The sequence below is a fragment of the Flagellimonas zhangzhouensis genome (assembly GCF_900102925.1).
Taxonomy (GTDB): domain Bacteria; phylum Bacteroidota; class Bacteroidia; order Flavobacteriales; family Flavobacteriaceae; genus Flagellimonas; species Flagellimonas zhangzhouensis.
Genome location: NZ_FNKI01000002.1, coordinates 1,094,341 through 1,152,011, shown reverse-complemented (window position 1 = coordinate 1,152,011; position 57,671 = coordinate 1,094,341). Strand labels below are relative to the sequence as shown.

At 39.6% G+C, this 57,671-nt stretch carries 56 protein-coding genes (2 of these 56 only partly in view); 40 read left to right on the top strand and 16 right to left on the bottom strand.

The annotated features are described in order from the left end of the window. Together BLQ18_RS12090 and BLQ18_RS12085 are read right to left on the bottom strand one after the other, a co-directional pair. Positions 1 to 1,171 carry the 5' portion of a PQQ-dependent sugar dehydrogenase gene (locus BLQ18_RS12090; RefSeq protein ID WP_090296337.1) on the bottom strand. The gene continues 17 nt to the left of window position 1, outside the view, so 1,171 of the gene's 1,188 nt are visible here — the first part of the coding sequence; the start codon lies at positions 1,169 to 1,171; its stop codon lies off the left edge, out of view. A gap of 92 nt (positions 1,172 to 1,263) precedes the next feature. Then, positions 1,264 to 1,821, bottom strand: coding sequence for a DUF4251 domain-containing protein (locus tag BLQ18_RS12085; protein WP_090296331.1), 558 nt, complete (start codon positions 1,819 to 1,821; stop codon positions 1,264 to 1,266). Positions 1,822 to 1,914: 93 nt separating this feature from the next. Here BLQ18_RS12085 and BLQ18_RS12080 point away from each other — a divergent pair, with 93 nt between their 5' ends. Further along, on the top strand, positions 1,915 to 4,131 hold the full coding sequence (locus tag BLQ18_RS12080; RefSeq protein WP_175443755.1) for a carbohydrate binding family 9 domain-containing protein: 2,217 nt from the start codon (positions 1,915 to 1,917) through the stop codon (positions 4,129 to 4,131). Between the two features lie 6 nt (positions 4,132 to 4,137). On the opposite strand, the gene BLQ18_RS12075 is transcribed toward BLQ18_RS12080, so the two are convergent. The 5 genes from BLQ18_RS12075 to BLQ18_RS12055 form a co-directional block, all read right to left on the bottom strand. Further along, complete coding sequence (locus BLQ18_RS12075) at positions 4,138 to 5,055, bottom strand: EamA family transporter (RefSeq protein WP_090296327.1); 918 nt, start codon at positions 5,053 to 5,055, stop codon at positions 4,138 to 4,140. An 82-nt stretch (positions 5,056 to 5,137) separates the two neighbouring features. Next, complete coding sequence (locus tag BLQ18_RS12070; protein ID WP_090296323.1) at positions 5,138 to 5,548, bottom strand: hypothetical protein; 411 nt, start codon at positions 5,546 to 5,548, stop codon at positions 5,138 to 5,140. Positions 5,549 to 5,659: 111 nt separating this feature from the next. Beyond that, complete coding sequence (locus tag BLQ18_RS12065; protein WP_090296320.1) at positions 5,660 to 6,355, bottom strand: YiaD family glycine zipper/OmpA-like lipoprotein; 696 nt, start codon at positions 6,353 to 6,355, stop codon at positions 5,660 to 5,662. A 6-nt stretch (positions 6,356 to 6,361) separates the two neighbouring features. Further along, positions 6,362 to 6,847, bottom strand: coding sequence for a lipocalin-like domain-containing protein (locus tag BLQ18_RS12060; RefSeq protein WP_090296313.1), 486 nt, complete (start codon positions 6,845 to 6,847; stop codon positions 6,362 to 6,364). An 81-nt stretch (positions 6,848 to 6,928) separates the two neighbouring features. Further along, positions 6,929 to 8,908 (bottom strand): alpha-ketoacid dehydrogenase subunit alpha/beta, encoded by a 1,980-nt coding sequence (locus BLQ18_RS12055; RefSeq protein ID WP_090296309.1) that lies wholly within the window; start codon positions 8,906 to 8,908, stop codon positions 6,929 to 6,931. A 110-nt stretch (positions 8,909 to 9,018) separates the two neighbouring features. Between BLQ18_RS12055 and BLQ18_RS12050 the strand changes: the two genes are divergently transcribed. From BLQ18_RS12050 to BLQ18_RS12030, 5 genes are all read left to right on the top strand, one after another. Next, positions 9,019 to 9,969: an isopenicillin N synthase family dioxygenase gene (locus BLQ18_RS12050; RefSeq protein ID WP_090296305.1), complete on the top strand. Its 951-nt coding sequence runs from the start codon at positions 9,019 to 9,021 to the stop codon at positions 9,967 to 9,969. A gap of 3 nt (positions 9,970 to 9,972) precedes the next feature. Beyond that, positions 9,973 to 10,302 (top strand): translation initiation factor, encoded by a 330-nt coding sequence (locus tag BLQ18_RS12045; protein ID WP_090296301.1) that lies wholly within the window; start codon positions 9,973 to 9,975, stop codon positions 10,300 to 10,302. 143 nt (positions 10,303 to 10,445) lie between these two features. Beyond that, positions 10,446 to 11,378: a DUF1835 domain-containing protein gene (locus tag BLQ18_RS12040; protein WP_090296297.1), complete on the top strand. Its 933-nt coding sequence runs from the start codon at positions 10,446 to 10,448 to the stop codon at positions 11,376 to 11,378. Between the two features lie 4 nt (positions 11,379 to 11,382). Next, the gene (locus tag BLQ18_RS12035; protein WP_090296294.1) at positions 11,383 to 12,267 is read left to right on the top strand and encodes a nucleoside phosphorylase; all 885 of its coding nucleotides are present in this window, start codon (positions 11,383 to 11,385) and stop codon (positions 12,265 to 12,267) included. Positions 12,268 to 12,337: 70 nt separating this feature from the next. Further along, positions 12,338 to 13,186, top strand: coding sequence for a substrate-binding domain-containing protein (locus tag BLQ18_RS12030; protein ID WP_090296290.1), 849 nt, complete (start codon positions 12,338 to 12,340; stop codon positions 13,184 to 13,186). Positions 13,187 to 13,495: 309 nt separating this feature from the next. Here BLQ18_RS12030 and BLQ18_RS12025 read toward each other — a convergent pair whose 3' ends face one another. Further along, positions 13,496 to 14,161 carry a uracil-DNA glycosylase gene (locus BLQ18_RS12025; protein WP_090296287.1) on the bottom strand — a complete coding sequence of 222 codons (666 nt, stop codon included), beginning with the start codon at positions 14,159 to 14,161 and terminating at the stop codon, positions 13,496 to 13,498. Positions 14,162 to 14,386: 225 nt separating this feature from the next. Here BLQ18_RS12025 and BLQ18_RS12020 point away from each other — a divergent pair, with 225 nt between their 5' ends. The 14 genes from BLQ18_RS12020 (at position 14,387) to BLQ18_RS11955 (ending at position 29,338) form a co-directional block, all read left to right on the top strand. Then, positions 14,387 to 16,558, top strand: a complete 2,172-nt coding sequence (locus BLQ18_RS12020; protein WP_090296282.1) for an endonuclease MutS2 — start codon at positions 14,387 to 14,389, stop codon at positions 16,556 to 16,558. 476 nt (positions 16,559 to 17,034) lie between these two features. Continuing rightward, positions 17,035 to 17,421 carry a hypothetical protein gene (locus tag BLQ18_RS12015; RefSeq protein WP_090296278.1) on the top strand — a complete coding sequence of 129 codons (387 nt, stop codon included), beginning with the start codon at positions 17,035 to 17,037 and terminating at the stop codon, positions 17,419 to 17,421. A gap of 73 nt (positions 17,422 to 17,494) precedes the next feature. Continuing rightward, on the top strand, positions 17,495 to 18,337 hold the full coding sequence (locus BLQ18_RS12010; RefSeq protein ID WP_090296275.1) for an HAEPLYID family protein: 843 nt from the start codon (positions 17,495 to 17,497) through the stop codon (positions 18,335 to 18,337). Between the two features lie 221 nt (positions 18,338 to 18,558). Then, entirely contained in the window at positions 18,559 to 20,016 is a 1,458-nt protein-coding gene (locus BLQ18_RS12005; RefSeq protein ID WP_090296270.1) for a Gfo/Idh/MocA family protein, read from the top strand. Between the two features lie 132 nt (positions 20,017 to 20,148). Further along, positions 20,149 to 20,901: a DUF6090 family protein gene (locus BLQ18_RS12000; protein ID WP_090296266.1), complete on the top strand. Its 753-nt coding sequence runs from the start codon at positions 20,149 to 20,151 to the stop codon at positions 20,899 to 20,901. A 24-nt stretch (positions 20,902 to 20,925) separates the two neighbouring features. Next, positions 20,926 to 21,669 (top strand): DUF6090 family protein, encoded by a 744-nt coding sequence (locus BLQ18_RS11995; protein WP_090296263.1) that lies wholly within the window; start codon positions 20,926 to 20,928, stop codon positions 21,667 to 21,669. 153 nt (positions 21,670 to 21,822) lie between these two features. Further along, positions 21,823 to 23,559, top strand: coding sequence for an amidohydrolase (locus BLQ18_RS11990; protein ID WP_090296258.1), 1,737 nt, complete (start codon positions 21,823 to 21,825; stop codon positions 23,557 to 23,559). A 24-nt stretch (positions 23,560 to 23,583) separates the two neighbouring features. Beyond that, positions 23,584 to 24,303 carry a DUF6090 family protein gene (locus BLQ18_RS11985; RefSeq protein WP_090296254.1) on the top strand — a complete coding sequence of 240 codons (720 nt, stop codon included), beginning with the start codon at positions 23,584 to 23,586 and terminating at the stop codon, positions 24,301 to 24,303. Beyond that, positions 24,300 to 25,079 (top strand): DUF6090 family protein, encoded by a 780-nt coding sequence (locus tag BLQ18_RS11980; protein WP_090296249.1) that lies wholly within the window; start codon positions 24,300 to 24,302, stop codon positions 25,077 to 25,079. Before BLQ18_RS11985 ends, BLQ18_RS11980 begins: the two co-directional genes overlap by 4 nt. A gap of 57 nt (positions 25,080 to 25,136) precedes the next feature. Further along, positions 25,137 to 26,039 carry a serine hydrolase gene (locus BLQ18_RS11975; RefSeq protein WP_090296244.1) on the top strand — a complete coding sequence of 301 codons (903 nt, stop codon included), beginning with the start codon at positions 25,137 to 25,139 and terminating at the stop codon, positions 26,037 to 26,039. 33 nt (positions 26,040 to 26,072) lie between these two features. Continuing rightward, a complete protein-coding gene (locus BLQ18_RS11970; RefSeq protein ID WP_090296240.1) occupies positions 26,073 to 26,837 on the top strand; it encodes a DUF6090 family protein in 765 nt (254 codons plus the stop codon). After that, positions 26,821 to 27,570, top strand: coding sequence for a DUF6090 family protein (locus BLQ18_RS11965; RefSeq protein ID WP_090296235.1), 750 nt, complete (start codon positions 26,821 to 26,823; stop codon positions 27,568 to 27,570). Before BLQ18_RS11970 ends, BLQ18_RS11965 begins: the two co-directional genes overlap by 17 nt. A gap of 35 nt (positions 27,571 to 27,605) precedes the next feature. Continuing rightward, positions 27,606 to 28,298, top strand: coding sequence for a DUF6090 family protein (locus BLQ18_RS11960; protein ID WP_139150391.1), 693 nt, complete (start codon positions 27,606 to 27,608; stop codon positions 28,296 to 28,298). A gap of 119 nt (positions 28,299 to 28,417) precedes the next feature. Beyond that, on the top strand, positions 28,418 to 29,338 hold the full coding sequence (locus tag BLQ18_RS11955) for a leucine-rich repeat domain-containing protein (protein WP_217630552.1): 921 nt from the start codon (positions 28,418 to 28,420) through the stop codon (positions 29,336 to 29,338). Between the two features lie 149 nt (positions 29,339 to 29,487). Here BLQ18_RS11955 and BLQ18_RS11950 read toward each other — a convergent pair whose 3' ends face one another. Further along, positions 29,488 to 29,763 (bottom strand): hypothetical protein, encoded by a 276-nt coding sequence (locus BLQ18_RS11950; RefSeq protein WP_090296220.1) that lies wholly within the window; start codon positions 29,761 to 29,763, stop codon positions 29,488 to 29,490. A 365-nt stretch (positions 29,764 to 30,128) separates the two neighbouring features. On the opposite strand from BLQ18_RS11950, the gene BLQ18_RS11945 reads away from it, so the two are divergent. The 10 genes from BLQ18_RS11945 to BLQ18_RS11900 all read left to right on the top strand — a co-directional run bounded on the left by BLQ18_RS11945 (position 30,129) and on the right by BLQ18_RS11900 (position 38,626). Further along, on the top strand, positions 30,129 to 31,016 hold the full coding sequence (locus BLQ18_RS11945; protein WP_090296216.1) for a toll/interleukin-1 receptor domain-containing protein: 888 nt from the start codon (positions 30,129 to 30,131) through the stop codon (positions 31,014 to 31,016). Between the two features lie 35 nt (positions 31,017 to 31,051). Then, complete coding sequence (locus BLQ18_RS11940) at positions 31,052 to 31,894, top strand: hypothetical protein (protein ID WP_090296211.1); 843 nt, start codon at positions 31,052 to 31,054, stop codon at positions 31,892 to 31,894. A gap of 71 nt (positions 31,895 to 31,965) precedes the next feature. Next, positions 31,966 to 32,352 (top strand): VOC family protein, encoded by a 387-nt coding sequence (locus BLQ18_RS11935; protein ID WP_090296206.1) that lies wholly within the window; start codon positions 31,966 to 31,968, stop codon positions 32,350 to 32,352. 81 nt (positions 32,353 to 32,433) lie between these two features. Beyond that, a complete protein-coding gene (locus tag BLQ18_RS11930) occupies positions 32,434 to 33,219 on the top strand; it encodes a DUF6090 family protein (RefSeq protein WP_090296203.1) in 786 nt (261 codons plus the stop codon). A 33-nt stretch (positions 33,220 to 33,252) separates the two neighbouring features. Continuing rightward, positions 33,253 to 33,900, top strand: a complete 648-nt coding sequence (locus BLQ18_RS11925; RefSeq protein WP_090296199.1) for a peptidylprolyl isomerase — start codon at positions 33,253 to 33,255, stop codon at positions 33,898 to 33,900. An 87-nt stretch (positions 33,901 to 33,987) separates the two neighbouring features. Further along, positions 33,988 to 34,731, top strand: coding sequence for a DUF6090 family protein (locus tag BLQ18_RS11920; protein WP_090296195.1), 744 nt, complete (start codon positions 33,988 to 33,990; stop codon positions 34,729 to 34,731). Positions 34,732 to 34,735: 4 nt separating this feature from the next. After that, entirely contained in the window at positions 34,736 to 35,218 is a 483-nt protein-coding gene (locus BLQ18_RS11915; protein ID WP_090296190.1) for a hypothetical protein, read from the top strand. 98 nt (positions 35,219 to 35,316) lie between these two features. Continuing rightward, on the top strand, positions 35,317 to 36,702 hold the full coding sequence (locus tag BLQ18_RS11910) for a M61 family metallopeptidase (protein ID WP_090296186.1): 1,386 nt from the start codon (positions 35,317 to 35,319) through the stop codon (positions 36,700 to 36,702). A gap of 511 nt (positions 36,703 to 37,213) precedes the next feature. Beyond that, positions 37,214 to 37,957, top strand: coding sequence for a DUF2268 domain-containing putative Zn-dependent protease (locus BLQ18_RS11905; protein ID WP_090296183.1), 744 nt, complete (start codon positions 37,214 to 37,216; stop codon positions 37,955 to 37,957). A 264-nt stretch (positions 37,958 to 38,221) separates the two neighbouring features. Next, positions 38,222 to 38,626 carry a thiol-disulfide oxidoreductase DCC family protein gene (locus BLQ18_RS11900; RefSeq protein ID WP_090296181.1) on the top strand — a complete coding sequence of 135 codons (405 nt, stop codon included), beginning with the start codon at positions 38,222 to 38,224 and terminating at the stop codon, positions 38,624 to 38,626. Positions 38,627 to 38,695: 69 nt separating this feature from the next. Here the strand turns inward: BLQ18_RS11900 and BLQ18_RS11895 are convergent, their stop codons facing one another. After that, positions 38,696 to 40,021 (bottom strand): dicarboxylate/amino acid:cation symporter, encoded by a 1,326-nt coding sequence (locus tag BLQ18_RS11895; protein ID WP_090296176.1) that lies wholly within the window; start codon positions 40,019 to 40,021, stop codon positions 38,696 to 38,698. A gap of 57 nt (positions 40,022 to 40,078) precedes the next feature. Further along, a complete protein-coding gene (gene aroC, locus BLQ18_RS11890) occupies positions 40,079 to 41,143 on the bottom strand; it encodes a chorismate synthase (RefSeq protein WP_090296172.1) in 1,065 nt (354 codons plus the stop codon). A gap of 193 nt (positions 41,144 to 41,336) precedes the next feature. On the opposite strand from aroC, the gene BLQ18_RS11885 reads away from it, so the two are divergent. Continuing rightward, positions 41,337 to 42,251, top strand: coding sequence for a UDP-2,3-diacylglucosamine diphosphatase (locus BLQ18_RS11885; protein ID WP_090296168.1), 915 nt, complete (start codon positions 41,337 to 41,339; stop codon positions 42,249 to 42,251). On the opposite strand, the gene BLQ18_RS11880 is transcribed toward BLQ18_RS11885, so the two are convergent. Continuing rightward, on the bottom strand, positions 42,222 to 45,137 hold the full coding sequence (locus BLQ18_RS11880) for an FAD-binding and (Fe-S)-binding domain-containing protein (protein ID WP_090296163.1): 2,916 nt from the start codon (positions 45,135 to 45,137) through the stop codon (positions 42,222 to 42,224). The genes BLQ18_RS11885 and BLQ18_RS11880 overlap by 30 nt on opposite strands. A gap of 87 nt (positions 45,138 to 45,224) precedes the next feature. On the opposite strand from BLQ18_RS11880, the gene BLQ18_RS11875 reads away from it, so the two are divergent. Next, a complete protein-coding gene (locus BLQ18_RS11875; RefSeq protein WP_090296158.1) occupies positions 45,225 to 45,716 on the top strand; it encodes a hypothetical protein in 492 nt (163 codons plus the stop codon). 99 nt (positions 45,717 to 45,815) lie between these two features. After that, positions 45,816 to 46,931 (top strand): TlpA disulfide reductase family protein, encoded by a 1,116-nt coding sequence (locus tag BLQ18_RS11870; RefSeq protein WP_090296154.1) that lies wholly within the window; start codon positions 45,816 to 45,818, stop codon positions 46,929 to 46,931. A 52-nt stretch (positions 46,932 to 46,983) separates the two neighbouring features. On the opposite strand, the gene BLQ18_RS11865 is transcribed toward BLQ18_RS11870, so the two are convergent. Next, positions 46,984 to 47,634 carry a rhomboid family intramembrane serine protease gene (locus BLQ18_RS11865; protein WP_090296150.1) on the bottom strand — a complete coding sequence of 217 codons (651 nt, stop codon included), beginning with the start codon at positions 47,632 to 47,634 and terminating at the stop codon, positions 46,984 to 46,986. A 53-nt stretch (positions 47,635 to 47,687) separates the two neighbouring features. On the opposite strand from BLQ18_RS11865, the gene BLQ18_RS11860 reads away from it, so the two are divergent. Beyond that, positions 47,688 to 48,602, top strand: coding sequence for a lysophospholipid acyltransferase family protein (locus BLQ18_RS11860; RefSeq protein ID WP_090296143.1), 915 nt, complete (start codon positions 47,688 to 47,690; stop codon positions 48,600 to 48,602). Here BLQ18_RS11860 and glmM read toward each other — a convergent pair. Continuing rightward, on the bottom strand, positions 48,599 to 49,987 hold the full coding sequence (glmM, locus tag BLQ18_RS11855; protein ID WP_090296138.1) for a phosphoglucosamine mutase: 1,389 nt from the start codon (positions 49,985 to 49,987) through the stop codon (positions 48,599 to 48,601). The genes BLQ18_RS11860 and glmM overlap by 4 nt on opposite strands. Before the next feature lie 91 nt (positions 49,988 to 50,078). Here glmM and BLQ18_RS11850 point away from each other — a divergent pair, with 91 nt between their 5' ends. From BLQ18_RS11850 to BLQ18_RS11835, 4 genes are read left to right on the top strand one after another with little or no spacing between them, the layout of a single operon-like run. Continuing rightward, positions 50,079 to 50,672 (top strand): acyl carrier protein phosphodiesterase, encoded by a 594-nt coding sequence (locus tag BLQ18_RS11850; RefSeq protein WP_090296133.1) that lies wholly within the window; start codon positions 50,079 to 50,081, stop codon positions 50,670 to 50,672. Beyond that, a complete protein-coding gene (ggt, locus tag BLQ18_RS11845) occupies positions 50,660 to 52,345 on the top strand; it encodes a gamma-glutamyltransferase (protein ID WP_090296129.1) in 1,686 nt (561 codons plus the stop codon). The genes BLQ18_RS11850 and ggt overlap by 13 nt, the downstream gene beginning before the upstream one ends. A gap of 10 nt (positions 52,346 to 52,355) precedes the next feature. Further along, positions 52,356 to 53,276 (top strand): ATP-grasp domain-containing protein, encoded by a 921-nt coding sequence (locus BLQ18_RS11840; RefSeq protein ID WP_090296125.1) that lies wholly within the window; start codon positions 52,356 to 52,358, stop codon positions 53,274 to 53,276. A 48-nt stretch (positions 53,277 to 53,324) separates the two neighbouring features. Next, a complete protein-coding gene (locus BLQ18_RS11835; protein WP_090296119.1) occupies positions 53,325 to 54,320 on the top strand; it encodes an SMP-30/gluconolactonase/LRE family protein in 996 nt (331 codons plus the stop codon). A gap of 9 nt (positions 54,321 to 54,329) precedes the next feature. Here the strand turns inward: BLQ18_RS11835 and BLQ18_RS11830 are convergent, their stop codons facing one another. After that, a complete protein-coding gene (locus tag BLQ18_RS11830) occupies positions 54,330 to 55,085 on the bottom strand; it encodes an XRE family transcriptional regulator (RefSeq protein ID WP_090296114.1) in 756 nt (251 codons plus the stop codon). 146 nt (positions 55,086 to 55,231) lie between these two features. Here BLQ18_RS11830 and BLQ18_RS11825 point away from each other — a divergent pair, with 146 nt between their 5' ends. Continuing rightward, complete coding sequence (locus BLQ18_RS11825) at positions 55,232 to 56,494, top strand: putative DNA modification/repair radical SAM protein (RefSeq protein ID WP_090296110.1); 1,263 nt, start codon at positions 55,232 to 55,234, stop codon at positions 56,492 to 56,494. A 33-nt stretch (positions 56,495 to 56,527) separates the two neighbouring features. Next, on the top strand, positions 56,528 to 57,304 hold the full coding sequence (locus BLQ18_RS11820) for a TIGR03915 family putative DNA repair protein (protein WP_090296107.1): 777 nt from the start codon (positions 56,528 to 56,530) through the stop codon (positions 57,302 to 57,304). A 6-nt stretch (positions 57,305 to 57,310) separates the two neighbouring features. On the opposite strand, the gene BLQ18_RS11815 is transcribed toward BLQ18_RS11820, so the two are convergent. Further along, positions 57,311 to 57,671, bottom strand: the 3' portion of a protein-coding gene (locus BLQ18_RS11815; protein ID WP_090296102.1) for a hypothetical protein. It continues 161 nt past the right edge of the window; only the last 361 of its 522 coding nucleotides appear in the window; the start codon falls outside the window, past its right edge; the stop codon is at positions 57,311 to 57,313.

Here is a 57,671-nt window from a genome sequence, read left to right as displayed (position 1 = left end):
CTCTATAAATGGCATCGCCAAAATCATCGGAAATCAATAGAGAGCCATCTTTCAAGAACAATAGATCTACAGGTCTACCAAATGCTTCTTGGGCTTCTTCATCCAACCAACCATCAATAAACGGTTCGTAGCTTACTGCCTCTCCATTTTCAAGTTTCACCATCGTAATTCTATAGCCCACTTTTTTGGAACGGTTCCAAGAACCATGCTCGGCCAAAAAGGCATGCCCTTGATAAGCTTCTGGGAACATTGGGCCTTGTCCAAATTTCACCCCTAAAGCTGCAACGTGTGCACCCAAAGGTTGTACGGGTGGCACAAAATCGGAACAAGGGTGTTGGTCACCAAATTCTGGATCTTTAATAATGCCTCCATGACAGAATGGATAACCAAAATGTTGTCCAACTTCGGTCAATTTGTTCAACTCCCCTGGTGGAATGTCGTCACCCATCATATCCCTACCATTATCGGTGAACCAAAGTTCCTTCGTATCAGGATGCCAAGTGAATCCAACCGTATTTCGAACTCCGTTGGCCACAATTTCACGATTGCTGCCATCGGGATCCATACGGGTAATGGACGCATAGCGTTTATCCACAGTAGCACTATCACAAATATTACAAGGCGCACCCACAGGCACGTATAATTTGTCATCTGGACCAAAAGCGATGTATTTCCAGCCGTGGTGGAACTCGGTCGGATAATCGTCGTAAATCAATTCTGGTTCTTGTGGATTGTCCAATTGCGCTTCAATATTGTTGTATTTGAACAAACGACTTACCGCTGCTACGTACAATGCCCCATCTTTAAATGCAACACCATTGGGTTGCTCCAAATCGGTTGCAATGGTATAGGTTTCGTCCACTTTATAATCGCCATCGGTATCTTTAACGGCATAAACCTTCCCTTCGTTACGGGTTCCTACGAAAAGGGTTCCATCTGCTCCCATGGCCATGGAACGCGCTCCATCTAAATCTTTGGCATAGACCGAAATAGAAAATCCTTCGGGAAGATTCAATCGTTTTAAAAGAATACTTAAGGAATCTGTTTCAACTTCTGTGGTCTCTTCAGCCGTTGCGTTATCGGCACTTTCCTTTTTTCCATTACAGGAAACGATAAAGGCCGAAACAGCGAGCACAAAAAGAGACCGCTTAAAAATTGGATTAATTTTCATTTTGTTAGATGAGTTGTTTTGGTTTCTGAATCTATAAAACTATAATAAATTCATGGAACCTCTGCAGGATTTTACATCTTCTTCCCCCGTATTTATTCGGGTGTATATTCGGAAAGATTGCCTTGATACCAAATATTGGTACGCTGTGAACTAGCAACCATAAGTCTTGCAGACTGATTGGGGTAAATATTCGCAACGACTTGATAGGATTCCGCTCCTTCGCTAATATTAAATTTTACGGTATAGCCACTCCCTTTTTTGGCAGGTTCAAATGTCAAGTCTGTTGGTTCGCCATCAAACTTGATGCCCACTTTGTCCGAAGAATAAGTGCCTCCCATTCGTCTTTCCCCAAAAAAGGGAAGGTCTGCTTTAACTTTTCCATCCCACATCCGAAGATAGCCGCCCGTACCAGTGATGTCAATTCGGTTGGCAGTACTTCCAGGGGGCAACAAACCTGCATTTGCAATACTGTTCAGACTTTGGGTAGCCATGGGTTGCGCCCAAGTAGCATTCATTTCAAACTGTTGGTTGTCCACCATTTTTTCAAAAGCAGCCAACTCTTCAGGGGTTGCACTGGTTTTAGTGGTAGAAGCACAAGCTGAGAAGAAAAGAAATAACCCAATCAATCCAAATTTAAAAAACGCCCTCATAGTCTCATGTTTAATCACTTACAATTTACAAAATCACATGTGTATTCCTTTGGATTATAGCTTATATTTAACACACCAACTAAACTACCCACTATGTACAAATTTCTAAGCCAATTACTGTTTGGGCTTTTACTCTGCTCCTTTTTATCTGTTCAATCTCAGCAAAAAACATCATCCATTGCCAAACCAACCTATCAAGCCACGTTACTGGAACAAGACCTTCAAGTGGATGGCGATGTCATCAATGACCCTACTTGGCAAGCAATCCCTGCCATAACCGATTTGTTGCAGATTCGACCCAATTACGGGGCTCCCGTTTCCGAAAAAACCGAGGTAAGAATTGCGTACACTGCTACGACTTTTTATGTTTCCGTGGTGTGCTATGATACCGATGCCAAAAATATTGTGGTGTCCGATTCGCGTAGGGATGCCGATTTGAACGACGAAGACAGTTTTCTTTTCATTATAGACACCTACCACGACCGTCAAAATGGGTTTTTATTTGGCACCAATGCCCAAGGCATGGAGTATGATGCACAAATTGATAACGAAGGAAAAGGAAATAACAATGCCAACCGTCAACAAGGTGGGGTGATCGGAGGAACCAATATTAATTGGGATGCCACTTGGAAAGTCAAATCGCAATTGGGAGATTATGGCTGGAGTGCCGAATTTGCCATTCCATTTAGATCATTACGTTTTGCCCCTGGAGATAATAAAACATGGGGGCTGAACTTTCAGCGAAACATCAGCAAGAATACTGAAACAGCATATTGGACCTCTCTACCTTTAGGTTTTGACATGAAACGCTTATCGCTCGCTGGAAATTTGGAAGGGCTGAACCTTAAAAACCCAGGCAACCTAAAGTTGATTCCTTATGTATTGGGGCAATATGTAAATGATAAATCGGTAGATCCCAATGAAACTGACACTCATTTTGATGCAGGGATGGATGTAAAATATAGTGTAACCCCCAGTTTAACCCTTGACCTAACTTACAATACAGATTTTGCCCAAGTTGAGGTAGATGATCAACAAGTAAACTTGGATAGGTTCAATCTATTTTTTCCTGAAAAGCGAGCCTTTTTCTTGGAAAATGCAGGTCAATTCAGTGTGGGAAGCCCTGGTGAAGTAGACTTATTTTTTAGTAGACGCATCGGTATTAGCAATGATGGTAGTTTGGTTCCAATTATTGGTGGTGCGCGATTATCGGGTAAAGTTGGCCAAACCAATGTGGGTTTTTTAAGCATGTTCACAGATGATGTAAGTGATATTGGCATTGAAAAGAACAATTTTACTGTGGCAAGGGTCAACCACAATGTTTCAGGAACCCGTTCCTCTGTTGGAGGAATCTTCATCAACCGTGCTGGATTAGGTGGTTTGGAAGATGATTACAACCGTGTTTTTGCCGTAGATGGCAAATGGGGCATCGGAAATAAAGCGGAAGTCACAGGGTTTGTGGCCAAAAGTGTTACTCCTGGCATTGAAAAAAATGACCACGCCTTTAAAATAATGGGGAATTACGATTGGAGCGGCTGGCGCATGAATCTAGGTTATACCGAAGTAGGTGAAGGTTTTAATCCAGAGGTGGGTTTCTTGCAGCGTACCGCCTTTAGAAAACCTGAAGCTTTGATATTTAAAACCCATCGATTTAAAAATGCGGGGCAATTGTTGGAGATTAGACCACACGTTTCGTATCGTGGGTATTGGAACTTTGATGATGAAGTGGTGACCAGTTTTTTGCATGTGGATAACCATTGGGTGTTCAAAAGCGGACTGGAAATTCATACGGGAATCAATTTTACCACAGAACAGGTGTTTGAAGATTTCACCATTTCCGATGTTACTGTTCCTGTGGGTTATTACAACAACGAAGAATTGCAATTGGTCATCACCACCAATCCGAACAATGCCCTTGCCTTTAATACACGAACCATTATTGGAGGTTATTTTAACGGACATCAAATTACCAACAGCGGTACTGCCAATTTTAGGGTGGGTGATAAATTCAACAGTTCGTTGACGATGAGCCATAGCGATATTCAATTGGACACTGGCGACCTAACCGCTTTGGTTGGTGGTCTTCGACTTTCTTATTCGTTTACACCACGAATTTTTGTGCAGAGTTTAATTCAACGAAACAATGTTTCGAACATCACTTCGGTAAATGCGAGGTTTGGATGGCTCCAAAATGCAAATACGGGACTGTTTGTGGTTTTTAATGTAGTAAAAGATGATGATGTTTTAGATGCATTGAACAATCAAACCTTGACTATCAAATACACGCACCGTTTTGATTTATTGCGTTAAGAGCGTTTACCTTTTAAACCTTTCAAAAATGGCCAAGGTCTTTTTGGTGTTGATAAAGTAAACCCCTGTCAACAAAATTATAGCCGCAAAAATAGATTGCATTGTGATTTGTTCATCCAGAAAATACCATCCTAAAATCAATGCTACGATTGGATTGACATAGGTTGAGGTAGCTACTTTTTCAGGCGAGACGGTTTTTAAAAGAAAGTTGAAGGAAGTAAAAGCCACTATACTTCCAAAAACCACTAGGAGCAGCATGGAAAATTGTACCTCCCCACTCCATGTAGTGGGCAAAGACCATGTTTCTCCAAAACCAAAACTCATGAATGCTAAAATAATGCCACCTGTAAACATTTGGTAGCCTGTGTTTACAAAGTAATTGGTGGGTAAATCTGCCTTAGAAACAAAAAGACTTCCGTAGGCCCAGCTGATCAAACAGAAGAAAATCATTACCATACCCAAAACGGAGCCTTCTTGTGCAATAATCTGTTTCTGGGAAACGAGAAGATAAATCCCAATGATGCCCAATGCAACACCAATGACGGACATGGGTTGAATCTTCTTCCCTTGTAAAATGCGCATCATCAATAACACAATAAGGGGTTGGGCAGATATCTCCAAAGCAGCAAAACCACTATCCACATAGCGCAAGGCCCACACCACTACCCCATTTCCAAAACTTAGAAAAAGAATTCCAGCGATGATAGTGTTCCAAAGTTGTTTTTTGGTAATAGTCAATGGAATCTTCATGATCTTGGCCAAAGCAAAAATCAAAAGTCCTGCAGTGATAAAACGAATGGAGGCCAGCATAAAGGGGTCCAATTCGGTGACCGCAATCTTGTTCATCAGATAGGTAGAACCCCATATGACGTAAATGGCAAAAAAAGCCAGAATGACCAAAGCTGAATTAGAGGATTTCGCCATTGCAAAGACTAGTTTAAAGTCCATGCAATATTACGGATGTTTGTAGGAGTACAAACCATCCAAAAGGGAACTTTTTACAACTTTATTGGTACAAATTGTTCAAGGCTTCGGTTTTGGAACGACCACACATTTCAATAATATAGGAAGTGTACTCATTTTCCAATTGCTTAAATCGCTCCAAATGTTTTTGAATTTCTTTTTCACTTAATGAAGTGATACCATGTTCGTCCTCTTCGAAAAGATGAATAATCTTTGATTGATTATTCTCAAACAGTCTGAAATTTCTTTTGAGCTCATACAACTTTTCAAAACCGAGTGGACATTTGGGTTCGTATTTGTATGATTTCAATTTCTCGAACAATCTTTCCACCAATGTATAATTGCGTTGCACCCTAACCAGCAGCTCTTGCTCTCTTGCCGTATTGTTGGGAATAGCGTTGCTCATGGTGATTTTTATGGGTTTTAATACATTGAACTTCTTAAAGTTAACCATAAATATGAGATTATTCAACCGTTTAACATGATTTAATATTCTGTTTATCAAAATTTAAGACATAAAAAAAGCCCGATCTAATCGGGCTTGATTTAAAACTGTATATGTTTTTTAGTTTTTAGTCTCTTCGTAGGCTTCTTGTTTCAATTCCTCACTGGCAATAATGGCCAACTCCACTCTACGGTTTTGGGATTTTCCTTCGGCAGTTTCATTACTAGCTTTAGGTTGTTCCTCTCCATACCACTTGGTGGTAAATCTTCCGCTGGAAATACCTTTACCAACCAAATAACTGGTTACGGATTGGGCACGACGTTGGGATAGACCCATATTGTATTCGGCAGCACCATCACTATCGGTGTGTCCTTCCACTAAAATATTACTCTTTGGGTATTCTTTAAAGATACCAGCCAATTTATCCAATGTGGTAGCAGAAGTTCCTTTGATATCGGATTTGTTGGTATCGAAATAAACACCGTTTTCTCCGCTAAAGGTAACATTGATCCCTTCTCCTACACGTTGAACCTCGGCTCCTGGGATTTCTTGTTCGATTTGCTCAGCTTGACGGTCCATTCTACTACCAATATAACCACCAGCAGCACCACCAACAACAGCTCCGATAATAGCACCAAGGGCGGTATTGTTTCCATCACCTACATTATTACCAATGATGCCACCAATAACAGCACCACTACCTGCTCCGATAGCACCACCTTTTTGGGCGTTGTTTGCATTTTTTACAGCGTCACAACTCAATATTAAACTTATGGCCATTAGTGAGGCCATGCTTTTAACTATTAGATTTTTCATGAAATTTTATTTTTTTGAGAATTTGTAAACGATGGTTACGGGTTGACCATCGGCAGTTACGTTGGATTTTAGGGTCATGTTTTGTTCGGTAAGGTTCACAATATTCAATCGGTAACCGTACCCTCCAGAAATGTCTTTTCGATTTTCATCGATAAACTTAAACTGAAGTTGGCTTTGGTAGTTTTCGGAAGGTTCTACAACCGACCATCTGAAAAAACGGTCACCACCTTGGCAAAGTGAACTTTGACCTATGGTATAACGACCTGTACTGTTGTTGTCACGAAAGAACCACTCGCTGTCTTCAAAACAAATGTCTTCTGCATCGTTAAAGATGACAGATTTGAAGTTGCCAGATGCATTTTCGTAATATACGTCGTCTAAATTCCAAGTTCCGCTAAATAGGTTTTGCTGCGTGCGCGCAGACTTTGATACCGTGCACGATGAGATTAAAATACCCATCAATGCCAATAAAAATAATGGTTTCTTGATCATAAGAATTAAGTTAATGTTCAATAAAATATACGATTTGGGTCGCTTTTTTAGTTGTTAAAGGTATGTGAAAGTGTTAAAAAATTAATATTCATACAGTTCCACAAGTGCCATTTCAAATCTTTTTTGAGGTAAATATTCGTTTTCCAATGATTTAGCAAATGGAACAGGAGTTTCCAAGCTACCTACCCGTTTTACGGGAGCATCCAAATACTGGAAACATTCTTCCATAACCATTGCCGAAATATCACTGGCTATGCCACCAAACAGGGTGTCTTCTTGTAAAATAATGAGTTTCCCTGTCTTTTTTACGGATGCAAAAATTGCATCGGAGTCCAGAGGTTGAAGTGAACGTAAATCTAATACATCTGGCTGAATTTCTGGATGTTTTTCTAAAATTTCCAAGGCCCAATGCACTCCTGCCCCATAAGAGACCACTGTTAAGTCTTCGCCTTCCTTGAGTAAACTGGCTTTTCCTAAGGGCAGGGTATAATAATCTGCGGGTACTTCACCCCTTACACTACGATACAAGCCTTTATGTTCAAAAAATAAAACGGGATTTGGGTCATTGATAGCAGTATTCAACAATCCTTTGGCATCATACGGAAATGCAGGATACACCACTTTAAGTCCTGGCGTTTTGGTAAACCAGGCCTCGTTGGTCTGGGAATGGAAGGGTCCAGCACCAACTCCCCCACCACAGGGCATTCGAATCACCACATCGGCTTTTTCATTCCAACGGTAATGTACTTTGGCCAAATAGTTCACAATTGGATTGAATCCAGAGCTGACAAAATCCGCAAACTGCATCTCTACAACAGCCTTCATCCCATTTATGCTCAACCCCATGGCCGTGGACACAATTCCAGATTCACAAATGGGTGTATTTCGCACCCGACTCTTGCCGAATTTAGGCACAAAACCTTCCGTGATTTTGAACACGCCACCATATTCTGCTACGTCTTGCCCCATTATTATGAGCTCGTTATGCTTGAACATGGATTGCTCCAATCCCTGCGAAATGGCATCAATGAATCGAAGTTCTTCTTTAGAATCTGATTTGGGTTCTATTTGTTGATATTGTGAATCTTGATATACCTCACTTAATTCTTTACTTTCATTAAAATGAACCGTATCTTCATCAAATGCCAGTTGTAAGTTATCGTTGATTTCCTGGGAAATATCTGTTTTGAACTTTTCAATACTTTCTTCCGTCAACACACCCTCTTTGAACAAGAAAGCTTCGTAATTGGAAATAGGGTCTTTTTCAGCCCATGTTTTCATCAGCTTTTCAGGAACGTATTTAGTGCCGCTTGCCTCTTCATGACCTCGCATGCGGAAAGTCTTAAACTCCAACAGTACAGGTCTTGGCCTTTTTCGAATCGCTTTGCAGAGTTCATCTACTTTGGAATAGACTTCCAGAATGTTGTTGCCGTCAATAATTCGAGATTCGATGCCATATCCTTTTGCGCGATCGGCCAAATGTTCACAATTATATTGTTCATTGGTTGGGGTAGAAAGTCCATACCCATTGTTTTCAATACAAAAAAGGACTGGCAAATTCCAAACCGATGCAATGTTCAAAGCCTCATGAAAGTCTCCCTCACTAGTTGCCCCCTCTCCTGTAAAAACTGCAGTTATTTTTCTTTTTCTTCGGAGCATATCGGCCAAAGCAATACCATCTGCCACACCCAATTGCGGGCCCAAATGGGAAATCATACCGATGATTTTATATTCCTGGGTCCCAAAATGAAAACTACGGTCCCTTCCTTGCGTAAATCCACTTAGTTTTCCTTGCCATTGCGCAAAAAGGCGATTCAAAGGAATTTTTCTGGAAGTAAAGACTCCCAAGTTTCGGTGCATGGGCAATACATATTCGGTTTCCTTCAAAGCCATGGTCACACCTACGGAAATTGCCTCTTGGCCTATGCCACTAAACCACTTCGAAATCTTGCCTTGACGAAGCAAAATCAACATCTTCTCCTCTATCATTCTGGGTTTGAGCATTCCCAAATAAAGATCTATTAAATTTTGATTGTCCAGGTCACCTGTATGATACCGCATTCCATAAAATTATGTCAGCTAAAAGTAGTAAAAAGCCCATCAAAAAGACCAAAATATAATTCAGGTTGCCCATTATTCCGTATTTTTGATTTTATTCCAAAAACGATGATATGAGTGCTATACCTAGTGTAAACCTTGAGGATTTTGTTTCAGGCGATGCCGCTAGAAAAGAAAAATTTGTCAAAGAAATTGGTGCTGCTTTCGAAGATATCGGCTTTGTCGCCTTAAGCGGACATTTTTTATCCGATGAATTGGTGGACAACCTCTATGCAGAAATCAAAAAGTTTTTTGAATTGCCCCAAGATGTTAAGGATAGCTATGAAATTGAAGGGATTGGAGGACAACGAGGTTATACTTCTTTTGGAAAAGAGCATGCGAAAGGTAAAAAGGAAGGTGACCTGAAGGAATTTTGGCATTTTGGCCAATACGTTGAAGACAATCCGAAACTTGAAGCCGAATATCCTGATAATGTTGAAGTAAAAGAATTATCTGGATTCAACAACACAGGTAAAGAAACCTATAAAATGCTCGAAAAGACAGCTAAATATGTGTTGCGCGCCTTGGCTTTGCACTTAGGACTTGAAGAAACCTATTTTGACGATTATATTAAAAATGGAAATTCCATTTTAAGACCCATACACTACCCTCCCATTACTGAAGAACCTAAAAATGCAGTGCGTGCTGCGGCTCATGGAGACATCAACTTAATTACTTTGTTGATGGGCGCCCATGGAAAAGGCCTTCAAGTTAAAGATCATGAAGGCAATTGGGTGGACGCCATTGCAAAACCCGACCAATTGATGATCAATGTTGGGGATATGCTCTCACGACTTTCCAACAATAAATTGAAATCGACCATCCACCAAGTAGTGAACCCACCAAGGGAACTTTGGGGCACTTCACGATATTCCATTCCATTTTTCATGCACCCTGTGAGCGATATGCCATTGAATTGTTTGGAAAATTGTATCGACCAAGAGCATCCGAAGGAATTTGAAGACATTACAGCAGGCGAATATTTGCATGAACGCCTGATAGAATTAGGTCTGGTAAAAAAGTAATTGATGGATTTATCAGATCAACTTAAAAACCTGTTTCCCGACCATGTCCCAGAAGACACTGGAGAGGAAAATAATACCGAACCAAAATATTGGCTGCAAGACGACCCTATAATTTGCAAATACGAAAAACGCAAGGGCAAGCCAGTTACCATCTTAGAAGGGTACAATGGAGCCGATAGTGATTTTAAGATACTCGCCAAGGATATAAAAACCCTTTTGGGTGTTGGTGGGAGCTTTAAAAAGGAGACCATCGTAATCCAAGGGGATTACCGTGACAAGATCATGAATTTTTTAAAAGAAAACGGTTTTAAAGTAAAACGCGTAGGAGGATAATTTGGGGAATTCTTAAAAATTGAACAGGCATTTTTTCACATGTTAAAAAATTGCACTTCACCCCAATGTTTTGTGAAAATATTTTTGTGTTCCTGCTATAAATCTTACTTTTAATTTCCTAACCAACGAAAACCCAACTGAAAATGAACTCACTGTTGCACATTACCAACGGAGACAATTTCACATCTAAACTTCAGGCATTGGACCTAAAAGGAGATGTGATCACGTGGAGAGAAATGCTCTGCGAAGGAAAGACTCTGTGCAATGTTGGAAGCGAATCCTTCTGGAAAACCAGGTTCGAATTCCTTAACAAAAACTACAAAGTTTCCAAATCTTGGTTTGTAGAAAAAACACTAAAAGAATACCGCTCACTTTGTAACCACAAACAAGAAGACCAGATTGTTCTTTGGTTTGAGTATGACCTTTTCTGCCAAATAAACATGTTGGCTGTAATAAGTTGGTTGAAAACTCACCGTAGACATGCCGAAATATCATTGGTTTGCAGCGGCAAAGAGGATGAGTCCGATAAAATGTACGGTCTTAACGAATTGAGCGATGAAAAACTTCTTGAGCTTTACAAAAATAAAACAGTACTATCTCAAGATGATATTGAATATGCCGATTATATTTGGCAACTGTATTGTAGCGATAACCCTATTCGTTTGGAAAATCAGATAGCGAACAACGATTTTCAGTTTGAATATTTGTCTGACGCCCTAAAAACCCATCTAAAACGCTTCCCAACCATTAAAAATGGTTTGAATGAACTGGAAAACCACGTTTTGGAAATGGCCTTGGAGAAAAAACCAAAATCCAAAAAGGAATTAATGGGAGAATTGATCACCAATCAAGGTTTCTATGGTTTCGGGGATTCACAATACGAACGCATAATCTCATCCATTAGACCTTTATTCAAGTCCTTCAACCCTGTTAAATTGACCAAACAAGGGATGGAAGTGTTACAGCAAGAAGCAAATTACTATTCTCAAATACGTGATAATCAAGCATATTTAGGGGGTTCTTTAAAGTATAACTTCCTATACAACACAGACACGAATAAAATCCTTAAACTATAATGGAATGTCCTCATTAGGTGACTCAGAGCTAATTCTGAACCCTGATGGTAGTGTTTACCACCTCCATTTACTTCCAGAAGACATTGCGCCAATCATTATTACGGTTGGTGACCCTAAACGCGTACATGAAGTATCCAAATACTTCGACACTATCGAAGTTGAGAAAAGCAAGCGTGAATTTGTTACCCACACAGGTTTTTATTCTGGAAAACGAATAACGGTTATCTCCACGGGCATTGGAACCGACAATATCGACATCGTTTTTAATGAATTGGACGCCTTGGCTAACATTGATTTTAAAACCAGAAAGGTCAAGTCCAATAAAACACAATTAAATTTTATACGGGTCGGTACATCTGGCGCCATTCAACCTGATATTCCTGTGGACTCTTTTTTACTTGGGTCCTCTGGAATTGGACTTGATAATTTAATGCACTTTTACAACTATGGACAAGTTAAGAGTCAGGAGTTAGAGCAAGCGTTACGCAAACACCTGCAATGGGAAACTCATAATCTTTACCCCTATGTGATAGATTGTGATACCGAATTGAAAACAATTTTCACTAATAATCGTATACGATTTGGTATAACCGCCACAAATACTGGTTTTTATGGACCACAAGGTAGAAGTTTGCGGTTAATTCCAAAAGTAGATGACTTCCACGATAAATTGGCCAGCTTTCAACACAAAAATGAACGAGTTACCAACCTTGAAATGGAAACAGCTGCCATGTACGGCTTAGCCAAACTCCTTGGTCATCGAGCAATTTCCCTCAATGCTATCTTGGCCAACCGAGCTACTGGAGAGTTTTCCAAGGAAGGCGACAAGACCATTGATGCACTCATACAATTTACCCTGGAAAGCATAGCCAACAGTTCACTGGTATAATTTTAATAGGCCAAGTTTTTGAAAAATACCGAATGGAATCCGAAATTTGACTCACAATAAATGCCTAAATATGAAAACGGTAAAAATCATTGGAGTTCCTGAACATTTTAATCTTCCTTGGCATTTGGCCATGGAAGACAATGCCTTTGAGGACAGGGGAATAAATTTGGAATGGACCGATGTCCCAGAAGGAACAGGTAAAATGACTCAAATGCTCAAAGATGGTGAAGCGGACATGGGCATTATTCTTACCGAGGGAATCATCAAAAGTATTTCGCAGGGCAATCCAAGTAAAATTGTTCAAACTTATGTTTCGTCCCCCTTGCTTTGGGGTATTCACGTAGATGCACACAGCGATAGAGATTCCATTGCCGATTTAAAAGAAGATAAAGTTGCCATTAGCCGCTTTGGAAGTGGAAGCCATTTAATGGCTTACATCAATGCACAAAATCAAGGTTGGAATACAGAAAGTCTTGAATTCGAAATCATCAACAACTTGGATGGTGCCGTAGAAAATCTAAACAGTGGCTCCAATGCGTATTTCATGTGGGAACACTTTACTACCAAACCTTTGGTGGACAATGGAACCTTTAAACGTGTTGGGGACTGCCCTACTCCATGGCCTTGTTTTGTGATTGCAGTTTCCGATGCTTTTCTAAAAGAGAACTCAGGTGTGGTTCGTCATATTTTGGAAGTCATCAATACCTACACGGCGGAATTCAAACAAATACCAAGTATCGACAGAACCTTATCCAATCGTTACGAGCAAAAACTGAAAGATGTAAAAGCTTGGTTGTCTAAAACCACTTGGGGGCAAGAACAATTATCTGATAAAACTGTAAATGAGGTGCAGGCTAGATTACACGACCTCAATCTAGTGAATGACATAAAGCCTGTTGAAACTTTTCTTTGGAGGTGATTGTTTGATTCTTGGAAAGTTGGATTTTTTGAGGGTTAAAGCAAAATGGTTAACGGTAAAAGGTGTCAGGTCGAGCGCAGTTGAGACCTTGTACTTGAACTTTCTTTCTTCGATAAATTAAGGGGATTCGTGTCAAACAAACGATTTCTGGATAATTAGATTCTTGGATTGTTCGATGTTATTGAGCTTGACACTTGTATTTGATACTTAAACTTTAATTGTCAAGTCGAGCGCAGTCGAGACTTAATTGCACCTCTATTCTACATCATCTCTCGACTGCGCTCGAGATGACACGCATTTCAAATTAGATTACCAATCAATAGGTTCTTTTCCCATTTGAGCCAGCAACGCATTCGTCTTACTAAAATGTTGATTCCCGAACCACAATCCACGATTAGCACTTAAAGGTGATGGGTGTCCAGAAGTTAAAATATGATGCTTGGATTTATCAATCAAACTTGATTTTTTCTTCGCAAATCCACCCCAAAGCAAAAACACAACACCCTCCAATTCACTGGAAACTGTTTTAATCACCCCATCGGTAAATTGTTCCCACCCCTTTTTCTGGTGACTTCCAGCCTCATGAGCCCGCACAGTAAGGGTTGCATTCAATAACAACACCCCTTGGTCAGCCCATCGTTCCAAGTTACCGCTCTCAGGATACGGTTTTTGCATATCCACTTTAATTTCTTTAAAAATATTGACCAAGGATGGTGGATGTGGGATCCCATCTTTCACCGAAAAGCAAAGTCCATTCGCTTGATTTGGACCATGATAAGGGTCCTGCCCAATGATTACCACTTTGGTTTCATAAAACGGGCAGTGGTCAAAAGCAGAAAAGATATCTTTACCCTTTGGGTAACAAGTGTTTTGGGTGTATTCCTGTTTTACAAAAGACGTAAGCGCGTTAAAATACGGTTGTTTAAATTCATCATCCAACTGTGTTTTCCAACTCGGCTCAATACTAACTTCCATATGCTGCTTTACTTCTTTTTGGTCAATTTATAGATCAAGTAGCCAATACCTGCAACAAAATGCAGTATAATAACAGCTGCAATAATATAGGTTACGGTATTGTCGCTTCTCATACGCTTTAATTTATTCAATAGTCTCAAAAGTACACATTGCAATGCTTTTTGCTGAAATGGCTACCATCAAAAATGCATCAAAATCCTATATTTGCGCTGCTAGCAGAAAAAGATGCAGAACATTCACCCCAAAACACTTCAAGATCTCGAATTTCCAACGGTACTTACCCAAATTGCTGCACGTTGCAATACCGAATTGGGTAAAGAGGATGCCTTGACCCTAAAACCGTTCAAGCAAAAAGAAGAGCTGATGCATGCTTTGGGCCAAACCTCCGAGTATCTGGCCTCTTTTTCGAACGACAACCGCATTCCCAATCATGGTTTTGACCAAATCAACAGTGAGCTGGGTCTTTTAAAGATTGACAACAGCACATTGGAGATTGCTGGGTTCCGAAAAATTGGAAGCATCTGCAAAACCGTGGCGATACACCAGAAATTCTTAAAGAAATTCAAGGAATACTATCCCCTGCTTTTTGAAAAAGTTGATGCACTGGAACTGCACCCCGAAATTCCACAAGCCATTGACGGCGTTATAGATAAGTTCGGCGAAATTATGGATTCCGCTTCCGATGAATTACGTTACATTCGAAGTCAAATCAATGAGGTACGCAGTAAAATCAACCAAAGTTTTAATGCTGCTCTGGGCAGATACCAATCTCAAGACTTACTGGATGAAATTCGTGAGTCCGTAGTGGAAAACCGTCGCGTATTGGCCGTAAAGGCCATGTACCGCAAAAAAGTAAAGGGAACGGTGATGGGCACTTCCAAAACGGGAAGCATAGTGTACATTGTTCCTGAAGCCACACTTAAATATACCCGAGAGCTGGGCAATCTGGAGTTTGAGGAAAAAGAAGAAATCCAACGTATTCTGAACACACTCACCGACGAGATTCGACCCTACTTGGAATTGCTTCGGGAATACCAGAACTACCTGTCCGATATCGATATTACGGCTGCAAAAGCTAGGTACGCCAGCGATATGGATGCGATTCTACCAGAAATTAATGAGGAAAGGGAGTTGTACCTCAGGGATGCGTTTCACCCACTACTCTATTTATCCAATAAGAGAAAGAACGAAAAGACCTGGCCACAGACTATAAAACTGCACCATGAAAACCGAATCATCGTGATTTCAGGGCCAAATGCAGGTGGAAAAAGTATCACCCTAAAGACCATCGGACTGCTTCAGGTGATGTTGCAAAGTGGTATGTTGATTCCAGTTCATGAACGTAGTTCCGTATGTTTTTTTGATAAGATTTTGACAGATATTGGAGATAATCAATCTATTGAAAATCATCTAAGTACATACAGTTATCGACTTAAAAACATGAACTCTTTCTTAAAGAAGTGCAATGATAAAACTTTGTTCTTGATCGATGAGTTTGGTACGGGTAGTGACCCCGAATTGGGAGGTGCTTTGGCGGAAGCTTTTTTAGAAGTCTTCTATGAAAGGAAAGCTTATGGCGTTATCACCACCCACTATGCCAATTTAAAAGCTCTGGCCAACGAATTGCCCCATGCTACCAATGCAAATATGTTGTTCAACTCCAAAACCTTGGAACCCACATTTCAATTGGTGTTGGGTGAAGCAGGAAGCTCCTTTACGTTTGAAGTAGCCCAAAAGAACGGCATTCCCTATTCGTTGATCAATAAGGCCAAAAAGAAAATTGAGCGCGGAAAGGTTCGTTTTGATGCCACTATTGCCAAGCTTCAAAAAGAACGCAGCAAAATGGTGGAGACTGGCTCCAAACTCAAGGAAGAGGAAACAAAAGCCCGCGAAGAATCCGAAAGACTGGAGATGCTCAATACCAAAATCAAATCTAAGTTGGAGAGCTATCAAGAGTTGTACGATCATAACCAACGGATGATTCAATTGGGTGATAAAGTGAACACGGCTGCCGAAAAATACTTCATCAATAATAAAAAACGTCCGTTGATTTCGGAATTGCTACGTATTGTGGAAACCGAAAACAGCAAGCGTAAAAAAACCACCGCCAAAAAAGCCAAAGCCCAACAGGAGGAAAAGAAACAGGTAGCCCAAGAACTCGAACAAAAAATCAAAAAGGTTCGGGTGGAGAAGAAAATCCAGAAGAAAAAGGAGATTCAGGCCGAAAAGAACAAACCACGCCCCAACTTTAAAATCGGAGACCGTGTTCGTATGATGGACGGCAAGGCTGTTGGCACCATTGACACCTTGGAAAAGGGCAAAGCAGTGGTAAACTACGGTATTTTCACCACCAATGTGAGTGTGGATCAATTGGATTTGGTGGAGGCCAAGAAATAGCCAATGTCATCGTGATGGATGCTGAGCGTAGTCGAAGCACCCGTTACAACTTCAATTTCCCTTGTCATTCCTGCGAAAGCAGGAATCCACTACTGATTCCTTATTTGGATTCCGCGTCAAGTGCGGAATGACAATACACCTTTTTCAAGTAGTTTTTTGTCTTTTTATTTTTGGCTGTTGAGCGCCCGACAAGTTCTGCATGCTGAGCGTAGTCGAAGCACCGTAAACATCCTATTTTGTCTTTTCGAACCAAGCTTTGCGAGCGTGAGAAAACTAACCCAAAAGAGATATCTCAATCGGCACTTTGTGCCTCGTTTCGAAATGACTAATGTCATTCCTACGCCCCGTACTTCAACGTGATAAAAAAGCAGGAATCCACTACTGATTCCTTATTTAGATTCCGCATCAAAAGTTAATTCTTGGTTAAGATGTCTGTTTTTGTGCGCAAGAATAAAAACGAGGCATATTTTTGAATTGTGTTCGAAGCCATTAGAAACCATACCCTAACCAAATTCTTTTGGGCCTTGCTGGGACTATATTTCCTAAACTCCAGTGTGGACACTCCTGATGCATATCCTGATTACATCCCTGAAGACCTAAGCTATAACGACCAAGAAAGTATTTTGGAGTTTGTTGTGGAAAAAATGTTGGGTTATGAAGAGGCTTTTGAAGAACACGATGAACCTGACTCCGAAGAGCACAATAAAAAGAATAACGGCAAAATCAACTTTTTTGTTGATGCACATAATGAGTCAAATTCTCAAAATTTCAATTTGGTTTCCAAAAGGAACAACTTCGATTACGCGTCTGCTTTTTTAGCCAATGGCTTCCTAAACATAGATACACCCCCACCGAAAGTTTGATTTGTTTTTAACCTCCAATCTCTTGTATTGACCAAGTACAGGGCTACTTTATTATAATTTAAAACAAATCAAAATGAATATCATTAAACCAATGATGTCAATCTTTATATTGACATTCACTTTATATACCCGTGCTCAAACAGATTCTAACTCCTTAATTGATCACAAAGAAGAAAATGAATTACCCCCAAAGGTTTTACACGCTGAACCCCTATATATTGACCTTATTCGAGATTTAGGCGCTAGAAAAGGTGAAAAGGAATGGAACCTTGGATTGGGTTTAACCGACAACCTGAATTTTGACAGTTATGAAGCCTTAATCGAATACGAATGGGCGCCAGCCGATAGATTGGGACTTGAAGTGGAGCTCCCTTTCACTTTTTATACTCCTGTGGGTGATGCACCAAGGGAAGCTGTTCCCTCCAACAGATTAAATAGTATTAAAATTGCTGGGCAATGGTCCTTTTTAGTCAACGAACCCATGGGAATGTCCATGGCCATTGGCTACATCAACGAGTTTGAATTATCTACTTTCAGGGAGTTTGCACAGCCTTTTATCACGGGAAATGTGTACAACCCCTTTTTGGTGGTTGCCAAAAGATGGGGAAGCAACTTTCATTCTTTGGTGTACACGGGTCCCATGATTGCACAAGAGTTCAGCACCAACGAATTCCATACCACTTATGACATCAATACCAGTATCCATTATATGATTTCAGGTACACGAAATTTTATTGGTGTGGAGTTTAATAAAACTCTGGCTTCACATGATTTTGATATGACCATTCGACCTCAAATGCGGGTGGGAATTGTAGACAACCTCATGATTGGAATTATTGCAGGAATTCCCGTAAGTCGCGAAAATGAACGTTTCAGTTCTTTTCTAAGGTTGATTTGGGAACCCAAACATAAATAGAGTTATTTTTTCAAGTTTAAAATTGTAGCGCGGAGCGGAAAAATAGACTTTCTCGCTCTGCGCTATTTTCAACTAGTAAACTTTATCATTAATCATAGCAATAACACGAATTAACACTCAAATTCCAGAATCTTATACCCACTCTTGAAAAACCAAACGTTTTCAATGGCATTTTTTCTATCTTGTTGTGCAAATAAAAATTACCAACCTGTAACAACAACATGAAAAAAACAAACTCCTCAAAAAGTAGAAGAAATTTCATCAAAAATACCGCACTGGCCTCCAGTGTTTTTATCGTGCCACGCCACGTTTTGGGTGGACCTGGTTTTATAGCCCCTAGTGACCGTTTGCACATTGCAGCCATTGGAGCTGGTGGTAAAGGTGCCAGTGATATTGCAAATGCATCCGTAGACGGACGTGAACGCATCGTTGCGCTTTGTGATGTGGATTTTTCAGGGTCCGCTAAGCGTTCTGTGGAGCGTTTTCCAAAGGCAAAGCTATTTAGCGATTATCGCGAAATGTTGGATAAGATGAAAGGTATTGATGCAGTGACCATCAGTACTCCAGACCATGTACACGGCCCAGCGGCATCCTATGCTATGGAACGAGGCAAACACGTTTACGTTCAAAAACCGATTACCCACAACATTCGTGAAGCTAGAATGCTCACTGAAATGGCCCGCGAAAAACAAGTGGTGACCCAAATGGGGAACCAAGGAGGTTCCAATCCACTTTTGGGTATGGTACAAGAATGGGTTGACTCAGGTAAATTGGGAAAGATTTCAAAAATTGAGGTTTGGACCAACCGCCCAGTTTGGCCACAAGGCTATGCCTTTCCATCACCAGACCCTGAAAGCAAACCTGCCGATTTCAACTGGGATTTATGGTTGGGGCCAGCTCCGATGAGGCCCTACACCCCTAACCTGCATCCATTTAATTGGAGAGGTTGGTGGGATTATGGTACAGGTGCTTTGGGAGATGTAGGTTGTCACTTATTGGATATTCCATACCGAACTTTGGGTCTTAAATATCCTACTTCTGCAGAATGTAGTGTGGGCACCGTATTTTCTCAAATGTGGACACCAGATTACAACCCTGAAGGTTGTCCAGCGTCTTCCTTTATTACTTTGACATATGAAGAAACTGAAAAAACAGGTTCACCAGTGACTATGACGTGGAGCGATGGCGGTATCCGTCCGTCCCACCCTCCCATTATCCCTGCCGATGATGATATTGGAGGTCCAGGAAGTTACAACGGCGTATTGATCCATGGTGAAAACGGGGTGATTTCCACCAACATTAACGATAGTTCTCCTTTGACTCCAAAATTATACTTGAACGATGGCACCCGAATCTTCGGCCCTGAAGTGGAAGAAATGGAAGAGCCAGAATATGGCCACCAACGCAAATGGGTGGATGCCTGTAAAGCTGGATTTGGAAGCGAGGAACACCTTGGGTTGACCTCATCCTTTGATTATGCTGGACCAATGACCGAAACCGTACTTATGGGTAATTTGGCCATTAGAAGTTACATGTTGCGCAGGGAAAATGCCGAGGGCAATATGGAATTCTACGGTCGTAAGAAACTGCTTTGGGATGGCGAGAACATGAAAGTCACCAATTTTGATGATGCCAACCAGTTTGTGACCCGTACCTACCGTGAGGGTTGGGAAATGTAATCCATCAAACCTTATAAATTACAAAGGGCCGCTCAATGCGGCTTTTTTGGTAGATAACCAAATGTTTGTCAACCACTTATTGGATTGTTTTGTAAATTAATCCAAAATAGCCAACACTATCCAACCTCAACCATGCTGAAATTCTTTAGAAAAATCAGGCAGGATTTACTTTCTGAGGGTAAAACCAAAAAATACCTTCAATATGCCATCGGCGAAATTATTTTGGTTGTCATCGGCATCCTGATTGCGCTACAAATCAACAATTGGAACGAAAACCGCAAAGATGACCAAATGGAGATTGAGGTACTTCGAGAGATAGCTGAAAACCTCGAAGAGGATATTCTTTCATTGGAAAATGATGTGTACTTGAATCAAGGGGCCATTAAAAATATCCATATCCTTGAGAATGCACTAGAAAACGTCGAAACAGTCCCAGATAGTTTAAAACGTAGGTTTGGCTTGGTTACATTTAGTGCCACTTACACCTTAAAATGGAGCGGTTACAAAAACCTTTCCAATATTGGGTTTCATATTCTTGCCAATGACTCCATTAGAGAATCCATCACCAACCTTTACGAAACCTATTATTCCTTTATCAAGGAACGGGAGACTTCCGCCAAAAAAACCACCTACGAATACGTAATACCCAGATACCTTGAATATTTTGAAGACCTAAAAACAGAGAGAAATACTTCAGGCTCCATTCCCTCGAAACTCTATTCCCCAAAAGACTTTATTGCCCTGAAAAATGACCCTGAATTTTTAAGGCTGCTTCATTACAGCGAGCAAATTAAAGAGGACAATCTTTATGATCTAGGACTGACTCTAGATCAGATAAAAAATACAAAGACCCTAATAGACACCTACCTAGAACGTATCGATTAACATTTTAAGCAAAGCCAATATTCAATGCCTAAATTCTTTAGAAAAAACCGACAGAAAACAATTCTAGAAAATATAATCACCAAATACATTTTATATGCCATTGGGGAAATAATACTTGTGGTAATTGGTATTTTAATTGCCGTAAACATTAACAATTGGAACAACAAACAAGAGGACCGACAAACCGAAATAACGCTTCTTAAGGAAATTAAAAACTCATTACTATCCAATTATAAAGCTTTAGATTTCGCTATTGAGTTGGAAACTGAACAACTGGAGCATGGGAAATTTCTATTGAACCATTTAAAAAATAAGCGTCCTTTTAATGATACCATAGTATCCTATTTATCCATTCCTCTGATCAGTTATCAAAACTCCTATAACAATGCTGCTTTTGAAAATTTAAAATCTGAAGGTCTGCCTTATATTTCCAATGATTCCTTAAAGCTCGATATCTCCTTTATTTATGAAACTAGATTAAAATCAATTTTTACTGATTTCCCTGCAGAAATGGAAAACATTATTTCTAATACGTTCACCCCATTTTATATAAAAAACTTTGTGTTTGAGTCCCTAGAAGATGATGCATTATTGACTATTCCAAATAATTATGACGAATTGATTAAAAACCAGGAAATGTCCAATATTGTTTCTGTAGCGATAAGTATGAAGACATTCGCCATTGCTCGGTATAGAAATACCCAGAAATATGTAAAAAGATTACATGACAAGATACATGCTGAGATAAAAAAGCTTGAATCTCTTTAAGTCATAAAAAATGTACCGATTTAGAAAAAACGTTTTTTACATTCTCCCCATGCAACCTTAATGAACTGAAATTCAATAATAAAAGCTTGTATTCAAAACTTATTTCATCGAACTTAGTAGGGTTAGCTATAAAACCTTTAAACACTAAACACTATGAAAAAAGTATGTGCCGTAATATGGGTGCTATGCCTTTTAGCTACCTCTTGCAAAAACAGCTCTAAAGAATCATCAGAGCCAACCGTTGAGTTCTCCACAAACCTTTACTTCAATGGGGATATTTTAACCATGGAAGGTGATACACCAACCTATGCGGAAGCATTGGTCGAAAAAGATGGTAAGATTGCATTTGTAGGCACCAAAGCAGACGCCTTGACCCAATTTACCGATGGAATAAACCAAATTGATTTAAGCGGCAACACCCTAGTTCCTGCGTTTTTGGATGGACATGGGCACTTCTTTAGCGTTGGTTTCACTGCACTTTGTGCAAATGTTTTACCTCCACCTGATGGACCTGGTGCGGATTATTCGTCAATTGTAAAGACTTTAGTTGAATATAAAGATTCAGAAGCGGGCAAATATCTTATCAATAAAGTGGGCTGGATTGTTGGCAATGGTTACGATGATTCCCAATTAGCTGAAAAAGACCATCCCAAAGCCACTGATTTGGATAAAGTAAGCACGGAATTGCCCGTACTTATATTGCATCAATCTGGACATTTGGGCTCCATCAACACCAAGGCCATGGAGATTTTGGGGTACAACAAGGACACCCCTGACCCTGAAGGTGGTGTTTTGAGACGTGATGCCGAAGGAAATCCGAACGGCGTTTTGGAAGAAGCCGGATTATTTAATGTTTTATTCCCGCTATTAGGCAAAATGGATACGGAACTGGCCATGCAGTGCATACAAAAAGGACAGGAAGAATACGCAAAAAAAGGATATCTCACTGCCCAGGACGGCAGAACCACAACGGATCAGGTTGCATCGTTGATCGCAGCAGCAGAAAACAATGCCTATTTTATTGATGTGGTCGCCTATCCCGACATTACCCTTGGAACAGATTACTTGGAAGAAGGTGATTATGTCCCCACACATGCGTACAAGAACAAATTTAAAATTGGTGGCGTAAAACTCACCCTCGACGGGTCGCCCCAAGGAAAAACCGCATGGCTTACTGATTGTTACTTTAAAAATCCTGAAGGCAGAACAGGCTGCTACAAAGGCTATCCCGTGATGACCGACGAAGCAGCCATTGGGCACGTAAAAACCGCCTTTAAAAACAAATGGCAAATACTTTGTCACAGTAATGGAGATGCCGCCATTGATCAATATTTAATGGCAGTGAAAGCTGCAGAGGATGAATTTGGCTATCCCGACCACAGAACCGTGCTGATTCACGGTCAAACATTAAGAAAAGACCAAATTCCTGATTTGGTTGAACTTGATATTTATCCCTCCCTCTTCCCCATGCATACCTTTTATTGGGGCGATTGGCACAAAGAGTCCGTTTTGGGCAAGCCACGGGCCGATTATATTTCTCCATGTAGGGATGTACTAGATGCGGGTTTAAATTTGACTTCCCACCACGATGCACCAGTAACATTCCCTAATTCTATTCGGGTTTTAGATGCTACGGTAAACCGAGTGACTCGAAGCGGTCAAATTTTGGGCCCTGACCAACGGATTTCAGCTTATGAAGGATTAAAAACACTGACCATATGGGCAGCCAACCAATATTTTGAGGAAGACACCAAAGGTACATTGACCGAGGGTAAACTGGCAGATTTGGTGATCTTGGACAAAAACCCATTAAAAATAGACCCCTTGGATATTCATACCATCGAGGTGTTGGAATCCATAAAAGAAGGCCAAACTGTTTTTAAAAAATAGTCAGCCCCCAACCAAAACCAATACATGAAATTATTTCGAAAAACCAGAAAAAAATTAGTGGATACCCATCGAGTTAAAAAATACCTCTTATATGCCATAGGTGAGATCATACTAGTGGTCATTGGAATTCTTCTAGCACTGCAAATCAATAATTGGAATGAAAACAACAAACAACAAAGGGAAGTGGAAAATGCCTTGGTTGAAATTAAAAATGATCTCCTATTAGACCAAAAGGTTTTACACGATGCCCTGAACCGTAAGAATGAAGAATATCACAAACAACAAACGGTGATTGACATTTTGGACCATAAAAAGGCAATGGTCGAAGATTTTGATAAGCTCTTGGGGTACTTAATGCTTAAACACAATGTTGAATTCACCAAAAACGGCTTTGATTTACTCAAGGATATGGGCATCGGCAAAATTAAGGATGATGGGTTCCGCAGTAAACTAACCTCCTATTACGATCTTTCATTACCCAGAATTCAGGCCGAAATAGATGATGACACGAATGAGTTTCAATCCATTTGGCTGCCCTACGTGCGTGAGCATTTTTCAGATTGGCTATTTGAAGCATATGGAACCCCAAAAGACATGGATTCTTTTTTAAATGATGAATTTATCCTGATCAGCTTAAAAGTGAACCTTGGAAATGCGGATGGCACCATAGAGGCTATGGAAAAAGCCTTGCTCGAATCCCAGGAACTCGTGGCTATAATTGATGAAAAACTACCCAACCAATGATTAAATTCTTTAGAAAAATTAGGCAACGTATGTTGACAGAAAATCAATTTACCAAATACTTGTTATATGCTTTGGGGGAAATCATTTTGGTGGTCATTGGAATTCTGCTTGCTCTTCAAATCAATAATTGGAACGAACACCGAAAGGAAGAAACCAGTAAGAAAAAATTGATGCTCAACATCAGAGCAGAACTGATGGAAAATAAATTGAGAATGGAACACCATATCCTCGGTTTGCACACTAGCAATGCAATTCTGAATAAGGTGCTCCAATTCTCCACGGGATCTTTACATATTCCCATGGATAGCCTAAAACTGTATTTAAATGACATGCAGCACAATGGCGAATTGGCCATTCTAACTTCTGTTCAGGAAGAAGCCATCTCATCAGGGAAATTTGTTATGTTGAGTGACACGGTCAAACAAAACCTCTCCATACTAAAGGATTATATGGAATCGAGAAATGCTATCCAAGATCGAGGGAGTCTATTGTACACCAATGACATTGATAATAAATTCGACAAGCTTTGGGCGAAATTAGGTTTGGTATTTGAACTTCCTGAGCAGTTAAAGACTCTTCCGTCAATTCCCATACACCCAGATTTTAAGTTATCCGATGATGAAATTGCAGCTTTGGTTAAAGACAGTGAAACCTACATGGATCTATATAGGGTTTATCAAAACCAGCACAGCGATGAGATTTGGGTAAAGTTTGGTCTTGAAACGATCACAAACAGAACCATTGATTTGATAAATAAGGAATTAAAAGAAAATTAATCCTTTGAAAAACTTGACTCGCTGACTAGAACTTTCTAAAAACAAAACCAACCCAATATGATCAACCAAACCAAATTAATACTAACTGTCATTTTTTGCTACTGCATAACAGCCTGTCAACCAAAACCAACCCCAAAAGAAGCGTTGGAAACCAAAATCCGTACACAAATCGATTCTATTGAAGGAGATGTGGCTGTGGCATTATTGAATCTAGCAGAACCATCGGATACCCTATTCATAAATGAAAGTGAAGAATTTCATGCCGCAAGCACCATGAAAGTGCCCGTAATGATCGAGCTTTTCAAACAACAGGCTTCAGGAAAAATCAATTTGAACGATTCCATTTTATTGATCAATGAATTTAAAAGTATTGTGGACAGCAGTCCGTACAGCATGGATATTGGAGACGACAGTAATGATGTAATTTATAGCAAGATCAACACTAACGTAGCACTCAAAGATTTAATGTACAGCATGATTACCGTGAGTAGTAACTTGGCCACCAATGTGTTGATCGAACTGGTGGATGCCAAAAAAGTTACCGCCACCATGCGGGATCTGGGTGCCGATAAAATAGAAGTGCTACGAGGCGTCGAGGACCAAAAGGCCTATGATCTGGGGTTGAGCAATTCCACCACCGCCAAAGATTTATTGATCATCATGCAGGCTATTGCCACCAATAAAGCAGGAACCGAAACCGACTGCGAGGCCATGATCAATATTTTAAAAGACCAACAATTCAATGAAATTATTCCGCATGAATTACCTGATAATGTTGAAGTGGCCCACAAAACGGGTTCTATAACAGGCGTTCACCACGATGCTGGGATTGTGTATTTGCCAGATGGGCGAAGCTATGTGCTGGTCCTGCTCTCCAAAAACCTAAAGGATTTTGACAAGGGAACCGAACAACTTGCAGGCATTTCAAAAACCATTTATGATTATTTGATGGAACAATAATCTTAATTTTTTCAACCTAACCACTAACCAAACATGATTAAATTCTTCAGAACCATTCGGCAAGATCTTCTCAACGAAGGGAAGACACGAAAATACCTCAAATATGCACTTGGCGAGATCATGTTGGTGGTGATCGGGATTTTAATCGCTTTGGGCATCAACAACTGGAACCAAAACAGGAACAACACAGCCTCTGCGAATCTGCATTTAAAAACCATAGCCCAAAACATCAAGGAAGATCTAGTGCAACTCAATTACATGTACCAGTTTACCGATACCACGTTGATCTATGCCGAAAAGCTGACCAGACAATTCCAGACGTTGGACCCTATTGACGACAATACCACCATGTATATGTTTTATCTGTTGCTGGAGAAGTCCACATCGCCCAATAAAAGTGGTTTGGAAACCATCAATAATTCAGGCGAACTATCCTATGTTGATCAAGATGTTCAGGATATGATCTTAAATTATTACACAACTCTAGATCATATTTTAGCTCGGGAAGACATTTCCAATACGTTCATCAAAATACGATACGAACCGTATTTTTTTGACCATTATAGCTTCACGGTAAATTCAAAGACCAATTGGAAACCCATTCGCGATTATTATAAGGATGACCCAAGAACCCCTCAAGAAATTGACCCAACCAGTTTTATAAACGACAATCCGTTTGAGACCATGGTATTTGGGCGGTATTTTCAGATACAGCAACAACACGGGCTGTATAAAAATGCCATAGATCTCGCCAACCAGCTTTTACTTAAAATAAACTCAAATGATCAAGTTCTTTAGAAAAATCAGACAACGATTATTAATGGAAAACAGATTTACCAAATACCTACTTTACGCTTTAGGAGAAATTGTTTTGGTGGTCATTGGAATTCTTCTTGCTCTTCAAATCAATAACTGGAATGAATACAGAAAAGGTTTAAATAAAAGAAGTGCATACACCAAGTCCCTTTTAAAAGATCTGAAACAAGACACCACAGATTTTAGAAAGAACACAAAATTTCTCAAGCAAGAACTTGAAGTCTTAAGCGGTTTTCGAGAAAGATTAAAATCAGAAAGTGCAACCATAGACACCATGAAGCAGATTGCACGATATGAATTTAATGTGGTTATAGACAACAAGAAAAACTACAACGACAAGACACTTAAATCTTTACAAACTTCTGGTGAAATACAATTATACCCTAAACAAGTACAAGAATTAATGCTTGAACTTACGGCGATACAGGAGGAAAACAACGATCTTATAGAACTGTACCTAGCGGACTATTTACCCACAACACAATCGCTAAATTATTTGGCCACAAGACCTGAAAAGTATAATTTTTTTGGAATCCATGACAAATTCAAATCTAAAACTTGGGATGCTTTGGATGAAGTTGAATTCATCACGATTTTTGACAATTTGCTAAATTCCAAGTTAGACTTTACTTACACTAGAAACATGATTTATGAAGAAGTTTCCAAAAAAACGGAAGAACTCATTAGTGCGCTTCAAACTTTAGAAGAAAAATGATAAAATTCTTTCGAAAAATCAGACAACGATTGTTAATGGAAAATAGATTTACCAAATACCTGTTGTACGCTTTGGGCGAAATCATTTTGGTGGTTATAGGTATTTTGATCGCCCTACAGATCAACAATGCCAACGAGCGCAGTAAATCCAACGAAATGGTGGAGCTGTACAAAAAGAACATTGTTGCAGAACTTCAAGCAGACCTTGAGGAAATAAATAGGTTGGATAGCATCATTAAAGTGCGAAAAAAATCAATTCAGGATTATATTGATTATTACGAGCAGGATAATTTGGACATTGAAGTGTTGAATCAAAAAATAGACAGTGCCCAATTATCCCTTAGCGATTTCAACACCAAAACCTATACGGTGCAGGATCTGTTCACTACGGGAAATTTAAAGTTGTTTTCCCCTACTTTAAAAAATGCCATTTTGGAATATAAAAACAAACAAGACCAAAGAATACAGACACAATTAAAAATCAACGATTTCCAAATCACCAAGTTCAATGAGTTGGAAAAACATATTGATGCGCTGTACACAAACGGTTTTTCGACCAAAGAACATGCGGAGGTTAAAGGCTGGGCGAACAACCTTGATTCACCACAGTTTCGTATGCAAAACAATTACGTAGCTGGTTTCTATGAATATTACAATTTTCAATTGGCTTCCCTTGAAAAGGCTAAGGAAAACACAACACAACTACTGGAACTATTGCAAACGGATTAGTGTTCCCATGCTAGGTTGAATCCCTTGATCATGTTGCAAAATTGATGTCCCGAACTTACATAATGTAACAATTTTGATGATTCCGAGTCATATATGCTCATCATCAAAAAACAATCAGAATGTTCATTTCCAAAATGGCAAACACCTGCTTTGCCCTAATTTCTATTTTCTCCCTCTTAATTATAGGTTCGTGTTCCGACGATAATGCCAATGACAACTTGCCAAGCAGCCAATACCTTTTGATCCCTGACAGCCATTTTGAGCAAATATTGATTGATCAAGGCATAGACACCGATGGCACCGTTAATGGGCAAATGCTACGGGAAGATGCCGAACAAGTTCAGCGATTGGATTTGAACCTAAACAGCCACTTTGGCGAAATCGAAGACCTTACAGGCATCGAGGGGTTTGTGAACATCACCTATTTATCGGCAGTAGGACAAAACCTTGTGGACATCGATGTAAGTTCCAATACAAAATTGGACACTTTGTATCTTCAGAACAATTATCTCACCACCCTCGACCTGAGTAAAAATACCGATCTGATCTTGGTGCATGCGTTGGTAAACGAATTGACCGAGATTGTTGGACTGGAGCAGGCAACACAATTAAAGGAGTTGAACCTATCCTATAACTACTTTGAGGATTTTAGCCTTACCAATACATCCATGGAACATTTGCTGATGAGCGACAACCTTTTAACGGCTTTTGATGCCTCTGGAGCGCCCAATCTTAAAAGTATGTTGTTGACAACCAATCAATTGAACTCGGTGGACTTAAGCTCCAATCCCCTTTTGGAAACCTTGGTGATCTCCAACAATACGCTGCAAAACATCAATCTGGAAAACAGTCCAAGCCTGATGTATTTTTATGCCTCTTCCAACGCATTGACCCGTTTGGATGTGAGCCAGAACACAGCAATCATTGACCTACGTGTGGATAGAAACCCAGATTTAAGCTGTATTAAAATACAGGGCGGACAGCAAATACCAACAGTATCCTTATCCGAATACCAAGCATTGAACGAAGATTGCCAATAAGCATTCGGATAGTACAACTACCACCATTTACCATTTACCATTCACCTTTCACCCTTAACCCAACAACCATTAACCCTTCTCCCTTCACCCTTCACCCTTCACCCTTCACCCAACAACCCTTAACCCTTAACCATTAACCCTTTCCACTTTTAACTTTCAATGATCCGTTCAATACACTCCCACAGTCCTTTTATGCTGAAGAGCGCATCTTTTTCCGCCTCATCCAAAGGTTCGGAGGAATGGTACACCGCAATATTGTGCAGCAGTTTTAGGGATTTTACCAGATCGGGACCATCCAAGGCATCGGCGTAGTCCAACAATTGGATTTGCGCTGGGGTAAGCATTTGGGAAATTTTGGGAGCGCTTTGCGCATTCGCGTTGCCGCAATTAGGGCAACTTTTTTCTTGACCTTGTGTGTTTCGCATAACAAGAGTGGTTAAAAATTAAAATGAGGATAGGTCACCGCGAAACACACCAAAGCTACGCCCTGATTGGTCTTCGGGACTTGCACCCGTTTGCCTACCCTGTATCTACTATTTAAGACATGTTGAGGTTGGGGGCAATAGAATAAAAGATGTGTTTCGCACTCCAAATATACATTTTCTCCTGAAACGGAAAAATGGGGCTGGTTGATAACTTTTTCACAACTCGATAAATTAACTTATTGATTTTGAGGGAAAATTCGGTGATATTAGTATCAGATGATTTTAAATATCGCTATAACTCCTATTTTGGGGTAGTTAGATGTGTTTTATGCTTATATAAATAAGTTAGCTGTAATTTGAATCGAATGACTAAACTTTATTCATATTTTAAAAATGATTTTAAATACATAACTCTTGACAGAAAGTTAACGTTCGGAATAAAACACGATAATGAAACGGATGAAATAATCGAAATTGAAGAAAAAGTACTAATAGAACATAATAGTTCAGCTCGTTTCTTTACATTTTATATTCCTGCCTCGAATTTAGCAGCGCTATTTTGCAGAGAAATTTTAATGAAGTTTAAAGACCATATTGATTTTGCTAACGGAGTAGAAATGATTGGAGGATTTGCCAACGATTTAAATTTTGGTAAACATACTTCTGTTTATTCTAATCGAATTTACTTCTACACTGAAAATCCCATAGGAGCAGCTGATTTACAAGTATTAGCTAAAATTGCAGAAGAGAATAATTTATTCTTTACAATAAGGAGTAGAGATTACGTAAAAAAGAAAATGGAAATCGATAAACCTTTAGCATTTATTTCTCATGATAGCAGAGATAAAGAATTAATTGCAAAACCTCTCGCGAATGGATTGAGCTCTAGACTATGTTCAGTTTGGTATGATGAATATTCGCTAAATATTGGAGATAGTTTAAGAGAATCAATAGAAAAAGGAATTAAAGAAGTAAAAAAGTGTGTAATCTTAATTACAAAGAATTTTTTGAACAATCCAGGTTGGGGAAAAAAAGAGTTTAATTCAATCTTTACACGCGAGATGATTTTTAATGAGCGTGTTGTTTTACCAATTTGGTTTGGAGTAACAACAGAAGAGGTTTACGAATATTCACCATCATTGGCGGACACTGTTGCTTTAATTTGGCCAAATAAAGAAGATTTATCAGAAGAAGAATATAAAAAAAGTGTGGAACTAATAATTAGTAAGGTTCATACTGCTATTAATAAATAAAAAATTACAGCTAACAATGGCTATAATACTAAATAATGAAAAAGACCTGTTTCATAATAATGCCAATAAGTGATAATGCGAATTATCCAAAAGGGCATTTTAAAAGAGTTTATGAACATATAATAAAGCCAGCTTGTGTACTAGCAGAATTTGACCCAATTAGAGCAGATGATGTTTTGAATACTAATCACATAGCACTTGACATTTTAAAGAAAATCATCGATTCAGATATGGCCATTTGTGATTTGAGCAGTCAAAATCCCAATGTACTCTATGAATTAGGAATTAGACAAGCATTTAACAAACCAGTAGCACTAATTAAAGATACTAAAACAAGTCGCGTTTTCGACATTCAAGGGTTTAGGGATTTAGAATACGATGAAAATTTGAGAATCGATAACGTTCAGGAAATTGTCGAAAATCTATCTGAAATAATAAAAATCACTTATTCTGAAAGAGAACATCAGGTTAATTCCTTGGTAAAATTATTAGGTATAAATCCCGCTGAATTATCAGACTCTACTAATATTTCCGTAGAAACAGAACTTATCCTAAACCAATTGAGTTTAATTGACAGACGATTGAATTTAATTGAAAATTCAGGAAAACATCAGCCAAAATATTATTTACAAGAACCAATAAAGGAAGAACCATTATTTGATGAGATGGACTTCAGCGATGAAAAGTTCACTCCTTCTGAATTGGCAAATTTAAAAAAAGGTGATAAAGTAGCACACATAAAGTTTGGAATCGGGACTGTTCTTAAAATTGAAGGGGATTCCAAAAATTTAAAGGATATTAAAGGAGAGTTTAATTTTGAGAGGGGTGGAAAAAAGAGATTGTTATTAAGATTTGCAAATCTTTACAAAGTACTATAGCTAACACTAGCTATAATTCATTGTTCCCTCCTCCCCTAAACCAAATTCCCTACTTTTAAAAAAGCTGTGTAATGAAGCTAGAGCATATCGCCATTTGGACATCCGATCTAGAAAAAATGAGAGCTTTTTATCTGCATTTTTTCGATTTGGAATCCAACGAAAAATATTACAATCCAAAGAAAAAATTCAGTTCCTATTTCCTCTCCTTTAAAAAAGGAGCACGCATCGAATTAATGCACAGGCCTGATATTTCAGAATTTATTAAAAATAGGGATACCCAACTTGGCCTTGCCCATTTTGCCATATCCGTGGGTTCAAAGCAAAAGGTAGATGCCCTTACCGAAACCATCCGCAAAAACGGATTCACCGTAATCGGAGAACCCAGAACCACTGGCGATGGGTATTACGAAAGTGTTATTGCCGACCCAGAAGGCAATTGGATCGAGATAACGGAATAAAGCAGCACACTAAAATCCCTTAATTTATTCTTCCTGAATCCAATCCATTAAAAATCATATCTTTAGAGAAACCAACCTCTAATGATCAAGTTCTTCCGTAGCATCCGTCAGCGATTGCTTTCCGAAAATAAGTTCAGCAAGTACCTACTTTATGCCATTGGCGAAATTGTTCTGGTGGTGATCGGTATTTTGATTGCACTTCAGATCAACAATTGGAACGAATCAAAAAAGAACTCCAAAAAGGAATTTTATCTGTTGCAACAATTGCACAAAGAATTTAAAAAGGATAGTAGTCGAATATCCACACAAGCTTCGTTGACCAATTTAAAAATGCAAGATGGAAAGATGGTAAAATCCTTTTTGGAAGGAAAGACCAATTTGGGAGCAGATTCCTTGGTCAGCTTTTTGTTTTATAATAGTAAAGCACTGTTGTTCCAAAGCCACACGCCTACGTATGATGAAATTATTTCATCTGGTAATTTGAACCTGATTACGAATGAAGATTTAAAAGCAAAAATCTCTAGCTATAAAAGTGATCTTAGTTTGATAAATTCATTTTTATTCATGGAAGCCCATGAACATAAAGAGCGATACAATCTCCATTTATATAAATACTTCGATTCGGAGATCATGACATATTTGTGGAAAAACAATGGTAGAAAAGATAGAATTATTTCGAACGAGGCCATTAAGGATTTTAAAACAGATATCAATGGCTATAAAAATGATTCAAAATCAATATACCATGTCAGCACCTTGATTGGTGTAGATGCAGAACTAAACTTTCAATACACCCAAAGAATAAATATTAGGATCTACGAAATTTTAGATGAATTGAAAAAAGAGTTAGAAAAACCTGAACTATAATGAAACCACAACTAACCAAATAATAAATTACAGATGAAAAAAATAAAATACAGGTACCTATTCCTTGGGGTAGTATTAGTGACAATTCTTTCATGCAAATCCAACTTTAAATTAAAGTGGACGAATGAAAAAGCACCAGAATATTTCACTGCGAAATTTGAAACCACCAAAGGTGATTTTGTAATCGAATCAAGAAGGGAATGGTCACCAGCTGCTGTTGATAGGCTCTATCAATTAATAGAACACGGATTTTATACAGACATAGCCATCTTTAGGGTACTCCCCAATTTTGTTGCCCAATTTGGAATCCACAATGATAGTACCATTTCATCATCCTGGAATAGGGTTAAAATAAAAGATGAGCCAGTACTAAAACCCAACACACAAGGTTCGGTAAGTTTTGCCCGTGGAGGACCAGAATCCAGGAAAACACAATTGTTTATTAACCTAAAGGACAATTCCCCTCGTTTAGATACTATTTCATTTATGGATGTAACGGGGTTTCCTGTAGTAGCCCAAGTCATTTCAGGTTTTGATGTAGCGGAATCATTCTATGATGGCTACGAAGCGGAATTGGATGATAAGCAGGATAAAATTTTTGCACAAGGCAATACCTATTTGAAGAAAAATTACCCCAAATTGGATTACATACACAAAGCATATATTACAAAAGAGGAATAAAACGGGAAAGCTTATAATAAATCGTAGTGTGTAAACACGTTCAATTCCAATATTTTAAAATCATATCTTTAGAGAAACCAACCTCCAATGATCAAGTTCTTCCGCAGCATCCGTCAGCGATTGCTTTCCGAAAATAAGTTCAGCAAGTACCTACTTTATGCCGTTGGCGAAATTGTTTTGGTAGTTATAGGGATTTTAATTGCACTTCAGATCAACAATAAGAATCAGGAAAGAATCAATAGAGCTTATGAACTAACCATGCTGAGGGAAGTTAAAGAAGCCCTGGATAAAGACATCTACAACTTGGAGGGCGGAATTAAAAATCTTGAAGAATTAAAACAAAGCGTTATTGTGTTGACAACTGTTCGAAATGGATCAACTTACCCTCAGGATTCATTGGCCTACCATTTTAATAATGTAAGACAAGGAGGTATTGCGGTTGCAATCAATTATAGTCCGTATGAGTCCATCAAGTCTACAGGATTGGATAAAATTTCAAATCCCGAACTTAGAAACAGCATTACAAATTTATACGAGGTAAAATTAAAAGCAGTTGAGTTTTGGGTCAATGAATTTATAAGAAGACAACTGTATAAAAAAAATGATTTGGTCGCTGCCATATTTGAGAAAAAAATTATCCCCGATACAACCGATGGTATAAAAGTGGAATATATCATAAATCATGAGTTGATTCATACCAAAGATCAATTCGATGACTTTCTAATTGTTTCAGGTAGTTATATACCCATTGCCGTTGAAAATATTAGTTACGCAATAAAAGAAATGAAATCCCAGGCAAAAGAAATAACATCAGAACTGGAAAAAAACTAAGGATATGTTAGAAACACTGGAAGCATATGCATTGATCGCAGAAATTATATCAGCGGTTGCCATCATAATATCTTTAATATTTGTTGGTGTTCAGATCAGAGAAAATACAAAGGCAACGCAAGCATCTACTTTTCATGAGATTGCAGCTTTGGACATCAACATACTGCTCAATTTTAGCAGTTCTCCAGAATTGGCAAGATTGATCACAATGTTTAGAGATGATCCCGACTCATTGAGCGAAGAAGAACAAATTCATGGGTTTTATTTGTTCGGCGCAGAAGTTCGACACGTTGAAAATTTGTTTTTGCAAAATGAGAACAAGATGTTGAGTGCAAAAAATTGGAGATCCAGAAAATCACTGGTAGATGGCATAGTGCTCTCCGCAGGATTTGGCGCATTGTTAAAACATCCGTTCAGTAAGTTTTTTGATGGTTCATTTATTGAGTACGGTAGAACCCAAAGAAAAAAAGCTGGGATAGAAGAATAATGAAATCACTACAATGGCAATTACCCACCCCTAAACCAAATTGGAACTTTTAAGAAAACAACTGCCTATAGCCGAGGCAGTTACAAAACATCATCAACATGGGAAGAATTATAGTTCTATTTTCATTTTTCATCGCTATCACGAGTCTAAATGCACAGCAAAAGATCACATATTTGCTCAACAAGCAAGCAGATTTAGATAAAGTAACTGTTCAAATCACATTTGATGCGCTACCGGCCAGTGATGCCAATTTAGTGATTCCAAGAAGTGCACCGGGAACCTATAGTCTTACCAACTACATGGCCTTTATTGATGATGTTGTGGGTTATACCGCTACAGGTAAACAGTTACCCGGTATGATCGGGGATGGCAGCTTTTTTATGTTTGGAGACGATAATGACCTTCTAAATAAAGTAAGTTATACGGTCGACATACAAAAAATGGAAAATGAATTACTCGATGCCGCCATGAGTTCCAAAGCCAGACAAGACTATCTGGGACTGTTTGGGTATTCCGTATTTGGTTTTATCGAAGGAATGGAAACAGAGGCCATAAATTTAACTATCAATACCGACCCCTCTTGGCCTATTTTCAGCACCTTAAGACCCGATACCGATCGAAAATATGGAACGGATAGTTATGAGGTCGAAAATTATGCCGTACTGGTGGATGCCCAGTATCTCTTGGGCACCGGCGTTCAGGTAATTAAAGTTGAAAACGCACAAGTTCCCTTATTCGTAGCGACCTATGCTGAGACCACCGTTGCTTTGGAAGGTATTGGGGATACAGGCTTATCAGCGTTACAGAAACTTGCCGATTATTTTGGATACGTTCCCATGCCACATTATACCCTAGTTTATGAGTTTCTAAAACCAATTTCGGAAAGACATGACTATGGTTTTAATATGGAACACCTCAATAGCATGACGGCGCACAGGGATATTACCCGGGAATACAATCCCAAAAGCGATTTAGGAACCATTCTGCATCACATGGGGCATTCCTGGCTTCCGTTAAGATCCTGGGGGGAAGGATACCGTCCATTTGCTTGGCAAGTGGCACCTCTTTTGGAGACCATCTGGTTAAATGAGGGGTTTATATGGTATGTTTCATACGCTAATATCCTTAATAATGAGCGAATAGTAAACTGGTGGAAGTCCAACATGGACACTGCTCCTGAATTTATCAAAACCAAAACCTTAAAGGAATTATCGCTTTTGGGTTCAACCCAATATGCCTCTGATTTTAGAATAGGGAAAAATCTTTTTTCAAGAGGCGCTTTAATGGCTTTTGATTTAGATGCTCATATTCAAAAACAAACCAACGGGGTGAAGTCCTTTAAGGATGCTATGCTTGGACTGCTACATTGGTCCAATGAAAATCAAAGAGCTTTCAAATACAATGAGATTGAGCCAATAATGTCCAAGGCTACTGGTGTTGATTTAAGTGGGATATGGAAGGCATGGCAAAAGGCCCCACAATAAATTAAAAGTAATCTCACTGTTCAAACCGCCCTCTGACTAGTTCAACATAACACTTCCAATCTACATCAACAAGCTAGGCTTTGATATCACGCTATCGTATCTTTGTAAAAAATAATTGGATTCCTGCCTACGCAGGAATGACAGCAAAGCACCACAGTCATTTAGATATGAGAAGCGTAGCGACGATTGAGAAATCCAGATTTCTCACACTCGCACAGCTCGGTTCAAAATGACATTCTCCTTTATTCGTGTTTATTCGTATAATTTGCGTCAGCCCATTAGCCTTTGATTATAAAGCTTTGTGTCTTTTTAAAAATGTAAATGGATCCCTGCGTGCGCAGGGATGACAGCACCGCACCACGGTCATTTCGAAATGAGGAACAAAGTTCCGATTGAGAATTCCTGATTTCTTACACCCGCACAGCTCGGGTCTACCTAAAGTTGATATGCTCCTATTTTTTTGATGTAACATTTTTGCTTTTACCAAGTCTACAAGTAAAAACGAACATCAATGAAGTCAATCAAAATTCTAGTGCTTTTTTTGGCACTCAACCTAATCAGTAATTGCAAAAAATCGCTAAACAATTCAGAACCCACAAGTTCCATCATCACCTTTACCGAAGAAGACGGAAAATTTACCCCAGATCAAAAAGAGCTCATTACTCAACTGGTTCTGGAATCCGAACAAGAAATCAGAACCCTTATCCCCACCCTACCAGATAGCATAAAAGTATCCTTGGAAATTGTGGATTGGGACCTTGACGTAGTCGGGGGCGTTACTGGGCGCACAGAAACCAATTCGCCACCAGTGGTTTTCATTCAAATCTCAGAGAATTTTCCTGGTGGAGTGACCATGGCGACCAAAACGGCACTCAAGCATACTATTTATCATGAATTCCACCATTTATCCCGTGGTTGGGCCATTCAAGACAATAAATTCGGCCCAGGAATCTCCATTGCGGCCATTAATGAAGGTCTTGCGGTTGTTTTCTCCGAAGAATATACTGGAGAATCTATGGAAGCCGATACACCACCAGAGGCAACCATCGCGGAGGAATGGGTAAAGGAGATTCGAGCTTTGCCCATAAATGCCAACTACCAGGATTGGATGTTTCAGCACCCCGATGGCAGGTTGGCGGTCGGATATCGTACTGGAAATTATATCATTCGAAAAGCAATGGCCAAATCTGGTAAAGACGTTCTGGAACTCAGCAAACTTAATCCTGATGAAATTTATCAATTGGCTGGATATTAATTAATGTCTCAACAAGAAAGTATGGCATTGTAGAACCACAGTCATTTCGATATGAGAAGCGTAGCGACGATTGAGCAATCCAAAAAAGAGATTTCTTACACTCGCAGAGCTCGGTTCGAAATGACATTCTCCTTCGTTCGTGTTTATTTGCGCCATTCCCATCTACGGCAGGCAGGCTTTTCAGCCCATTAGCCTTTGATTATAAAGCTACGTATCTTTGTGGTAAAGAAATTTGGATTCCTGTCTTGGCAGGAATAATAGACTATGGAAAATAAAAAGATAATCTTGTTCGATGGGGTGTGCAATCTTTGCAACAGCTCGGTACAATTTGTGATCAAACGCGATTCCAAAGATGTTTTCCGTTATGCGGCCTTACAAAGCGAAGTTGGACAAGAATTGGTCAGCCAGCGCCATATTGACACCTCAAAAGTGGATTCCATCATCCTTATCGAGCCTGGGGTTGCCTATTACACCAAATCGGATGCGGCATTGGAAATCGCAAAAGAACTCGGTGGCTTCTGGAAATTGACCACTATTTTCACTTGGATCCCCACCTCTATCCGAAACGCCATTTATGATTTCGTGGCCAAAAACCGTTACAAATGGTTTGGCAAGGAAGAATCCTGCATGATCCCTACCCCTGAATTAAAAGCTAAGTTTTTGGGTTAATTATAAACTCTAAATCAAAAAGAAAAGGCCTCCAAATTGGAGGCCTTTTTATATTTCTAAACGTTAAATCTATTTTACTTCGTCATAATGGTCGTCCCAATTTTCAACATGGGGTTCACCCAATTTGTCAACTGACTTGGCAACCAACATGGATACTGTTGCATCACCAGTTACGTTCACAACGGTACGGCACATATCCAAAGGTCTATCCACAGCAAAAATCAATGCGAGACCAATGGCCAATTTATCAGCAGGGAACCCTATGGATTCCAAAACAATCACCAACATTACCATCCCTGCACCAGGAACCGCAGCAGAACCGATAGAGGCTAAAAGAGCGGTTAAAACAATGGTCAATTGGTTTCCAAAAGTAAGGTCGAATCCTAATGCCTGTGCAATAAAAACAGCAGCAACACCTTGATACAAACTGGTTCCATCCATATTAATGGTAGCTCCAACAGGTAGTACAAAACTGGATACTTCCTTATCCACACCAATATGCTCCTCTACCCTTTCCATAGTAACTGGTAAAGTTGCTGCACTGGAACTTGTTGAAAAAGCCAACAATTGGGCAGGGCTAATTTGCGTTAAAAACCAAAGTGGATTCTTTTTGGTAACAACTGCCACTATTATGCAATAGAAAACAATCATTAGCGCCAATCCCAACACCACAACTCCAGCATATTTCAACAAGGCCAATAATAAATCTGGATCACTAGAAGAAACCACTACTCCTGCCAACAGGGCAAAAACGGCATAAGGAGCTGACAACATGATCAGGTCAACCATTTTTAGAACCACATCATTCAAGGCATCAAAGAAATCTTTGAGGGGTTTTGCTTTTTCCTCACCTATCAACAACATGGAAATCCCCAAGAAAACGGTGAAGAAAATTACTTGAAGCATCAATCCGTTATCGGTCATGGCGGCCATGGCGTTATCAGGTACCATATCGACCAAGAACTGCAAAGGACCACTATCTTTTTGGCGGGTCGCTTCTTCAATTTTGGAAGTTACCCCAGAATCCCCAGCGTAAGTTTCGGTAAGTTTAGCTACCGTATCCTCAGAAATTCCGTTGCCAGGTTGCATTACGTTGACCAATACCAAACCAATGGTAATGGCAACAACAGTAGTAACAATATAAGTGGCAATGGTTCTAACCCCAATGTTTCGGAATTTAGAAATGTCTTTTAGGTCTGAGATACCTTTTACCAAAGACGCCACAATCAAAGGAATGGCAATAAGTTTAAGAAGTTTTACAAAGATGGTTCCTAAAGGTTGAATCCAATCCGATACAAATTCTCCACCCCAAGATATCTGGGTCATGCCAAATCCGAAAAGAATACCCAACAGCATTCCAATCAGAATTTGCCAGTGCAATTCCAATTTTTTCATAAAATAAATTTAAGCTGGTAAGATACTTTATAGAAAGGAAATGACCTAGCCGAAAGCCTAGATTTTATTGGTGCGAGCCAAAAGGGCATAATCGGCCAACACCAATGCTGCCATAGCCTCAACGATGGGCACCGCTCTTGGAACCACACAGGGATCGTGCCTACCCTTACCTTGTGTGGAGACTTTTTCACCCTCCTTATTTATGGTGTCATATGCTTGAAGCACAGTGGCTACGGGTTTAAAAGCAACATTAAAATAAATATCCATTCCGTTGCTGATTCCGCCTTGAATTCCACCACTTCTGTTTGTCTTTGTGGTACCATCCGTGTTGTAGGCATCGTTATGCTCGCTCCCTTTCATGGCCACTCCATCAAAACCACTTCCGTACTCAAACCCTTTTACGGCGTTGATAGACAACATGGCTTCCCCCAAACGGGCATGTAGTTTATCAAAAACAGGTTCTCCAAGACCGATAGGTACATTTTGGATAACACAAGTGATTACGCCACCAATGGTATCGCCCTCTTTTTTAATGGCTTTAATATACTCCTCCATTTTTTGCGCCATTTCGGTATCTGGACAACGAACGGGATTGGATTCAATATTGGCAAAATCCAATTTTTGGTAGGGCGTCTCCATTTTAAGTTCACCTACTTGGGAAACAAAGGCATTGATTTTTATCTCGCTCAAAAATTGTTTGGCAATAGCTCCTGCCACTACTCTGCTAGCTGTTTCACGGGCAGAGCTTCTTCCCCCTCCACGATAATCACGAAAACCGTATTTCTGATCATACACATAATCGGCATGCGACGGACGGTACGAATCTTTGATATGGGAATAGTCGTGTGATTTTTGATTGGTGTTGTGTATGGCAAAACCGATTGGTGTTCCCGTGGTCTTTCCCTCAAATACGCCTGAGTAGATTTCTACCGTATCTGGTTCTTTTCGTTGGGTAACTATCGCCGATTGCCCAGGTTTTCTTCGGTCCAGTTCATTTTGAATCATTTCTTCATCCAAAGGTATGCCTGCAGGACAACCGTCAATCACGCCACCAAGGGCTCTTCCGTGCGATTCACCAAAGGTGGTGAGCCTAAAAAGTTGTCCAAAAGAATTTCCAGCCATTCGGTATAAAAATTGGTTTCCGCCAAAGGTAGAAGTTATAATTCTAATTCTAAAACCCTGCCACCACTTAATACTATTGTAACATATTGACGCTCACGGTGATGATTTTTTAACAATTATGTCATGAATTAATGATTTGAATTTGATTTTCAGTTTATTCCTACCGTTTTATTTTGCACTAAACCCTATTAGATTGAAAAAAAGGAAAATAGAACTGGCCGTGATCTCCGATGTTCACCTCGGAACCTACGGATGTCACGCCGACGAATTAATAGCTTACCTCAATAGCATACAGCCTAAAAAATTGATTCTCAACGGAGATATTATTGATATCTGGCAATTCAGTAAAAGGTACTTTCCTGCATCCCACCTTAAGGTGCTCAAGAAAATTATTGGCATGGCCTCCAAAGGCGTAGAAGTTTACTATATCACTGGAAATCATGACGAAATGCTCCGTAAGTTCAGTAATACTTCAATGGGTAATTTTAAGATTATGGACAAATTGGTCCTAAATCTTGATGGTAAAAAGGCGTGGATTTTTCATGGTGATGTATTTGATGTTTCCATCCAAAATGCGAAATGGCTGGCCAAATTGGGTGGTTATGGTTATGACTTGCTAATTTTCATCAATAGTATCATCAACTGGTGTTTGGTGAAGATGGGACGCGAAAAATATTCCTTGTCCAAACGCATTAAAAACAGCGTAAAAAGTGCGGTTAAGTATATCAACAATTTTGAAAAGACGGCTGCCGAACTTGCCATTCAAAATGAATACGATTATGTAATCTGCGGACACATCCATCAACCCAAAAAAGAAATCTACGAAAACAAAAATGGGAGTACCACCTACTTAAATTCAGGGGATTGGGTAGAAAACCTGACCGCTTTGGAATATTCCTTTAAGCGTTGGAAAATCTACCACTACAACCATGATAGACTTACTCCATTTTTTGTGGATGAGGATTTAAAGGAAATGGACATGAACGACCTGATTGCTTCCATTACCGACAAAGAAGTGCACATGGAAGACATCAGTTATGATTCTTTAGAAAGCACCGAAGAGGAAATTGATCAAGATTTAGATGACCAAGGCCTGTCTCAAAATTGAAACAGGGTGCTGGGCCTCCCTTTTCGTCCCATCTTTAATTTGATGCCTACAACTGGTTCCATTAGCCGCTATTAAAGTGTCCTCTGGACTTTTTTCTACCGCAGGAAACAATTTTAGCCCACCGACTTTCATACTGGTTTCGTAGTGTTCTTTTTCATATCCAAACGAACCCGCCATACCACAACAACCTGACGCAATAATGGTGACTTTGTAGTTTTTGGGCAAATTCAACACATCAAAGGTTACTTTTTGGTTGCTCAATGCTTTTTGATGACAATGGTTATGGATTTTTACCGTGCGTTCCTCCTCCGTGAATTTATCTGCGGTAATATGTCCCTCGGCTATCTGTGCGGCCAAAAACTCTTCCAATAAGAAAGATTGGGTTGCCAGTTTTTCCAATTGGGGTTTATCATCATGCAGTCTCTGGTATTCATCCCTAAACGATAAAATAGCTGATGGTTCCAAACCAACAATCGGAACTTTTTCATCCAAATAGGGTTTAAGGCTTTCCATATTTTCGGCAACAAGCTTTTTGGCTTGCTTTAAAAATCCTTTGGATAAATAGGTTCGCCCGCTTTCTGCATAAAACAATTCCACTTCATACCCCAATTTGCAAAGCAATTCGATGGCATCTTTCCCTACTTCAATATCCAAATACCGTACAAACTCATCAATATAAAGCACCACCCTTGGTTTTGAAATATCGGTGTGCTTTACCTTGTTTTCTTCCAGATGGGCATCAAAATTAAATTTGTACACTTTCGGCAAACTACGCTCTGGAGCAACTCCTGAAGCTTTCTTTAAAAGTCCGCCCAATACACCTGAATCATAAACAGCATTGGTCAATCCAGACATTTTACTGCCCAAAGCATTCAATTGTGTATTGTGAGCAAAAAGTTTACTACGCAGACTATATCCGTTGGCTTCCTGATAATTGTATAAAAATTCAGCCTTCAAGGTAGATACATCCACATTACTTGGGCACTCACTTGCACAGGCTTTACAACTCAAACATAAATCAAAAGCCGATTTCAATTCTTCATGGTCAAAACGATTGGTTTTTTCTGAATTGGTCAAAAATTCACGCAATGCATTGGCCCTACCCCTTGTAGTGTCCTTTTCGTCTTTGGTGGCTTGATAGCTGGGGCACATGCCCCCTTTCATTTCGTGGCTTTTTCTACAATCGCCACTTCCATTACATTTTTCAGCCGCTTTTAAGATACCCTCACTGTCCGTAAAGTCCATAAAAGTTTTCACCTCGGGCTCTTCTCGGTCAATTTCATAACGAAGCGATTCATCCATGGGGTACGCATCCACAATTTTCCCTGGATTAAAAATGCCATTCGGGTCGAAAAGGGTTTTAACGCGTTTCAACAATTCGTAATTGGCTTTCCCGATCATCAAAGGGATAAATTCGGCTCGCACAATGCCATCACCGTGCTCTCCACTAAAACTTCCATGGTATTTCTTGGTCAACTTCGCCACATCAGTGGTTATGGAGCGGAACAGCACCACATCCTCTGATTTTTTTAAGTTAAGGATGGGACGCAAATGTAGTTCTCCAGCCCCAGCATGTGCATAATACACTGCATCTTGGTTATAGCTCTCCATAATTTTGGAAAACTCCATGATAAAGTCTTTCAAGTCTTCCAAAGCCACGGCAGTATCCTCAATACAGGCAACCGCTTTGCGGTCCCCAACCATATTTCCAAGCAATCCTAATCCCGCTTTGCGTAGCTCAATAGCTTTATTGATGTCATCCCCATACAATATAGGATTGGCATAGCTCAAGCCTGATTTTTCAATGGTTTTTAAAAGTGAAGTCAATTGTTTCTCCAAATCTTCCTCAGAATCTGCTTTCAACTCCAACATTAAAATCCCAGCGGGATCACCTTCTACAAAAAAGCGATTAGCCAATTGGGCACGGTTGTTTTTGGTACAATCCAAAATTACTTTGTCCATCATTTCACACAAATGCAAGCTATGTTGCATTACGGGAGCGACATCGCTCAAGCAATCTTCTAAAGTTTTATAATGTGTGGCCACCATGGCAGCATAGCTTGGTGGCAAATCATCCAATTGCAAAGTTATTTCTGTTGTAAAAGCCAAAGTTCCCTCACTACCTGACAATAATTTGCAAAGATTGAAATCCTCGGTATCCTCACTAAACACATTGTTTTTCAACAATTCGTCAACCGCGTAGCCCGTATTTCTTCTATGGATGCTCGGTTTTGGAAATTCGGAATGTATTTGATTTTGGGTATCTGGATTGGAAAGCTCTTCATAGAGTTTGCTATAAATTTTGGCTTTTAAAGACTCACCCTTTTTCTTTTCCTGAAATTCCTTTTTGGAAATTTCTGAAAACTGGGCGTCACTCCCATCAGATAAAATACATTGCATCGCAACTACCTTATCACGAGTTACCCCATATTGAATGGAGGTTGTACCTGAAGAGTTGTTTCCCACCATTCCGCCGATCATACAACGGTTGGCTGTGGAGGTATTTGGACCAAAAAACAAACCAAAGGGTTTTAAAAACTGGTTGAGCTCATCACGAACCACTCCAGGTTGTACTGTGACTTGCTTTTTATCCTTATCGAGTCCAATAATCTGGGTAAAATATCTACTTACATCCACCACAATACCATCTCCAACACACTGTCCCGCCAAAGAGGTTCCAGCAGTTCTTGGAATCAGGCCAACTTTGTTCGAATTGGCAAACCCAATCAGGGTTTTCAAATCTTGATTATCTTTGGGATATGCCACAGCCACAGGCAGTTTGCGATAAACGGAAGCATCAGTGGCATAAATGGCCTTGGTCAAATTATCGAACAATAATTCCCCCTGCAGTTGTTCGTCTAATTGTTTTAACAAATTTTTGTCCAAGTTGGTATAATTTTTAACTGTAAAGTGAGTTTAACAAGCAATAAGCTAACAAAGCTATTTCAAATTTTTAACTTAAAAGAGAACCTCATGAAGATTACCACATTATTATCTTTATTTTTTTTGTTTGCAACAGCTAGTCTTAGCGCGCAAAGTATTTCCGAACACGCTTTAGGACTTCGTTTGGGTGACAGTGACGGTTTTGGAGCCGAAATATCATATCAAAATGCCCTAGGGGACAATAACAGATTAGAATTTGACCTTGGTTGGAGAGACAACCGTAATTTTGATGCCTTTAAACTGGCGGGGCTTTACCAATGGGCATTTCCCTTGGATGGCAATTTTAACTGGTACGTTGGTGCTGGTGGTGGATTGGGAAGCGTTGATTTCGAAGACCCTATTTTAGATGACGATGAAGGTCTATTTATATTCGGAGCTGGTGATATCGGTATTGAATATAATTTTGATATTCCTTTGCTCCTTTCATTGGATTTTAGACCTGAAATTGGCCTAGCGGGCTATAGCGGCTTTGGAGATGATTTTGATTTCGATATCGCACTAGGTATTAGATACCAATTCTAATACCGTTTCTAAAGAAAAAGTTAACCCCTGGCTTATAAAGAGTCAGGGGTTTTTTTATGCCATGTGGATTGAATACCTTAGCAGCTTAAATGTTTTAAAATGAAAAAACTATATACGATAGCCGCCAGTATTCTTTTTCTAGCTTCATGTAATTCGGATCCTAAAGGGTTTACTGTTAGTGGTTCTATATCTGGAGAACCTGAAAATGGCACTACCCTATTTTTAAAAACAACTGATTCTTTGAATCAGCTTATTGATATTGATACCGCCACTGTTCAAAATGGACTTTTCACTTTTAGTGGCAACCAGGTTGAACCAAAAATGCACTACATCTTTATTGATAAAGCGCAAGGGAATGTTCCTGTGATTGTAGAGAATGGAGAAATCGAAGTTTCTTTTCAAAAGGACAGTATCGGTTATGCTAAACTAAAGGGAACTGAGCAGAATGAAATGTTCATGGATTTCTTAGAGGAGTCCAGAACCATGAACGAAATGGTTAGAAATATACAAAACGATATGCGCATGGCCGCACAACAAAGGGATACAGCCCAAGTGACGGCTTTGCGTGAAGAATTTATCGATCTACAAGAAAGTGCCAAGAGCTTCAATCTGGATTACGCCAAAGAACACCCCAATGCTCTAATTTCAGTTTTGATTGTAGGCAACTTTTTGGAGACCAAAAGTCTTCCAGCAGAGGAAATTCAAGCGTTATTCGATAGTCTGACACCTGAAATGAAGGCTACCGAAATGGGCGTTAAGATAAGGGAAGCTTTGGAAGCATTAAAATCAACCGAAATTGGTGCCGTAGCGCCAAATTTTTCAGCCCCAACCCCATCGGGTGATGTATTGGCACTAAATGATGTGACGAGCAACTCCAAACTAACATTGGTGGATTTTTGGGCCGCATGGTGCAAGCCCTGCCGTATGGAAAACCCCAACATAGTTTCCGTTTACAATAAATACAAAGACAAAGGATTTAATGTACTTGGTGTTTCATTGGATACCCAAGCTGAAGCTTGGCAAAGAGCCATTGATTCTGATGGTTTGGCATGGAACCACATTTCCAACTTGCAACGTTTTCAAGACCCGATTGCAAGAATGTACCATATCAATGCTATTCCTGCTGCATTTTTAATAGATCAGAATGGCGTAATTGTCGCCAGGGATTTAAGAGGGCCTGCTTTGGAACAAAAAGTCGCTGAAGTTCTAAATTAGATTAGAATTGAATAAAATATTTAGGGCTCGGTTAATCCGAGCCTTTTTTATTTTAGAGTTTTCCCATTTTTTCCAATGCAAAAAGTATGATAATGGGAATGGCCAACAATATCACAATCAAAGTATCGGTAACAAAAAGCTCAGGTTTAAAAAGTAAAGTGGTCAAATATCCACCTACTGCTCCACCAAAGTGGGCGGTATGACCAATGTTACCCGCTCGACTTTTCATCCCATAAATGGAATACAACAAATAAGCAATCCCCAAAACATAAGCTGGCAAAGGAATTGGAATAAACATGATTCCCAATTGCATATCTGGATTAAGCAGGATAGCGGCATATAAAACCCCCATAACAGCACCACTGGCTCCTACTGCACTGTAAAAGGGCTCATTTTTATGAAAGAAAAGTGCCAAAAGACTTCCCCCCAACAAACTCACAAAATATATAATCAGGAATTTCACGGATCCGAACCATCCAATTACCACTGGGGCAAAAAAGTACAGGGTGAACATGTTCAAGAACAAATGGGAAAAATCCACATGTAAAAATCCCGAGGTGGCCATTCTATCCTTTTGGCCTGCCTGAATTCCCCCTATACTGAACTTATATCTATCAAAAAAAGTGGTGTTGTTAAATCCACGTAGGGAAACCAAAACATTTGCGGCCATGATCACAATGGTGGCGATGTGTAAATTGAGCATTCGTTTTCAGATTTGGCTTCAAATATAGCTATATTTGCCCACAAGAATTGTCTATGCAGCTGGTAGTTTATATCCTTGTTTATCCTTTGCTCTGGTTGATTTCCAGACTTCCTTTTAAAGTCATTTATTTCATTTCCGATGGTGTTTATGCATTGTTGTATTACGTAATTGGTTATCGTAAAAAAGTGGTCCGCAACAACTTGGCACTGGTTTTTCCTGAAAAATCAAAAGAGGAACGACTTGCCATTGAAAAGAAATTCTACAAACACATGTGCGATATGTTCTTGGAAATGATCAAGACCATGGGCATTAGTAAAAATGAGATCCAGAAGCGTTTTACCGTTACCAATATTGAGGTGCTTCATGATTTGGAAGCTAAAGGCATCAATACCATGCTTATGCTTCCCCATTATGCCAGTTGGGAATGGGTACTTTCTTTAAACTTGCAGATCAAATCCAAGGGTTACGGAATTTATCAAAAAATACAGAACAAGTATTTTGATAAGATGATTCGCGACATCCGTAGTAAGTTTAACACCCAATTGATTTCCACCAAGGAATCCCGAAAAATCCTTAAAGCTGCAAACGAAAGTAAAGAATTATCCATGGTAGGCATTATCAGTGATCAATCCCCCATGGTTAGTCGAGCCAAATATTGGACAGAATTTATGGGCATTACCGTTCCTGCCCACGTAGGTGGTGAAGAAATCTGCAAACACAACAACTTTGTGCCTGTATATCTTAAAGTTGAAAAATTAAAGCGTGGTTATTACCAAGGTACTTTTAAGGTGCTTTTTGATGACCCAACGATTGTTCCCGATTACAAAATCACCGATGCTTTTTTAAAGGAAACCGAAAAATCAATTCTTGAAGCTCCAGAATATTACTTTTGGACCCACAAACGATGGAAACACAAGGACAAAGTCCCCAAAAAGTTTCAAAAAGAACTTAAAGCCGTAAAGTCTTAAATTCCTGCGACTTCCTTTATTTCATTAATGATTCGGTCAGCTAAACTATCGGCTTCTTCTTGGGATTTAGCTTCGGTATAAATTCGAATAATGGGTTCTGTATTCGATTTTCTTAGGTGCACCCAATTCTCTGAAAAGTCAATCTTTACTCCATCAATGGTTGAAACCTCTTCATCTTTATATTTGTCGTGCATGGCAACCAAAAGGGCATCTACATCCAAATCGGGAGTTAGTTCGATTTTCTTTTTGCTCATAAAGTAGCTTGGATAACTGGCACGCAACTCAGCAACAGTTCCACCACGCTCTGCCATCAGCATCAAGAACAAAGCCGTTCCCACCAAGGCATCTCTACCATAATGGCTTTCTGGATAAATGATTCCGCCATTACCCTCGCCACCAATAATAGCATTGTTGACTTTCATTTTGGTCACCACATTTACTTCACCTACGGCTGCTGCTTCGTAGGTACCTCCATGCTTTTCAGTCACATCGCGCAAAGCCCTTGAAGAGGATAGATTGGAAACCGTGTTTCCTTTGGTTTTGCCCAACACATAATCGGCACAGGCCACCAAAGTATATTCTTCCCCGAACATTTGACCATTATTACTAATAAATGCCAAACGATCCACATCTGGGTCAACAACAATTCCAAAATCAGCTTGTTCCTCTACTACTTTCGCACAGATATCCCCCAAATGTTCCTTTAAAGGTTCTGGATTGTGTGGAAAATGACCTGTTGGGTTACAATAGAGTTTCACAACTTCAACACCCAATTCTTCCAATAACTTCGGAATGGCTATACCTCCTGTGGAATTTACCCCATCAACAACGACTTTAAAACCTGCCTTTTTAATGGTATCGGCATCCACCAATGGCAATTCCAATACTTCATCAATATGAATATCGATATAAGCATCATTTTTAATGATCTCGCCCAAATCATCCACCTCTGCAAATTCAAAATCTTCTTTTTCGGCCAACGCTAAGATCTTGGCACCTTGTTCCGCGTCCAAAAACTCTCCTTTTTCATTCAACAATTTAAGGGCGTTCCATTGCTTTGGATTATGACTCGCAGTAAGAATAATTCCACCGTCAGCTTTTTCCAAAGGCACTGCAATTTCAACCGTAGGGGTTGTGGACAATCCCAAATCAATCACATCAATGCCCAATCCCACCAAGGTAGAAACCACCAAATTCTGGATCATTTCACCAGACAAGCGGGCATCGCGTCCAATTACAACCCTCAATTTTTCTTTTTGGGAATAGTCTTTTAGCCAAGTTCCGTAAGCTGCTGCAAATTTAACCGCATCTAAGGGGGTCAAATTATCATTGGTCTTCCCTCCTATGGTGCCACGTATTCCCGAAATTGATTTGATCAGTGTCATAATTGTTGAAAAAGTTTTTGCAAATATAAACGGGTGTACTCGATTCCATGTTTTGAATTTGTAAATTTCGACAGAAAAGGAATTTGCCCCGATGAACTTCTTAGCACACATCTATCTTTCTTTTGATGATAAAGAAATTACTTTGGGAAATTTCTTTGCAGACCACATCCGTGGGAACAAGTACAAACACTTACCAGAAAGAATTCAAAAAGGCATTTTGTTGCATCGCGAAATCGACACTTTTACGGATTCCCATCCAACCGTTAGACAAAGTAGTCGTCGTCTTCATAAAAACTACAGTCATTACAGCCGCGTGATCGTGGATATTTATTATGATCATTTTCTGGCCAAAAACTGGAATGATTATAGCGAAACACCTCTAGAAGAATATGTCGAGGATTTTTATGATTTGTTGGAGGACAATTACGACATCCTCCCCATGGCCACCAAACGGATGATGCCCTATATGATGGCAGACAATTGGTTGCTCAATTATGCCAATTTAGCGGGAATTGACCGCGTACTCAACGGAATGAACAGAAGAACCAAAAATAAATCCAGAATGAACTTTGCCATTTTGGACCTTGAAGAACACTATACAGATTTTGAAAATGAATTCACTTCATTTTTTCAAGAATTAATTACCTTTTCCAACCAAAAATTCATTTCCCTATGCGAAGACTAATATTGCTTCTGCCCCTTATCTTATTATTTGTCAATTGTAAACAAAAACCAGCAGAACCTACAGGACTGGTTGCCGAAAAAGCCATGGTGGTTTCTGCTCGTCAAGAAGCGTCACAATTGGCTGTTGAAATCATGAAAAAAGGAGGAAATGCCTTTGATGCCATGGTGGCCACAGAATTGACTTTGGTAGTTGCATACCCCTTTGCAGGAAGTGTTGGAGGTGGCGGATTTATGGTCTACCGAAAAAACAATGGCGAAGTAGGTGGAATCGATTATCGTGAAAAAGCACCTCTTGCCGCCCATAAAGACATGTATTTGGATTCTATAGGTAACGTAATCCCTGGTTTGAGTACTTCGGGAGGTACTGCCGTGGGGGTTCCTGGAACCGTTGCAGGAGTATTGGAAGTTCACAAAAAATTCGGAAAACTTCCTTTAAAAGATATCATTGAGCCTATTATTGCTCTTGCCAACAAAGGTGTTGTGGTAACTGAAAAGCAAGCGGGACGTTTGGAAAGAACAAGAGAGCGTTTTATTGAGGCCAATGGCGACAGTACCAAGTTCGCTACTCCTTTCAAAGCTGGCGACACCATTAAATATCCCAATTATGCCAATACGCTTCAAAAAATAATGGAAGAAGGCAGAGATGGTTTCTATAAAGGCGAAGTAGCCCAAAAATTAGCAGCTTTTGTGCAAGAAAAAGGTGGTTTGATCACTGAAGAAGACTTGGAAAAATACGAAGCCGTTTGGAGAGACCCTATTGTTTTCAATTATAAGGATATCAAAGTAATTTCCATGAGTCCGCCAAGTAGCGGCGGGGTTACCATCAACCAGATATTTAAAATGATGGAGCCTTATGATGTTTCCAAATTCGGGCACAACTCTTCTAAAACAATTCAATTGTTTACCGAAGCATCTCGAAGAGCTTATGCGGATAGAAACTTCTTTTTGGGTGACCCTGATTTCGTGGACATTCCTTATGATATACTTTTGAGTGATGATTACATTCAGGACAGAATGGCTAATTTCTCATTTGACAAGGCCACTTTATCCTCAGAAGTAAGCCATGGCGAGGTTGAAATTATTGAAAGTGACCAAACTACCCACTTTTCAATTGTGGACAGTGAGGGTAATGCCGTTTCTGTTACCTCTACACTTAATGGCGGATATGGTTCCAAACTATTTTGCGAGGAATTGGGTATCTTTTTAAACAACGAAATGGACGATTTCAGCTCCAAACCTGGCGTTCCCAATATGTTTGGTCTCATTGGTGCCGAAGCCAACAGCATAGAACCAGAAAAGCGTATGTTGAGTAGTATGACGCCAACTATCGTGGAAAAAGATGGTGAGCTTTATATGGTGGTTGGAACTCCTGGAGGTTCAACGATTATCACTGCGGTGGCTCAAACCATTTTAAATGTGTACGAGTTCAACTTGAGCATGCAAGAAGCGGTAAATTCGCCCAGATTTCACCATCAATGGTTACCCGACATGGTGGTATTTGAACCAGATGGCTTTTCAGAAGAATTGAAGGAGGCTCTAAAGTCTAAAGGATACATCATTAACGAAGAGCGCACACCAATTATCGGAAAAGTGGATGCCATTCGCGTATTGCCAAATGGCAAGCTTGAAGGTGGAGCCGACAAACGTGGGGACGATACAGCCGTTGGGTTTTAATTAATAGCAAATGAAATTTGATGTTGTAGTTTTGACGGACCACCGCTACGTGGCCCCTAAAAAAAATACACCCTACATTCAAAATGTGCTCCAAGAAGACCAATTGGTTTTGGATGCCTTGAAAAATAAAGGGTTGAATGTGATTCGCAAATCTTGGGACGACCCTAATTTTGATTGGTCCTCCACCAAATATGCCTTGTTTCGAACCACTTGGGACTATTTTGACCGTTTTAAAGAATTCTCCGAATGGTTGGAAAAAGCATCCAAACAAACCCAATTCATCAATTCCAAGGAGCTTATTCATTGGAATATTGACAAGCATTATTTGCAAGACCTATCTTATGCGAGAGTAACCATTCCCAAGACGGTTTTCATAGAGAAAGGTTCTGAAATAAGCCTAGCAGAGGCCATTGAAAATGCAAAATCGAGACATAGATTCACAACTGATATCTATATTCTAAAACCCTGTGTTTCTGGGGCGGCTCGACACACCTACAAAATCAAAAGCGATGAAATTTCTAAGCATGAAGTCATTTTTCAAGCTTTAGTGAAAGAAGAAGCAATGATGCTGCAGGAATTTCAGTACCATATAGTTTCGGAGGGGGAAATCTCTATGATGGTTTTCAACGGCGAGTTTACTCATGCAGTTCTCAAAATAGCCAAAAAGGGTGATTTTAGGGTTCAGGATGATTTTGGTGGAACTGTTCACAATTACACCCCAGATGAAACACAGATTGCATTTGCGCAAAAGGTAGTTCACGCTGCGCCAGAATTGCCCATTTATGCCAGAGTAGATATTTTCAAGGATAATGATGGGAATTGGGCTTTGGCCGAATTGGAAATTTTTGAACCCGAACTTTGGTTTCGCTTAAATCTAAAAGCTGCAGACACCTTAGCAAAAGGCATCATAAAAACTTGCGATTTCAACTAATCACAGTTTGGTTGATGGATATTTTTATATTTATATAAATATTTCAAAATGAAAAACTTAATCCTTCTCCTATTCAGTATTGCCTTAAGTGGTTTTGGCCAACAAAAAACCACAGGAAATCTTGTGGCCCTGGACAATGCTTTTTATGATTATATTGCTAAGGATGCCAAAATCGAGGTGCTTGCTGATGGATTTATTTGGTCGGAAGGTCCTGTTTGGGTTAAAGAGGGTAACTTTCTTTTATTTTCTGACGCACCACAGAACACCATTTTTAAATGGAAAGATGGTGAGGGAATTTCTGCTTTTTTAAAACCATCGGGCTACACAGGCATTCTACCTTACAGTAATGAACCTGGCAGCAATGGGTTGATCATCAACAACAATGGTGAATTGGTGGCCTGCGAACATGGAGACCGAAGAATCTCACGCATGCCATTGAACCAAGGTGGGAAAGTAACCGTAGCGGATACTTGGAACGGCAAACGGTTCAATAGTCCAAACGATATTGTGGAAGTCTCAAATGGCACTTATTATTTTACAGACCCTCCATATGGTTTGCCTAAACAACAAGATGATACCTCTAGGGAAATAGAAGAGTTCGGTGTTTTTAAAATTGACCCAAATGGAGATGTTTCGATGGTAGTAAGCAATTTAACCAGACCCAATGGTGTAGCATTATCTCCAAATGAGAAAATACTTTACGTTAACCAATCCGATTCCAATGCTCCTTATATAATGGCGTATAACATTCAAAATGATGGTAAATTGGATTCGGGACGCATCTTTTTTGATGCTACTGAATTACAAAATGCAGGACTCATCGGTTCTTTGGATGGGATTAAAGTTGCCAAGGATGGAACTATTTTCTCAACAGGTCCCAGTGGTGTTTTGGTTCTTACTCCAAATGGAAAGTTGTTGGGACGAATAGAAACTGGGCAACGCACTGCTAATTGTACTTGGGGCGACGATGGCTCTGTCCTTTATATGACGGCACACAATTACCTAATGCGTATTCAAACCAAAACAAAGGGTGTTCGTTTCTAGAATTCGAAACTAACTTCCAGCAATTTGCTTTTTCAACTCATCCATGGATTGTTGTAATTGCTTAAGCAATCCCGTTTCGGTAGTGGCATCCACATTAAACGTCAATTTACTGCTCACCTCCCAAATTTCCTGAATTTGAAATGGTTTGATTTCATAAGGTGGATAGGTTTCATTTAATGATACGAGAGTGATATTGTTGGAATTCGGTTTCCGCTCAATTTTCTTCACCATAACAGAATCTTGCAGCACCACCACATACATCTTATTGGCACTAACATGATCAATGTGCTCAATGGCACGGGCCAACACCCAATCATTGGGCCTTAAATTCGGCAACATACTGTCCCCCTCAACCTGAAAACCGCGATAGGTCGCATTTCGGAATTCTGGAATGGGCATATCAAAAGCAGGTAACTGTTGGTACCAGCTTGTATCTGCAATATTCTGCGGATAACCCGCAGCGGCTTTTGCATTCACCATCACCATATTATCATTATCAGAATTATCAACCGTAACCACCTTTGGGATCACACTGGTTTTGGAGGTATCCAAATGTTTTTGATCACTTTCTCCGAACAACCACAGCGGATTAATTTTGAATTGCTTCAACAATTCAGCCACTACTTTTCCAGAAAGCTTGGTTCTCCCCCGCTCTATATCGGCTGTGGTGTTTTTAACCCCCAACAAATTGGCGAAATCGGTTTGTGTATAACCAAGTTCCCTACGGAGGTCAGTAAATCTTTTTAAGGTTATTTCATTTTCCATCTTCATGTTGCTAATGTCAAATCGAACGTATCAAGCTGACAATCCAATCTCAAATATAGGTGTTTTGGATTATTTCCAAAAATAATTATGGATTATTTCCATTTATTGGATTATTTCCATATTTTTGATTGGAATATTTCCAACTTATGAACTTCGATAGGATACGCGAAAAATTGAATATATTGGCTGATGCTGCAAAATATGATGTCTCCTGCGCCAGCAGCGGAAGTAACCGAACCAACAAGGACAAAGGTCTAGGTAATGCTTCTAAAATGGGAATTTGCCATACCTACACAGCAGATGGCAGATGTGTTTCCTTATTGAAAATTCTGTTGACCAATCACTGTATTTTTGATTGTGCCTATTGTGTTACCCGAAAAAGCAATGATGTTCAAAGAGCTGCTTTTAAGGTACAGGAAGTGGTTGACCTTACCATAAATTTTTACCGTAGAAATTATATTGAAGGACTGTTTTTAAGCTCTGGTATTTTTAAAAGTCCAGACCACACCATGGAACGTTTGGTAGCCGTTGCCAAAAAACTACGTGAAGAAGAAAATTTCAATGGATATATTCATTTAAAATCCATTCCAGGCGCAAGTGATGAATTGATGTATGAAGCTGGGTTGTATGCCGACCGACTTTCCGTAAATATTGAGGTGCCCACTATTTCAGGGTTAAAATTATTGGCTCCAGAGAAAAAGCACGAAGACTTCACCAAACCTATGGAAAAGGTCAAGAATGAAATTGTTCGTTACAATTCAGAACGAAAAATCATTCGAAGCACACCAAAATATGCCCCTGCAGGACAGAGCACACAAATGATTGTGGGAGCATCTGGCGAATCAGATAAAGACATCATGTACTCCGCGACTTATTATTACAAGACCTACAACATGAAACGGGTATATTATTCTGGTTATGTTCCCGTAACTCATGATTCACGCTTGCCTGCAATTGGTTCACAAGTACCTATGCTGCGTGAAAATAGATTGTATCAGACGGATTGGCTGTTGCGCTTCTATGGATTCTCGATTGGAGAAATCTTGAACAACCAACATCCTAACTTGGATATGGAAGTTGACCCAAAGCTCTCTTGGGCATTGCGTAACCTGCATTATTTTCCTGTGGATGTAAATTCGGCGGACAAAAACCTATTGGCTCGCATACCAGGTATTGGAATGCGATCGGTGGATAAAATTATTAAGGCAAGAAAATTTAGAAAACTGAACTGGGACCATCTTAAAAAGATTGGAGTGGCCCTCAACCGTGCACAATATTTTATGGTGTGCGACTCCCGTTTGTGGGAACGTCGTGATTTGGATGCGGATAAGATTAAAGGAATGATTCTTCAAAATTCTTCTGGCAAATTTCGGAATCAGTACATTACACAATTGTCGTTGTTCAATTAACAATGTGCAAATAACAACAAAAACGTAAGCACTATGAATGTTTCAACAACTTTAGTTTATGACGGTAGTTTTAACGGATTTTTGACCGCCGTCTTCGTCGCCTTTGATGAAAAAATCAATGTGGCCGACATTCAGAAAAACAACCAATCCCAAAATGGATTGTTTTCTGAATCTGAAACGATTTTCACAAATATAGAAAAGGCCAAAAGGGTTTGGAACGGTATCCGTAACAAAAGTCATAATGCCATTTCCAATGTCTACTTTGCTTTTTTGAGTGAAACCGAAAGTGTGGAAATGATGCTTTATACCTACATTCAAAAATTGATGCGCACCAAAAGTGGCAAGTATTTGGACTATTCTGATGCAACAGTACTTCACATTGCGCAATTGGCCAGAAAAGTGGGACGAGAAAAACATCGAATGGAAGCTTTTGTTCGGTTTCAGTTGACCAAGGATAATATCTATTTCGCCAATATTGAGCCCGATTTTGATGTGTTGCCTTTGATCTCCAAGCATTTTCGTGACCGCTATGCAGACCAAAAATGGTTGATTTATGATGTTAAGCGCAATTATGGGATTTATTACGATTTAGATCATGTAGAAATGGTATCACTAAACCTAAAAGACATTCACCACAATAAAACGGTAAAAAGTAATGCCTTTGCTCCCGAAGAATACGAATATCAAGCTTTATGGAACGATTACTTTAAAAGCACCAATATTGCATCACGAATCAACCCAAAATTGCATACGCAACATGTACCTAAACGCTATTGGAAGTATTTGAGCGAGAAGAAAGAGGCGGTTTAATTATCCTTAACTTTTCTCCCCAACAAAATGATCACTTTTAGTCTTGAACAGCACATTGAAACTGGTCAAGCTGCCATAAATACGAGTTATGTATTGTTGTAGATCCACCTTTTCTTGGTCGTCCAAGTTTTTGCTGCTATTTATCTTTTGTTCCATCACACGGATACGGTCGCGCACCATCACAATTTTATGAAAGAAAGTATCTATGGGCATTTCTTTACTTGCTGTAGCGTCACCTGGTTCCAAAACCAATTTGCCGCCCCTCCATTTATCAGCAATGGCTACTTTTTCATGTGAATCGCTCCACTTTTCCAATATTTTCACCAAAGAACGTTCTACATCAAAAAAACTAACACTATCCACTTCG

Excerpts from the sequence above, each read along its gene's own strand:
- BLQ18_RS12010 (WP_090296275.1), top strand. The coding sequence starts at position 17,495 with ATGAATATCATTAAACCAATGATGTCAATCTTTATATTGACATTCACT.
- BLQ18_RS11830 (WP_090296114.1), bottom strand. The coding sequence starts at position 55,085 with ATGGAAAATGAAATAACCTTAAAAAGATTTACTGACCTCCGTAGGGAA.
- BLQ18_RS12030 (WP_090296290.1), top strand. The coding sequence starts at position 12,338 with ATGAAAACGGTAAAAATCATTGGAGTTCCTGAACATTTTAATCTTCCT.
- BLQ18_RS11940 (WP_090296211.1), top strand. The coding sequence starts at position 31,052 with ATGAAAAAGACCTGTTTCATAATAATGCCAATAAGTGATAATGCGAAT.
- BLQ18_RS11950 (WP_090296220.1), bottom strand. The coding sequence starts at position 29,763 with ATGCGAAACACACAAGGTCAAGAAAAAAGTTGCCCTAATTGCGGCAAC.
- BLQ18_RS12035 (WP_090296294.1), top strand. The coding sequence starts at position 11,383 with ATGTCCTCATTAGGTGACTCAGAGCTAATTCTGAACCCTGATGGTAGT.
- BLQ18_RS12065 (WP_090296320.1), bottom strand. The coding sequence starts at position 6,355 with ATGAAAAATCTAATAGTTAAAAGCATGGCCTCACTAATGGCCATAAGT.
- BLQ18_RS11820 (WP_090296107.1), top strand. The coding sequence starts at position 56,528 with ATGAATGTTTCAACAACTTTAGTTTATGACGGTAGTTTTAACGGATTT.
- BLQ18_RS11870 (WP_090296154.1), top strand. The coding sequence starts at position 45,816 with ATGAAAAAACTATATACGATAGCCGCCAGTATTCTTTTTCTAGCTTCA.
- aroC (WP_090296172.1), bottom strand. The coding sequence starts at position 41,143 with ATGGCTGGAAATTCTTTTGGACAACTTTTTAGGCTCACCACCTTTGGT.
- BLQ18_RS11895 (WP_090296176.1), bottom strand. The coding sequence starts at position 40,021 with ATGAAAAAATTGGAATTGCACTGGCAAATTCTGATTGGAATGCTGTTG.
- BLQ18_RS12045 (WP_090296301.1), top strand. The coding sequence starts at position 9,973 with ATGGATTTATCAGATCAACTTAAAAACCTGTTTCCCGACCATGTCCCA.
- BLQ18_RS12020 (WP_090296282.1), top strand. The coding sequence starts at position 14,387 with ATGCAGAACATTCACCCCAAAACACTTCAAGATCTCGAATTTCCAACG.
- BLQ18_RS12060 (WP_090296313.1), bottom strand. The coding sequence starts at position 6,847 with ATGATCAAGAAACCATTATTTTTATTGGCATTGATGGGTATTTTAATC.
- BLQ18_RS12085 (WP_090296331.1), bottom strand. The coding sequence starts at position 1,821 with ATGAGGGCGTTTTTTAAATTTGGATTGATTGGGTTATTTCTTTTCTTC.
- BLQ18_RS11910 (WP_090296186.1), top strand. The coding sequence starts at position 35,317 with ATGGGAAGAATTATAGTTCTATTTTCATTTTTCATCGCTATCACGAGT.
- BLQ18_RS12075 (WP_090296327.1), bottom strand. The coding sequence starts at position 5,055 with ATGGCGAAATCCTCTAATTCAGCTTTGGTCATTCTGGCTTTTTTTGCC.
- BLQ18_RS11860 (WP_090296143.1), top strand. The coding sequence starts at position 47,688 with ATGCAGCTGGTAGTTTATATCCTTGTTTATCCTTTGCTCTGGTTGATT.
- BLQ18_RS11945 (WP_090296216.1), top strand. The coding sequence starts at position 30,129 with ATGACTAAACTTTATTCATATTTTAAAAATGATTTTAAATACATAACT.
- BLQ18_RS11825 (WP_090296110.1), top strand. The coding sequence starts at position 55,232 with ATGAACTTCGATAGGATACGCGAAAAATTGAATATATTGGCTGATGCT.
- BLQ18_RS12000 (WP_090296266.1), top strand. The coding sequence starts at position 20,149 with ATGCTGAAATTCTTTAGAAAAATCAGGCAGGATTTACTTTCTGAGGGT.
- BLQ18_RS12050 (WP_090296305.1), top strand. The coding sequence starts at position 9,019 with ATGAGTGCTATACCTAGTGTAAACCTTGAGGATTTTGTTTCAGGCGAT.
- BLQ18_RS11975 (WP_090296244.1), top strand. The coding sequence starts at position 25,137 with ATGATCAACCAAACCAAATTAATACTAACTGTCATTTTTTGCTACTGC.
- BLQ18_RS11915 (WP_090296190.1), top strand. The coding sequence starts at position 34,736 with ATGTTAGAAACACTGGAAGCATATGCATTGATCGCAGAAATTATATCA.
- BLQ18_RS11925 (WP_090296199.1), top strand. The coding sequence starts at position 33,253 with ATGAAAAAAATAAAATACAGGTACCTATTCCTTGGGGTAGTATTAGTG.
- BLQ18_RS11930 (WP_090296203.1), top strand. The coding sequence starts at position 32,434 with ATGATCAAGTTCTTCCGTAGCATCCGTCAGCGATTGCTTTCCGAAAAT.
- BLQ18_RS11995 (WP_090296263.1), top strand. The coding sequence starts at position 20,926 with ATGCCTAAATTCTTTAGAAAAAACCGACAGAAAACAATTCTAGAAAAT.
- BLQ18_RS12055 (WP_090296309.1), bottom strand. The coding sequence starts at position 8,908 with ATGCGGTATCATACAGGTGACCTGGACAATCAAAATTTAATAGATCTT.
- BLQ18_RS11900 (WP_090296181.1), top strand. The coding sequence starts at position 38,222 with ATGGAAAATAAAAAGATAATCTTGTTCGATGGGGTGTGCAATCTTTGC.
- BLQ18_RS11920 (WP_090296195.1), top strand. The coding sequence starts at position 33,988 with ATGATCAAGTTCTTCCGCAGCATCCGTCAGCGATTGCTTTCCGAAAAT.
- BLQ18_RS12070 (WP_090296323.1), bottom strand. The coding sequence starts at position 5,548 with ATGGTTAACTTTAAGAAGTTCAATGTATTAAAACCCATAAAAATCACC.
- BLQ18_RS11990 (WP_090296258.1), top strand. The coding sequence starts at position 21,823 with ATGAAAAAAGTATGTGCCGTAATATGGGTGCTATGCCTTTTAGCTACC.
- BLQ18_RS11865 (WP_090296150.1), bottom strand. The coding sequence starts at position 47,634 with ATGCTCAATTTACACATCGCCACCATTGTGATCATGGCCGCAAATGTT.
- BLQ18_RS11935 (WP_090296206.1), top strand. The coding sequence starts at position 31,966 with ATGAAGCTAGAGCATATCGCCATTTGGACATCCGATCTAGAAAAAATG.
- BLQ18_RS11850 (WP_090296133.1), top strand. The coding sequence starts at position 50,079 with ATGAACTTCTTAGCACACATCTATCTTTCTTTTGATGATAAAGAAATT.
- BLQ18_RS12025 (WP_090296287.1), bottom strand. The coding sequence starts at position 14,161 with ATGGAAGTTAGTATTGAGCCGAGTTGGAAAACACAGTTGGATGATGAA.
- BLQ18_RS11970 (WP_090296240.1), top strand. The coding sequence starts at position 26,073 with ATGATTAAATTCTTCAGAACCATTCGGCAAGATCTTCTCAACGAAGGG.
- BLQ18_RS11835 (WP_090296119.1), top strand. The coding sequence starts at position 53,325 with ATGAAAAACTTAATCCTTCTCCTATTCAGTATTGCCTTAAGTGGTTTT.
- BLQ18_RS12080 (WP_175443755.1), top strand. The coding sequence starts at position 1,915 with ATGTACAAATTTCTAAGCCAATTACTGTTTGGGCTTTTACTCTGCTCC.
- ggt (WP_090296129.1), top strand. The coding sequence starts at position 50,660 with ATGCGAAGACTAATATTGCTTCTGCCCCTTATCTTATTATTTGTCAAT.
- BLQ18_RS11965 (WP_090296235.1), top strand. The coding sequence starts at position 26,821 with ATGATCAAGTTCTTTAGAAAAATCAGACAACGATTATTAATGGAAAAC.
- BLQ18_RS11875 (WP_090296158.1), top strand. The coding sequence starts at position 45,225 with ATGAAGATTACCACATTATTATCTTTATTTTTTTTGTTTGCAACAGCT.
- BLQ18_RS11905 (WP_090296183.1), top strand. The coding sequence starts at position 37,214 with ATGAAGTCAATCAAAATTCTAGTGCTTTTTTTGGCACTCAACCTAATC.
- BLQ18_RS12040 (WP_090296297.1), top strand. The coding sequence starts at position 10,446 with ATGAACTCACTGTTGCACATTACCAACGGAGACAATTTCACATCTAAA.
- BLQ18_RS11840 (WP_090296125.1), top strand. The coding sequence starts at position 52,356 with ATGAAATTTGATGTTGTAGTTTTGACGGACCACCGCTACGTGGCCCCT.
- BLQ18_RS11980 (WP_090296249.1), top strand. The coding sequence starts at position 24,300 with ATGATTAAATTCTTTAGAAAAATTAGGCAACGTATGTTGACAGAAAAT.
- BLQ18_RS11955 (WP_217630552.1), top strand. The coding sequence starts at position 28,418 with ATGTTCATTTCCAAAATGGCAAACACCTGCTTTGCCCTAATTTCTATT.
- BLQ18_RS11985 (WP_090296254.1), top strand. The coding sequence starts at position 23,584 with ATGAAATTATTTCGAAAAACCAGAAAAAAATTAGTGGATACCCATCGA.
- BLQ18_RS12005 (WP_090296270.1), top strand. The coding sequence starts at position 18,559 with ATGAAAAAAACAAACTCCTCAAAAAGTAGAAGAAATTTCATCAAAAAT.
- BLQ18_RS11960 (WP_139150391.1), top strand. The coding sequence starts at position 27,606 with ATGGAAAATAGATTTACCAAATACCTGTTGTACGCTTTGGGCGAAATC.
- glmM (WP_090296138.1), bottom strand. The coding sequence starts at position 49,987 with ATGACACTGATCAAATCAATTTCGGGAATACGTGGCACCATAGGAGGG.